This is a genomic window from Curtobacterium sp. MWU13-2055 (assembly GCF_023242305.1).
Lineage (GTDB): Bacteria > Actinomycetota > Actinomycetes > Actinomycetales > Microbacteriaceae > Curtobacterium.
This window is the reverse complement of sequence record NZ_JALLIO010000003.1, coordinates 454,140-503,950: the sequence shown is the minus strand read 5'-3', so window position 1 is coordinate 503,950 and position 49,811 is coordinate 454,140. Positions and strand designations below refer to the sequence as shown.

The window sequence follows — 49,811 nt, the reverse complement described above, 5'->3', positions numbered from 1 at the left end:
GCGAGGTTCCGAGATCTCGGAACCTCGCGCGCGTGCAGCGCCCCGATCGGAACCTCGGCGGCACGCGGGCGGGGTGTCGTGGAACCTCGCGCAGCCCGACACCGCCGCGAGCCTTCCGTCAGGAACCGGGGCGGGTGCACCAACCCCCGGATTCGGCCCGCCGAATCCCTCTGATCAGGCCTTTTCGTCCTCGGAACCATGCCAGGATCGACAGGTCCTGAGACGTCGGCGTCTCCGTCCGACCGTCTCGAAAGGCGCCGCCCCCATGTCGTTCTGGGCCCTCTTCCTCATCGCGCTCGGTGTCTCCGCAGACGCCTTCGCCGTCGCCCTCGGCAAGGGCCTGCACATGAAGCGCTTCGACGTGCGGCACGCCCTCGTCATCGCGTTGACGTTCGGTGCGTTCCAGGCGCTCATGCCCCTGCTCGGGTGGCTGCTCGGTTCGGCGTTCGCGCAGTACATCGCCGCCTTCGACCACTGGGTCGCGTTCGGGCTGCTCGCGCTGATCGGCGGCAAGATGCTGTGGGAGGCGTTCTCGAAGCACGAGGACACCGAGCAGGACACCGACCGCCTGCCGATCCGTGAGCTCCTGGTCCTGGCGATCGCGACGAGCATCGACGCCCTGGCCGTCGGCGTCACGTTGGCGTTCCTGCCGGTGTCGATCGGCGGCGCGGTGCTGCTCATCGGTGTGACGACGGCGGTGCTGTCCTTCGCCGGCGTGGTCGTCGGGCGCCGTGTCGGAGCCCGGTTCGGCAAGCCGGCCGAGATCGCCGGCGGTGTGGTGCTCATCCTGATCGGCGTGAACATCGTGCTCGAGCACACGGGCGTCATCGGCTGACGTCGGCGGTGTCGCGCCGCACACGCCCCCGCCACCCGGCGCATGATGAACGCATGTCCCGCATCCTCGTCACCGGATCGACCGACGGCCTCGGGCGGGCGACCGCCGACACCCTGCTCCGCGACGGGCACGAGGTCGTCGTGCACGCCCGGAGCACGGCACGGGCGGAGGCAGTCGCCGACCTGCTCGACCGTGGTACCACGCTCGTCGTCGCCGACCTGTCCGACCGCGACGCCGTGATCGCCGCTGCGCGCGACCTCGACGCCGGCGACCCGATCGACGCGGTCGTGCACAACGCCGGCGTGATCTCCGGCCGTGCGCTCATCCCCGTCAACGTCGTCGCGCCGTACCTGTTCACCGCGCTGCTCCACGCGCCGACCCGGCACGTGTACCTGAGCAGTGGGATGCACCGCGGCGGCCGCCCCCGACTGGACGGCGTCGACTGGGACGGCATCGCGGCGACCAACACGTACTCGGACACCAAGCTCTTCGTGACCGCGCTCGCCGCCGAGGTCGCCGAGCGCCGGCCCGGTGTCCTGAGCAACGCCGTCGACCCGGGTTGGGTCCCGACCAAGATGGGCGGCGCGGGGGCGTCGGACGACCTCGAGCTCGGGCACCGTACCCAAGAGGCCCTCGTGACCGACCCCGACGCAACCCTCAGCGGCGGTTACTGGTTCCACGGACAGCGGCAGGAGCCGCACCAGGCGGTCGCTGACCCGCAGTTCCGCCGCCAACTCATCGACGCCCTCGCGACGGCGACGGGCATCACCCTCTGAAGCAGGACAGGAGCACCATGTCGACGGTCAGGGTCCACAACTTCGCGATCTCGCTCGACGGGTACGGCGCCGGAGCCGACCAGTCCGTCGACCGTCCGTTCGGGCACGCCGACGGCCGACTCATGGGGTGGTTCGCCGCCACCGCCACCTTCCGTGCGATGCAGGGAGCGTCCGGCGGGACCACCGATGTCGACGACGAGTTCGCTCGCGCCTGGGGACCGGAGATCGGTGTCGAGATCATGGGGCGGAACAAGTTCGGACCCCAGCGCGGACCGTGGCCCGACGACGGCTGGACCGGGTGGTGGGGCGACGAACCGCCGTTCCACACGCCCGTGTTCGTGCTCACCCACCACCCGCGCGAGCCCCTCGAGATGGCGGGCGGGACGACCTTCCACTTCGTCGACGCCACCCCGGCGGAAGCGCTCGAGCTCGCCCGCCAGGCCGCACCGGGCCGGGACGTCCGGATCGGCGGCGGGGTCGAGACCGTCCGCGAGTTCCTGCAGGCCGACCTGGTCGACCACCTGCACCTGGTCGAGGTGCCGATCGTGCTCGGCCGCGGCGAGCGGCTCTGGGACGGACTCGAGGGGATCGAGGAGCGCTTCGACGTCGAGACGGTCGCGTCGCCGTCGGGGGTCGTGCACCGCACGTTCACGCGCGTGGCGCACTGATCGCACAGACCGGCGGACGAACCTGAGCCGTTGTGTCGGCCGGGGACTACCGTCGACCGCAGGTGACCCAGGCCCCCGGCTGCCGGCACGATCTCTTCGTCCGATGCCGACCGGAAACGCCATGTCCTCCTCGCAGACCGATCTCCCACACCAGCACGACCCGACGAGCTGGACCGCGCTCGAGGTCGGCCGGTGGGAAGCCCGCTCCGGCCGGTCCCACATCGGAACCGTCGTCTTCACGAACCGGTACGAGGTCCGTGGGTGGTCGGGCGAGGTCTTCGGCGACCACACGAGCCTGGAGAGCGCGAAGGCACAGGTCGAGGCGATGGCGCGGTGGAGCCTCGGTGAGCGACCGTGGTCACCCGACGGAGTCGACTGATCAGTCCATCGCGTCGTCGTAGATCCCGATCAGACGGTCCAGGAACGCCTGCACCGTGGCGCGCTCGCTGACGTCCATGTCGGCGACGACGTCCTCGATCCCCTCGATCAGCGGCAGCACCAGGTCGTACGCACGGTCGGACGACCGCTCGGCTGCGGTGACCACGAGCTTCCGGCCGTCGCTGGGGTGCCGCTCCCGCGTGACGTGGCCGGCGGACTCGAGTCGGTTGAGCACGAGGGTCATGGCGGCGGTGGAGATCTCCAGTCGCCGCGCGAGCTCGGTCGGGGTGGACCGTCCGTGGGTGATGAGGTGGTCCATCGCCTCGAGCCCGGCCGCGTCGACGTCGAGTGCCCGGGCCAGGTGTCGCTCGAACCGCTGCTGGCGGACCCCGACCTGTTGGACCCGTGCGCGGATGTCGTCGTCGGGCAGCGGTCGTCCGTCGCGACGGGCGGCTTCGCGGTCGCGTCGGTCGTCGCGGTCGCTCCGGGCGTCGCGGTCTCGTTTTCCGTCGGTGGGCGCTGTCGGTTCGTCGTGCGGCACGAGGTCGATGGTAGTCGTGTAGATTGCCAATCTCATTGGTAATCAAGATTCGAGGCAACATGTCGACCGACCGCAAGCGCGTCCTCATCTCCGGTGCGAGCATCGCCGGACCCGCCCTGGCCTACTGGCTGCACCGGTACGGCTACGACACGACGATCGTCGAGCGCGCGCCGGAACTCCGGACCGGTGGCCAGAACGTCGACGTGCGGGGCGCCGGGCGCGAGGTCTCGCGGCGGATGGGGATCGAGGACGACATCCGTGCCGCCACCACCGGTGAGGTCGGCACGCGGTTCATCGGCCGCTCCGGTTCGGTCATCGCGGAGTTCCCGGCCGGAACCACGGACTCGGGCGGCGCCACCGCGGAGCTCGAGATCCTGCGCGGTGACCTCGCGCAGCTGCTGGTCGGCCGGACCACCGACACCACCGAGTACCGGTTCGGCGACCGCATCACCGGCATGGCGGACGACGACGGCGGCGCCGGCGACGGCGTGACCGTGCAGTTCGAGCACGCCGCCGACGAGCGGTTCGACCTGGTGGTGGCGGCGGACGGCATCGGGTCGAGCACCCGGCGACTGGTCTTCGGCGACGAGCCCGAGATCCGGTCCCTCGGCCTCGAGACCTCCTACGCGACGATCCCCCGCACCGACGCGGACGACGACTGGTGGCGCTGGTACAACGCACCGGGTGGGCGATCGGTGACGCTGCGCCCGGACCCGCACGGCACGATCCGGGCGACGCTGTCGTTCGTGACCGACCGGACCCGGGAGCGCGCCGGCTCCGAGCGACGATCCATCGAGGAGCAGCGTCGCCGACTGCACGAGGTCTTCGCCGACGCCGGCTGGGAAGCGCATCGTGTGCTCGCGGGCATCGACGACGCCGACGACCTGTACTCCGAGTCGATCGGGCAGGTCCGCGCGCCGCGGTGGTCCGAGGGTCGGATCGCGCTCGTCGGCGACGCCGCCTACTGCGCCTCACCGGTCAGTGGCATGGGCACGAGCCTGTCGCTCACCGGGGCGTACGTGTTGGCCGGTGAACTCGCCGCACACGTCGACCACCGCGATGCATTCCGCGGTTACGAGCGCATCATGCGGCCGTACGTCGCCCAGGCGCAGCAGCTGCCGCCGGGGGTGCCGCGGGTCGCGAACCCGAAGAGCCGGCTCGGCATCGCCGCGTTCGGTGCTGCGGTCCGGGTCGCCTCCACCCCGTTCATCGGTCGGCTCGGCGACCGGTTCTTCACGCCGCCGGCCGACGCGATCGACCTGCCGGACTACTCGCACCTCGGGTAGGCCGCGTTCATCGGATACGGTCTGGTCATGACGACGACGCGCGTGATGCTCGTGTACCGCCTGGCCTTCGCAGTGCTCGTGCTCGTTGCGCAGATCGCACAGTTCGGGGTGTCGATCCGGCTCGACCTCGGGGTCGTGAACTTCTTCTCGTACTTCACGAACCTCGGCAACCTCATCGCGGTGGTGGTGTTCATCGTCGGCGCCGTCCGACTCGCCCGCGGGGTGCCGGACAGCCGGACGTGGGCCCTCGTGCGGTTCTGCTCCGTGGTGAACATGGTGTTCGTCGGGCTGGTGTTCAACACGCTGCTCGCCGGGTTCGACCTCGGCCCGCTCTACCCGTGGGTGAACGTCGTCCTGCACATGCTGATGCCGGTGGCGGTGCTGGTGGACTGGCTGGTGCTCGCTCCCCGGGTGCGCCTGGGCTGGCGAGACGCGTGGATCGCGCTGGTGTTCCCGGTGGTCTACAGCGTCTACTCGTTGATCCGAGGCGCGATCGTCGACTGGTACCCGTACCCGTTCTACGACGCCGACAAGGTCGGTGGCGTGGGCGGGCTGGTCCTGTACCTGCTCGCCCTGATCGTGGCGCTCGCCGTGCTCGCGCTGGTGCTGCTGGGCATCGGGCGCGCCCTGCGGCGCGGATCGGACCGCCAGCCGGCCTGACCAGGCGGGTCGCGGTGGTGCGACGGTCGGCGTGGCGGACGGGAGGCCCGTGGCCAGGCCGCCACGGGCCTCCCGTCCGGGCCGCACCACGCTGGTGCGGTAGGTTCCTGCCCAACGCATTCCGGACGCGAGAGAGGGGACGCGGATGGCCCAGGGACACCGCTCGCCCCCCACGATGAGCGACGTCGCAGCCGTCGCCGGCGTCTCGAAGAAGACCGTCTCGAACGTCCTGTCGGGCTACGAACACGTCTCCGCTCGCACCCACGATCGCGTGATGGCCGCGGTGGACGAACTCGGCTACGAGCTCAACGTCTCGGCCCGGAACTTCCGCGCCGGCCGGTCGAAGGTCATCGGCCTGGCGGTGCCGGAGCTGCGGCAGGCGTACTTCGCCGAGCTCGCCGACGCCGTCATCCGCGCTGCCGGTGCCGTGGGCTACACGGTGCTCATCGAGCAGACCGCGAGCGGTGTGCGCGAGGCGGACGCGATCACCCGGATGCGTGAACACTCGATCGACGGCATCATCTACAGCCCGCTGACGGTGCGGTCGAGCGATGCTCCCGCGCTCGAGGTGAAGTTCCCCCTCGTGGTGCTCGGCGAGCCGATCCCGGACAGCCCGGTCACGTTCATCACGATGTCGAACGCGGACGCGCTGCACGACGCGACGGCGCACCTGCTCGACGCGGGCCGTCGTTCGATCGCCTTCATCGGTTCCGAACCGTCGGGGCCGGTACGGACGGCGCAGGAGCGGCTCCGCGGGTACCGCGAGGCGCTCGCCGAGCAGGGCGTGGCGTTCCGACCCGAACTCGTCGTCCCCACGGCGCTCTGGCACCGGGCCGAGGGGGCAGCGGCGGCGCGGGCGCTGCTCGACTCCGGCGTCGAGGTCGACGGGATCGTCTGCTGCAACGACGCCCTGGCGCTCGGGGCGATGAGCGCGTTGCAGCTCGCCGGTCGGACCGTGCCGGACGACGTCGCGGTCGTCGGCTTCGACGACATCGAGGAGTCGGCGTACGCGACGCCCGCGCTGACCACGGTGTCGGCCGACCTGGACCGGGTCGCGGCGACGGCGGTCGGGGTCCTCGTCGAGCAGCTCGAGGAGGACGCGGCCGTCGGTCCGGGCGTGCTGCGCTCGCCGCATGCGCTGGTCGTGCGGGCGTCGTCGGCGCCCGTCGCCGCGGAACGCACGGTCTCCGCCTGAGGTCTTGACCTGCCCGTCGAGCACGGACTACTGTCCAGATTTACACCGGTGTAAATCCGGCATGGACGAGGTCCCGCACACCGAAGTGCGGGACGGATGGCAGGTTTTCGATGAAGAAGCACATCGCGGTCGTCGCGCTCGCAACAGCGGCGGCGATCTCCTTGGCCGGGTGCGCCGGCTCCCCCGGATCGTCCGCGAACGCCCACGTCGACCTGACGTTCTGGCACGGGTACACCGAGGCCGACGGCAAGGTCCTGGACGGCATCGTCAAGGACTTCAACGAGTCGCAGGACAAGGTCACGATCACGACCCAGACGAAGACGTGGGCGGTCATCGACGACACGATGCTCCCCGCGCTGACGGCGAAGAAGGGCCCGGACATCGTCGCGATGACCTCGGACCGACTGCCCGTCTACGCCGAGAAGAAGGCCCTCGTCGACCTGAGCGACTTCTACGACGACGACACCAGCAACACCGGCGAGCTCAAGGAGCAGGCCGTCGCGATGGAGCAGGTCGACGGCAAGGAGTACGGCGTCCCGAGCGGCTTCGTGCCCCTGTCCGTGATCTACAACAAGAAGCTCTTCGCCGAGGCCGGCATCGACGCGTTCCCGACGACGTGGGACGAGTGGGTCGCCGACGCGAAGAAGCTGACGAAGGACGAGAACGGCGACGGCACCCCGGAGCAGTACGGGCTCGTGCTGCCGGACCACCAGACGGTCGGCAACGGCATCTGGCCGAGCCTGTTCGCGGGCAACGGCGGCTCGATCACGAACGACGCCGGCACGAAGTCGACGATCGACTCCGCTGCGAACGTCGAGACGCTCGAGTACTGGGCGAAGGCGATCCGGCAGGACAAGATCTCGCCGACCGGTGTCGACGGCATCGCGGCCGACAAGCTCTTCACCGCCGGCAAGACCGCCATGGAGATCGGCGGCCCGTGGATGGCCGGCGTCGCGAAGGCGTCCGACATCGACTACGGGATCGCCGCGATCCCGGCTGGGCCGAAGGCGCAGGTGGCCTCCGCCATCGGCATCTCGCTCGGCGTGACCGCACAGACCGACGACCCGAAGCAGGCCGCTGCCGAGGACTTCCTGCGGTACTTCAACGAGAAGAACGTCGCGACCAAGTGGGCGCTCGGGTCGGGTTGGCCGTCCCTGCGCACCGACGTGACCGCCGCCGACGTCGACGCGAACCCCACCGTCGCGGCGCTGACCGGTCTGCCCGGCACGACGATCCCGCTCCTCCCGGGCGTCGTGAACAGCGGTGACGTGCTCACCGCGCTCGACACCGCGACGCAGAAGTCGATCGCGGGCGGCGACCCGGAGTCGCTCCTCGGCACCGCAGACACCGACGTGCAGTCAGCCCTGAAGTAGAGGACCACGATGACCACGCAGCAACTCGGCCGACGCCGTCGGTACCGTCCCCCGGGACAGCTCGGCGGCCGGACGCCCCTGAACGGGACCTTCCGCCGCCGTGCGACCGTCGTCGGCTTCCTCGCACCCGCGATCGTCATCCTCGGGGCGTTCGTCCTCTGGCCGATGCTCTCGGCACTGCGGCTGTCCTTCACGGACGCCAGCGGCTTCGGTGACCCGAGCTGGGTCGGCTTCGCGAACTACGTCCGGGTCTTCACCGACCCGGACGTGGTCCGCTCGATCGGCAACACGGCGCTGTACTCGGTGCTGTTCACCCCGGTCGCGATCGCCGTGGCGCTGGTGCTGGCCCTGGCGCTCAACCACCCGGCGTTGCCGTTCCGCGGCTTCTTCCGCTCGGCGCTGTTCCTGCCGTTCATCGTGTCCCTGGCGGTCGCCGCGTTCGCGTGGTCGTACCTGCTCGACCCGCAGATCGGCCTGCTGAACCACTGGCTCCAGGTGGGCGGCATCCGGCTCGGCAACGTCCTGCAGGACCCGGCCCTGGCGATGCCGACCGTGGTGCTCGTCGCGGTCTGGAAGAACTTCGGCTTCTACATGGTCATCTTCCTGGCGGGGCTGCAGGAGATCCCGACCAGCCTGTACGAGGCGGCGCAGCTGGACGGCGCGAACGGCCGCCAGCGGTTCGCGAACGTGACGTTCCCGATGCTCAGCAACACCATGGCGTTCGTCGTCATCGTCGCGCTCATCGCCGCACTGCAGGCGTTCGACCAGATCTACGTCCTGACCGGCGGCGGGCCGTACCGGTCCACCGAGACGATCGTCATGCAGATCTACCAGTCCGGGTTCAAGGACCTCGACCTCGGCTTCGCGTCCGCGCTGGCGTACGTGCTGCTCATCGCGACCCTGCTGCTGAGCCTCGTGCAGTTCCTGTTCTTCGGCAAGCGCGGAGAGGACACCGCATCATGACCGCACTCCCCCGTCCGGCCACCGCGGTCCGGCGCAGGACCGTGGCCCGTCGCCCACCCTCGATGCGCTGGCTCGGCTTCGCCGCGGTGCTCATCGTCACCCTCGCGGTGCTGCTCCCCGTGCTCGTCATCGTGTTCACGGCGTTCAAGCCGGCGAGCGAGGTGAACGCCTACCCGCCGACGCTGTTCCCGCACACGTGGACGCTCGACAACTTCCGGGCGATCTTCACACAGCTGCCGTTCGGCCGGCTCATCCTGAACAGCTTCGCCTTCGCCGGCGGGGTGACGGTCTTCGCGCTGGCGTTCGACGCGCTCGCCGCCTACGCGCTGGCCCGGCTCGACTTCCGGGGCAGCAAGGTCCTGCTCATCGTGATCATCGCCAGCCTGATGATCCCGTTCCAGGCCACCCTGATCCCGATCTACCAGCTCGTGTCCGACCTCGGGTGGGTGAACACCTTCGCCGGCCTCATCGCACCGCGGGCGGCGGACGCCTTCGGCATCTTCTTCCTCCGGCAGTTCTTCGTGTCGCTCCCCCGCGACCTCGACAACGCGGCGCGCATCGACGGTGCGTCCGAGTGGCGGATCTTCCGGAGCATCATCCTGCCGAACGCCGTACCGGCACTGCTCACCCTCGGCATCTTCACCTTCGTCAACAACTGGAACGACCTGCTCTGGCCGCTGGTGTTCACCACGGACCAGGACATGGGGACCATCACCTCCGGGCTGACCCTGCTGACCGGACCCGGCGGCATCATCCCGCAGGGCGTGATGATGGCCGGCGCCCTGATCGCCGTGCTGCCCCTCGCCGTCATGTTCCTGCTCGTGCAACGCCGCTTCATCGAGAGCGTCGCCAGCACCGGGCTCAAGTGACGACGACACCGCGCGGTCCCCTCGGGGACGCGCCCACCACGAAACGAGACACCATGCACTGGTCCGACGACGGACGGCTGCACTTCGCCCTGGGCATCGAGGACACCTTCGTCCCGCAGGCCCGGCCGGGTGAGCGCCCCATCGACGAGTACGAACTCACCGACCACTACCGGCAGTACGGCGCCGATCTCGGCCTGGCCGTCGACGTGGGTGCCGAGCTGCTCCGCTGGGGTGTGCCCTGGTACCGGGTCGCCCCGGAGCCCGGTGTGTGGGACTGGTCGTGGGTCGACGGTGTCATGCAGCGCTTCCGTGAGACCGGCCTCCGGCCCGTCATCGACCTGCTGCACTACGGCACACCGCTCTGGCTCGACGGTCAGTTCGCGAACCCAGACTACCCCGCGCACGTCACGGAGTACGCCGCCCGGTTCGCCGCCCGGTACGGCGACGTCGCGACCGACTACACGCCCGTCAACGAGCCCGTCATCCACGCCCTGTTCTCGGGTGAGTACGGGTACTGGCCCCCGTACCTGACCGGTGCCGAGGGTTCTGCCCGGATCGCCTCGGCGCTGGCGAAGGGGTTCGTCTCCACCCAGCACGCGATCGCCCGTGAACTCGGAGACGCCGCCACCTTCGTGCACGTCGACGCCGGCATCCGGTACGTCGGCGACGTCGATGCCCCCGAGCACCGCGACACCGTGGCGCGGCTCCGCGCCCAGACGTTCCTGGTCGAGGACCTCGTGACCGGCGGCGTCGACGACCACCACCCGCTCGTCGGACGGCTGCGCTCCGGCGGGGTCACCGACGCTGACCTGGACTGGTTCCACCAGCACGCGGTCCGGCCGGACGTGATGGGCGTCAACTACTACCCCCTGCACTCCACCGAGGTCTTCGAGGCCGGTGTCCACCACGGCGGCGGCTTCGCGGACCCGCGTCCGTACCGGGACACGGGGGCCGAGGGACTCCGCGACGTGCTGACGACGTACGCCGAGCGGTACGGCGCCCCGGTCATGCTGACCGAGACGTGCGTCACCGGGTCCGTCGACGAACGCATCGGCTGGCTCGACGACTCCGTGGCCGCCGTGCACGAGCTCCGTGCCGAGGGCGTCCCGGTGGTCGGGTACACCTGGTGGCCGCTGTTCGACATGTACGAGTGGACCTGGCGGCACACGGACGCACCCCGCCAGGAGCACCTGCTCACGATGGGCCTCTTCGACCTCGTCGAAGACGGCGACGGCGGGCTCGACCGCCGTCGCAACCCGGTCGCCGACGCCTTCGCCGCGCATGCGCGGCAGGAACGAGCCGTGGCAGCGGCCCTGTCGGCGACCCAGTGACGGTCTGGAGGCGCGGGTCGGGTCGGTCCCGCGCCTCCGGTCCGTCCCGCACCACGTCTCAGGCCGCGACCGCTCCGTCTGTCGGCTCACGCAGGGCCGGGCAGTGCTCGGCAGTCGGGTGCTCGCTGATGGCGATGACCTCGTCGAGCCGGCCACGCGCGGCCTCGAGCTCCGCCATCTGCGCCGTGATCCGGTCGCGCTCGGCCACGAGCAGCGCGAACGACTCCGGCGTCGCGTGCCCGCTGTCCACGCACGGCAACAGCTGCACGATGGTGCGGCTCGGCAGGCCGGCGGCGAACAGCTGCTGCACGAGCTGGACGCGCTCGACCGCCGGGGTGTCGTAGACGCGCTGCCCGCTGGTGGTCCGCGACGCGGTGAGCAGTCCCTGCTCTTCGTAGTACCGCAGCGAGCGCACGCTGGCGCCCGTCTCTGCGGCGAGGTCGCCGATCCGCATGCGGTCTCCGATCCGGGGCTTGCCCCTGACATGGATGTGAGGTCTTAGCGTAACCGAGCCGCTGCGGGAGACACCCGCGCGGCAGGAGGAGACACCATGGACATCGCTGGATCGGTCGCACTCGTCACCGGCTCGAACCGGGGCATCGGACGCCGCTTCGCCCTGCAGCTGCTGGAGCGCGGCGCCACCAAGGTCTACGCGACCGCACGCCGACCCGAGCTCGTGGACATCGAGGGCGTCGTGGCGCTGCCGCTCGACATCACCGACCCGGCGTCGGTCGAGGCGGCGGCCGCAGCCGCCGGCGACGTCACCCTGCTCGTGAACAACGCGGGCATCTCGACGACGGGCTCGCTGCTCACCGACGACCTGACGGACGCACGCCGCGAGATGGACACGCACTACTGGGGGAACCTCGCGATGATCCGGGCGTTCGCGCCGGTGATCGAGCGGAACGGCGGCGGCGGCATCGTGAACGTCCTGTCCGCACTGTCCTGGTTCGTCTACCCGGGATCCGGCGCGTACGCGGCGGCGAAGGCCGCCGAGTGGAACCTGACGAACGCCGTCCGGTTGGAGCTCGCCGGCAAGGGGATCAGCGTGCAGGGGCTGCACCTCGGGGCGGCGGACACGGACATGATGGACGGCTACGAGGGGCCGAAGGTCGACCCGGCCGACGTGGCGCGGGCCGCGCTGGACGGCGTCGAGCGGGGCGCGGCCGAGGTCGTCGTCGACGAGTGGAGCAGTGCGGTGAAGGCGTCGCTGTCGCAGGACCCGTCGGCGTTCTACGCGCAGTTCGCCTGAGCGGGGTGGCGCCGGGGCGTGGTGGAGCCCCGGCGTCGGGCCGCGGCTGGGAGTGCTCACATCCGCGGGTCCCACACTGACGCCACGGTGTCGCCGTACCGAGTCCGAGATCCTCTCGAGCTCCCGCGGGGATCCGCCAAGGGAGTCATCATGACGGACCAGTCCGAGGCGGCCTCGACGCCGCTCGCGCTCACGAGTGTGGTGGCCTCCGGCCTGCCCACCGAGCTCGGCAAGCCCACGGCGGCGAAGTACTACGACGTCCCGGCGGTGTTCAACCGCCGACCCGACGCAGCCGAGATGGCCGGCCTGCGCGGTGCCGACGGACACGCGCAGCTCGTGACGGCCGGCTACCCCGACGTCACGCTCGACGTGCAGGACCGGCGTCTCGTCATCGGCAACACGAACCTCGGACAGCTCGAACGCGGTCTCGCCACGGTGGTCGCGACGATCGTCGACGTCGTGAGCCGGGCGTCGTTGTTCGACAAGGAGCAGGTCCGTGACGCAGCGCGCATCGAGTTCGACGACCGCACGGCCCGGGCCCGCGAGGTCACGCGGGCGGCGGAGCGGATCCACTTCGTGCCGGAGCCGTCGCGCGTCAGCGCGGGCTGACCGTGTCCGCGCGGGTCGACGTGCCCGGCGGGCGACGCCAGCGGGGCACTGCGCTAGCGTTGCAGCACGCGGGGACCGGATCAGCCCCGTGTTCACGGACCCGGATGGTTTCCTCGCGATGAACGACTTCACGACGGCAGTCTCCGCACTGCAGGCCGCACCCGACGGCGCCGACATGTGCCCGCCGTTCCTGACGACGCTGCCCGTCACCGGGGTCGGCATCTCCACCCTCGGCAACCCGCTCGGGTCGGCGACGGTGTGCGCGAGCGACGCGCGCGCCGCGCGGATCGACGAGATCCAGTTCGACCTCGGCGAGGGCCCGTGCTGGCAGGCGTTGACGACCCGCCGCCCGGTCCTGGAGTCCGACCTGTCCGGCACGACGAACACCGACTGGCCGCTCGCGCTCGAGGAACTCCTGCGCGCCGGGGTCGGGGCGGTGTTCTCGTTCCCGATGCGCATCGGGACGATCCCCGTCGGCGCCGTCGACCTTTCCGTGGACAGCGAGCGCACCCTGACCGTGGGGCAGATCCGCGGCGCCGTGGAGCTCACCGAGGTCGCGGCCCGTCGGGTGCTCCGTGGGGCGTTGCTCGCCGCGGCCGCCGACGGCCGTGCCGACATGGGTACCAGCCGCTACTCCCGACGAGAGGTGCACCAGGCGACCGGCATGGTCGCAGCACAGCTCGGGGTGGACGTCACCGACGCCCTCCTCGTGCTGCAGGCGCACGCCTTCGCCACCGAACGCACCGTCCGCGACGTCTCGAACGACGTCATCGCTCGCCGCATCGACCTCGCCCGGCCGTACGGTTCCGAGAACTGAGGAGCACGCACCATGGCACCGACCCGCGAGCGCCGGCTCATCGACACCTTCGTCACGCTGACCGACACCCTCGTCGACGAGTACGACGTCGTCGACCTGCTGCAGAACCTGGTCGACAGTGTCGTCGACATCTTCGACGCCTCGGCGGCCGGCATCCTGCTGGCCAACCAGCACCAGGAACTCGAGGTCGTGGCGTCGACCAGTGAGCGGTCTAGCTTCGTCGGACTCCTGCAGCTCGACGCTGGCGAAGGGCCGTGCGTGGAGTGCTTCGCAACCGGTCGTCCGGTGTCGGTGAGCGACCAGGCGGAGATGCAACGCCGGTGGCCGACGTTCGCGGCCGCGTCCGCCGAGTCGGGGTACGCGTCGGTGCACGCGATCCCGATGCGGTTGCGGGACACCACGCTCGGGTCGCTGAACCTGTTCCGCGAGACCGAGGGGGCGCTGAACGGAGATGACGCCCTGGCAGCACAGGCCCTGACCGACGTCGCGACCATCAGCATCCTGCAGCAGCGGACCCTGCAACACGCGGCGCTGACGCAGGCGCAGTTGCAGCGAGCCCTCGACAGCCGGGTCGTGATCGAGCAGGCCAAGGGGTTCGTGGCGTACACGCACTCGGTCGACACCGAGGCGGCGTTCGAACTGCTGCGGCAGTACGCGCGGTCGAACCAGGAGCGCCTCGCCGACGTCGCCCGGGCCATCGTCGAACGCCGCCTGGTCCTCCCCGCCTGATCCCGTGTGTCCCCGGTCCGGGCCGGCGTACGATCACGAGCAAGTCGTAGCCCCGGACCCCGGTTGCAGGCGCAGCACTGGATCCAGGAGGAAAGCATGGGCGACGAACTGGTCGTACCGACGGGCTACCGGAAGACCGAACGGCGGTCGGCTCGGACCGACACCACCTCGACGTACACCGCGCTGCTCGCGCAGGTCCGCACCGCCGGGCTGCTCGGTCGCCGCACGGGCTGGTACTGGGGCCTCATCGCAGTGCTCGCTGCGCTGCTCGGCATCACCGGCGGGGCGTTCGCCGTGCTCGGCGGCTCCTGGTACCAGTTGATCGTCGCCGGGGTGCTGGGCGCACTGTTCACGCAGTTCGCGTTCCTGTCGCACGAGGCCGCCCACCGACAGGTCTTCGCGTCGCACCACTGGAACGACCGAGCAGCCCGGTACGCCGGCACGTTCCTGACCGGCATCAGCTACGCGTGGTGGATGAACAAGCACACCCGGCACCACGCCAACCCGAACACCGTCGGCAAGGACCCCGACATCTCGTTCGACGCGATCTCGTTCCGACCCGAGGACGCTGCCAGCCGGACCGGGTTCCTGCGTGTGCTCGTCCGCGTGCAGGGGTACGCGTTCTTCCCGATGCTCCTGGTCGAGGGCGTGAACCTGCACTGGCAGTCGATCCGCACGTACACGAGCCGTGGCCCGGTGAAGCGGCGGTGGGCCGAGGGATCGGTCTTCGTCGGCCGGTTCGTGCTCTACCTGGGTGTCGTCTTCTGGTTCCTGCCGGTCGGCTTGGCCTTCGCGTTCCTCGGTGTCCAGCTCGCCGTGTTCGGGTTCCTCATGGGGATCGCGTTCGCGCCGAACCACAAGGGCATGCCCGTCATCGAACCCGGCCGCCGCGTGGACTTCTTCTCGCGCCAGGTCCTGACCTCGCGCGACATCGGTGGTGGCGCCTGGGTCGAGTACTTCATGGGCGGCCTGAACCACCAGGTCGAGCACCACCTGTTCCCGAGCATGGCCCGACCGAACCTGCGGGCCGCTCGGGACATGGTCCGGAAGTACTGCGCGGACCAGGGCGTGCCGTACACCGAGACGACGCTGGTGCACTCCTACGTCATCGTGGTCCGCTACCTCAACGAGGTCGGTCTGGCGGCTCGCGACCCGTTTGCGTGTCCGATGGTCGAGCGGCTGCGCTGATCGACCGCGACGGCTGGGCGCTTCCTGTCCTGTTGGCGCAGCCCTGGACCTGACGGGGGCTCATCGGCGAGCATGGACCCGATCAGGGACGGCGGGCACAGGGGCCCACCGCGGGAAGGGCAACCATGCGTCCTGTCAGGAACACGCTCACCACCGGGGCGGTCATCGCACTCGTCGTCGGCCTCACCGCGACGGCGGCACCCGCGCAGGCGGCGACGCCGGGGGCAGCGACGCCGGGGGCCGGTACCCGCTGCGCCACGGGGACGCTCTCGGTGCAGACGCTCCGGTCGGGGTGCACGGTCTCGTCGGGCACGGTCGCGCTGCCGGACGGCCGCACGTTCGCCGTGCCGGCGCCCGGTGAGAGCGTGATGGCCAGCAGCTCGGCGGCGCCGGGTGCTCCGGAGCTGGCGGAGGTCGTCATCGCGAACACCGGCACCGGCGGTGTCGCGGTCCGCATCGACGAGACCTGGAGCGGTTCGGCGCCCGCCGTGCGCCGCGAGCAGGCGAGGAGCGCGGCAGCCAGCGGTGCCGCCGGCGCACCCGCAGCGCCGGCCGCCACGACCGCGGCCACCACCAAGTGCACCAGCACGGCCAACGAACGGAACCCGTACCGCTGGTCGAGCACGGTGCAGTGGTACTACAACGAGTCCGGCCAGAAGTCGTCGTACGCCAAGGACGCCCTGCGCAAGGCGGCGAACGCGTGGACCGGCACGATCGCGTCGTGCGACCGCACCGTGACATCGTCGGCCCGGAACTCCTACGTGCGCCTGGCGACCCAGGTGCCCGGGCTCACCGACAAGGGCGGCTGCTCGGGGAGCAACGGCTACAGCGTCGTCGGATGGGGCAAGCTGCCCTCCGGCACCCTCGGCGTGACGTGCGTCTGGTACGACGGCAACGGCGTCGCGAAGGAGTCCGACCAGCGGTACGCCACCAGCTACAAGTGGAGCTCGACGACCACCTGCTCGGGCGCACGGTTCGACACCCAGGCCGTCGCCACCCACGAGTGGGGACACCTGTACGGACTCGGCCACGTCAAGACCGGGACCGGACAGGTCATGGAGCCGTCCGGCGGGTACTGCGACACCGGCTCACGCACGCTCGGGCTCGGCGACATGACCGGCATCGCAGCGATCTACTGAAGCGCGGCTGCGCGCCGCGCCCCGTCGTCAGACCGCGCCCCGTCGTCAGACCGCGTCGGCGCGCAGGAAGTCCGCGATCGGGGTCGATCCCGAGTTGAACCGGATGGTGTTGCCCGCCGTGCTGGGGGTCTCGAGCACGTCGGCGATCACGTGTGCGACGTCGCCGCGCGGCACGTCGCTCGACGAGCCCGCCCAGTCGACCGAACCGGTGGCGTCGTCGTCCGTCAGGGTGCTCGGCGCCACGATGGTCCACTGCAGACCGGAGTCGCGCACCACGGCGTCGGCGATCGCCTTCGACTGCGCGTAGGCGAAGAAGTCGTTGTCCTGCGGTACCCCGTGGTCGAGCTGCGACCCGGACCACGACACCATGACGTAGCGGTCGACGCCGGCCTGCTTCGCGCCCTGCACCGACAGGATCGCGGCGTCGCGGTCGATCGCCCACGTGCGGTCGGCGGACCCGCCGCCGGCACCGGCCGACCAGACCACGGCGTCGTGCCCGTGGACGAGCTCCGCGAAGTCGGTCAGGGACTGCTGCTGGATGTCCGCGACACGGGGTTCGCCGCCGTGGGCACGGATCTCGTCGGACTGGCCCGCGTCGCGGATGACCGAGGTGACCGAGTGGCCGCGGTCGCTGAGGATGCGGGTGGTGAGGAGTGCGACCTTGCCGTGGCCGCCGAAGACGATGACGTTGCTCATGGGGCGGACGCTACTCGGGCCGGCTCAGTACCCGCAGTCCGTGAGGACCCTCGGAGCGCTCGCGGCCCGCGTGCGTACGGTCGGACCTGATCACGACTGGAGACACGATGAGCAAGCAGCACGAGCAGCACACCCTGGTCCGCACCCTGGTGCTCGGCATCCTGAGCGGTGGCCGCAGTGCCACCCCACTCGCGGTGCTGGCGCTGAACCACGACCGGTCCTCGCTGAAGGGGTCGTGGCAGGACTGGAAGGTCTTCAGCACCCCGCTCGGCCGCGGACTCCTCGTCGCCTCGGCCGTCGGTGAACTCATCGGCGACAAGCTGCCGATGACCCCGAACCGCATCTCCCCCGCCGGCCTGATCGGCCGCATCGGGTCCGGTGCGCTCGTCGGCGCAGCACTCGGCACGACCGGCAAGCGCGACCTGCGCATCGAGGGCGCGATCCTCGGCGGCGTCGGTGCGATCGTCGGGTCGTTCGTCGGGTGGGGTGCCCGCAAGCTCGTCGGTGCCACCACCCGCCTGCCCGACCCGGTCGTGGCGCTCGCCGAGGACGCCGCGACCATCGCCGGCTCCGTGAAGGTCATCACCGCCGACTGATCGGCGCGAGGCGGCGGGCGGCACGCCTCACCGCGCGGCGAGCACTCCGGCGGTCGCGAGCCGGACACGTTCCCGGGCCCGCTCTTCGTCGTCCCCGAATCGGTCGACCCCCCACGACACCGTCGTCAGCAGTTCGAACACCGCAGCGGCCTCCACCGCGGACGCGGCCCCCGCCGCCCGAGCACGATCCAGCAACTCAGCGGTGCGTGCCGTGAGTCGCGCGCACATCGTCCGGATCGGCGAATCCTCGTCCTCGATGCCGTCGGCGATGCACGACGGCAGGTTCTGCCACACGCGCAGCTGCCAGGTCAGCCGGAACATCCACTCGCGCAGCGCCGAGTCGGCGTCGAGGGCATCCAGTTCCGTCGACTCGTCGATGATCGCGCGGACGCTGTCCTCCATCACTGCCGCGAGCAGGTCGTCGCGGGTCGGGAAGTTCCGGTAGAACGTCGCGTTCCCCACCCCGGCCCGGGTGGCGATGCCGTCGATTGGCGCGAGGATGCCGTCGGCGTCGAACGCCTCGCGCGCCGCGGCGAGGATCGCATCCTGGTTCCGCTGGGCATCCGCGCGCATGTGCACTCCTGACTTGACGTAAATGGGGAACGTCCCCACATAATGATCCGGGGATCTTCCCCGTTTCGTCAGCCTACTGCAGGAGTGATCATGTCCAACAAGCTCGAGAACCGCACCGTCCTCGTCACCGGCGCCAACGGGGGCCTCGGAACCGAGTTCGTGCGGCAGGCGCTCGACGGTGGCGCGCGCCGGGTCTACGCGGCGGCTCGCTCGCCGCGCGTGTGGGAGGACGACCGCGTCCACCCGCTCGTGCTCGACCTCACCGATCCGTCGTCGATCGTCGCCGCAGCGGCGGCGGCGTGGGACGTCGACCTCCTGGTGAACAACGCCGGCATCGCGCCTGCGACGGACGCCTCCATCGCTGCACCGTCGGACGAGTCGCTCGAGCGGGTCTTCGCGACCAACACCTTCGGCACCATCCGGATGTCGGCCGCGTTCGCACCGATCCTGGCGGCCAACGGCGGTGGTGCGGTCCTCAACGTCCTGTCGCTCGCCGCGTGGACCCCGATCCCCACCGTGTACGCCGCCTCCAAGGCGGCCGCCTGGTCCGCGACCAGCGGGCTCCGGGTGGAGCTCGCACCACAGGGCACCACGGTCACGGGACTCATCGTCGGGATGGTCGACACGGCGATGGGTGCCCGGTTCGACGTCCCGAAGTCCCGCCCGGAAGACGTTGTCGCCCAGGCTTACGAGGGCGCCGTCGCCGGTGTGTTCGAGGTCCTCGCCGACGATGACTCCCACTTCGTGAAGGGTCTGCTGTCGGAGCCCGCTGAAGCACTCGCCGCCGCGACCGAGGCTGCGATGCGCGCCGTCGTCGCGGAGCCCTCCGCGTAGCGGTCGGAGGTACTGCGCCGCGCGCTCTTCGTGAGCAGGAACGGTCGGATCCCCCATCGGAACCCGACCATTCCTGCTCACGATCCGAAGCGGATCGGCCTACCGTGTGCCGCATGCGCATCGTCGTCATCGGAGCCACCGGCCACATCGGCACGTTCCTCGTCCCCCGCCTCGTCCGCGCCGGTCACGAGGTCGTCGCCATCAGTCGCGGCACCAGCGCCCCCTACGCCGACTCCCCCGAGTGGCAACGGGTCGAGCGCGTCACCGCGGACCGCGAGCAGGAGGACCGCGAGGGCACGTTCGGCACGCGGATCGCCGCGCTCGGCGCTGACGCCGTCGTCGACCTCGTCGGCTTCACCGAGTCGTCCGCCGCCGCCCTCGTCGAAGCGCTCCGCGGTACGGGGACGCACCTCGTGCACTGCGGCTCGATCTGGCGCGCGGGTGCATCCCGTGTGCTGCCGATCACCGAGGACGACTTCACGCCGCCCTTCGGCGACTACGGCGTGCAGAAGGATGCGATTGCCCGGATGCTCAAGGAAGAAACCGCGTCAGGGGGTTTGGCGACGACGACGCTGCACCCGGGTCACATCAGCGGTCCGGGCTGGATGCCGATCGGTCCGCTCGGCAACCTCGACCCGTCGGTGCTGACGAGGCTGTCCGCCGGCGAGGCGATCGAGGTCCCCGGTCTCGGCGCCGAGACCATGGCCCACGTGCACGCGGACGACGTCGCGCAGGCCTTCCAGCTCGCCGTCGAACGCCGCGAGGCGGCGGTCGGCGAGGACTTCTTCATCACGGCCCCGACGGCGCTCACCGTGCGTGGGTACGCCCACCTGGCAGCTTCGTGGTTCGGCCAGGAGGCCCGGCTCGAGTCCGTCAGCTGGGACCGGTTCCGCGAGACCACCACTCCAGAGCACGCTGGCGCCAGCTGGGAGCACCTGTCACGCAGCCAGGTGTTCAGCGTCGAGAAGGCCCGCCGCCTGCTCGGTTACGCGCCCGGGTTCACCGCCGAACAGACGGTGCTCGACGCCGTCCGCTGGCAGGTCGACCACGACGAGCTCGAGGTCGCTGGCCCCCTCGTCGCCTGAGGGACCGGCCGCGACCTCAAGCGGCGGGCGCACCCTCGTTCACGGCGGCGAGCCCGTTGAGCGTCCGCGGGTAGCCGATCACGGGCACCAGGACGGTGAGCACGTCGAGCAGCTGCTGCCGGGTGTTCCCGACGTGCAGGTTGCCCGCGACGTGTCCCGTGACCTGCGCGTCCGCACCGCCGAGCGCGACGAGGACCGCGAACGTCAGCAGCTCACGCGTCGGCAGGTCGAGCCCGTCCCGTCCGACGGTGTCGCCGAAGCAGTTGCCGGACAGGAACCGCTGGAAGTGCACGGTGTCGTCGGCCGCGTTCTCGTACATCGCGTCGACACGTCCGGCGCCGACGACGGCGCTCTGGACCGCACGGCCCCGTTCGAGTCGGTCGTCGGGGGTGGTCGTCGACTGGCCCGGCAGCGGGAGCTCGACACCGCGCGCGATCAGCACGTCGTTGGTGATCGTGAGGAAGTCCGAGGCGCGCGCGGACCCGACGTAGGCGACGGCCTGGTAGCCGATCTCCTTCGCCTCGACCGGGGTCAATGACTCGTCGAGCGCGGTGCCGAGCTGCTGTCGGAAGGCGGTCTGCGTGCCGGCGGCGATCATCGCGCCGAGCTGCACGACCGCGCGGTCGTGGCTGCTGAGCGACGCGTACTGCAGCGTCTCGTCCACGAAGTCGGCGTGGTACTGGGCGAACTCGGGGTCGGTCTCGGCGAACGTCATGTCCCCGACGCTACGACCGCTCCGCCGGCCGAGGGAGGTAAGGGCCTCCCCCCTTTCGCCGTGGGTGACCGGCCTAGCGTGGCAGCCGTGCCCGGCGAGACCCGCGGGCACGGAGAGGAAACCATGGAGTACCGCCAGCTCGGACGCACCGGCGTCGAGGTGAGCCCGCTCGCTCTGGGCACCATGATGTTCGGCCCGTGGGCGAACGCCGACGTCGACGACTCGATCCGGATCATCCACCGCGCCCTCGACGCGGGCATCAACTTCGTCGACACCGCCGACGCCTACTCGGACGGCGTCTCCGAGGAGATCGTCGGCAAGGCCATCAAGGACCGCCGTGACGACGTCGTGCTCGCCACCAAGTTCTTCATGCCGATGGGTGAGGGCCCGAACCGCTCCGGGGGCTCGCGACGCTGGATCGTGCAGGAGGTCGAGAACTCCCTGCGCCGCCTCGGCACCGACCACATCGACCTGTACCAGGTGCACCGTCCGTCCCCGACGACGGACGTCGAGGAGACCCTGGGCGCCCTGACCGACCTGGTCCGCCAGGGCAAGGTCCGGAACATCGGATCGTCGTCGTACTCGGGCGCCGAGATCGTCGAGGCCCAGTGGACCTCGGAGCGCCGTGGCCTGGAGCGCTTCCGCACCGAGCAGCCGCCGTACTCGATCCTGGTGCGTGGCATCGAGGAGGACGTCCTGCCGACCACGCAGCGCTACGGCATGGGCACCCTCGTCTACAGCCCGCTCGGCGGCGGCTGGCTCAGTGGCCGCTGGCGCAAGGACGCTCCCGGCACCCCGACGGCGAAGCACCGCCCCGCGGCCCGGTTCGACATGTCGACGCCCGCGAACCAGCGGAAGCTCGACATCGTCGAGGAACTCGCACTCCTGGCCGAGTCGCAGGACATGTCCCTCATCGAGATGTCGCTGGCGTGGGTGATCCGGCACCCCGGCGTCACGAGCGCGATCATCGGCCCGCGCACCATGGAGCAGCTCGAGTCGCAGCTCCCCGCCGCTGACCGCGTGCTCAGCGACGAGGTCCTGGACCGCATCGACGAGCTCGTCGCACCGGGCGTCACGATCAACCCCGACGACAACAGCTACGGGCAGCACACCCTGGTGCCCGCCGCACGTCGCCGGTGAGCGCGACCGGCTGACGGACGGGAGGCCCGTGGCCAGCTGGCCACGCGCCTCCCGTCCGCCATCTGGGCACGCGCACAGCGCAAGTCACCCCGAACCACGCGATCACGTGGTTCGGGGTGACTTTGGTTGTGCGGCGCTGCGCCGCAGCGCGTCAGCGGCGTCGGAACAGCTCGCCGAGGTGCCACGGGCCGGGCGCGAGCCGCACAGCGGCCTCGGCACGCACGCGCTCCTCGAGCGCACGGTCGCGGGTCAGATCGTGGATCTCCTGCTCAGCGCGCCAGCGGAACCGCAACCGGCCCAGGAACCCGAGCGGCGCGGCGGCTGCGGTCGTCGGGACGGACTCGGTCTCGCTCATGCGTCCTCCGGTTCCGGGACGGCTGCGGCCGTCGTGGCGACGAGGTTCGCGAGCAGCTGCAGGCGTTCCTCGGACGGTGAGCCCGGCTCGGTGCCGTAGGCGATGAGCGTCAGACCGGTGTCGGTCGCGAGCTCCATCGTCTCGTACGTCAGGTCGAGGTCGCCGACCTCCGGGTGGTGCACCCGCTTCGAGCCGTTCAGGTGCCGCATGACGCCGTGCGCGGCCCAGCGCTGCCGGAACTCCTCGCTGCGGGTGGAGAGCTCGCCGATCAGGTCGGTCAGCCCCTTGTCGTACGGCGACCGGGCGGCCTCGGCACGGAGCACCGCCACCATGTCGCTCGCGACGACGTCCCAGTCGCGCCAGAACTCCTGACCGCGTGGGTCGAGGAACGCGAAGCGAGCGGTGTTCGGGGTGCCGGCGGGGTCGAGGAAGAGCGGCGAGTAGAGCGCACGTGCCAGGGCGTTGCCGGCCAGGAAGTCCGAGCGGCCGTTGCGCACCCACGCGGGCATCGTCATGCCGTCCAGCATGCGCTGCACGTTCGGTCGGACCTTCGACGTCGGGGTCTTCCGCCGCGTGGTCGCCGAGGCGTTCTGCACGCGGGCCAGGTCGAACAGGTGCGCGTGCTCGGCGTCGTCGAGGCGCAACGCGCGCGACAGCGACTCGAGCACGCTCTCCGAGACGCCGGTGAGGTTCCCGCGCTCGAGGCGGATGTAGTAGTCGACGCTCATGCCGGCGACGAGCGCGAGCTCCTCGCGGCGGAGACCCTTGACCCGTCGGGCGCCACCGAAGTCGGGCAGCCCGACCTGCTGCGGCGTGACGCGCTCGCGGCGGGTGCGGAGGAAGTCGCGCACTTCGCTTCTGGTGTCCATGCGTCCACGGTAGGACGGTGCCGGGCGGGGAAGAAGGGGTTGCTGGTACCCGTCAGGGTCAGGGGCACCGGCCTAGCGTCGTGGGCATGGACACACTCACCCTCAACAACGGACTCGAGATCCCCGCGATCGGCTTCGGCGTGTTCCAGAGCGCACCCGACGAGACCGTGGACGCGGTCCGCACGGCACTGGAGACCGGGTACCGCCACATCGACACCGCCGCCGCGTACGGCAACGAACGCGAGGTCGGCGAGGGCATCCGCGCCTCTGGCGTCGACCGCGACGAGATCGTGGTCGAGACGAAGATCTGGGTCTCCGACTACGGCTACGACGAGACCCTGCACGCGTTCGAGAAGGCCACCGGCAAGCTCGGGTTCGACCGCGTCGACGTGCTGATCCTGCACCAGCCCGCGCCGGACCGCTTCGAACGGACGGTGCAGGCGTACAAGGCGCTCGAGACGCTGTACGCCGACGGTCGGGTCGGAGCGATCGGCGTGAGCAACTTCATGCCGCACCACCTGCAGTCGCTGCTCGACGCGACCGACGTCATCCCGGCGCTCAACCAGGTCGAGCTGCACCCGTACTTCACGCAGCCGGACGTGCAGCGCGCCGACGCGGAGCACGGGGTCCTCGACCAGGCGTGGTCCCCCATCGGCGGGATCACCTTCTACCCGGGCTGGGGTGACGAGCGGGTCAGCGTGATGGACGACCCGACGATCCGGACCATCGCCCAGACGCACGGCAAGACGCCGGCGCAGGTGATGCTCCGCTGGCACGTGCAGCAGGGGCGGAACGCGATCCCGAAGTCGACGAACCCCGGACGGATCGCGGAGAACTTCGACGTCTTCGACTTCGTGCTGTCCGACGACGACCTCAGGGCCCTGGACGAGCTCGACACGGGCCGCCGGAACGGCCCGGACCCCGACGGTGCGGACACGAGCCGCTTCGAGCGGGTGATCCCGGAGGCCTGACGCGACCAGGAGACGGCCAGGAGGCCCGTGGCGGCGCCGCCACGGGCCTCCTGGCCGTCACGGGGTCGGCACTCAGGCGAGCGGGTCGCCGTCCGGCGGCTCGTCCGTCCTCGTCGGCGCGCCCGGCACGGCGCGCTCCGGCAACCAGATGACGAAGGTCGACCCGTCGGAGCCGCGACTCTCGAGGCGGAGGCGGCCCTCGTGGCTCTCCACGATCTGGCGCGCGATCGACAGCCCGAGGCCGCTGCCGGTGGAGGCGTCCGAGGACTCCCGGTAGAAGCGGTCGAACACCCGTGGCCGGGCATCGTCGCCGATGCCGGGGCCCTCGTCACGCACCGCGAGCCACGCCCACCCGCGGACGCTCCCGACGCCGATCGTCACGGTGGAGCCGACGGGTGCGAGCCGGACGGCGTTCGAGAGCAGGTTGCCGAGTGCGCGCGACAGGGCGTCGGGATCGGCGAACACCACCGGGCCGCCGTGGATCCGCTCGCGGATCGTGAGGTCGCGGCGGCTCGCCAGGATCCCGTACTCCGCAGCAGCGGACGCGGCCAGCCGCGCGACGTCGACGTCGCGGTCGGTGAAGGCCTCGGACCGGGTGCGGGCGGTCGCGAGCAGGTCCTCGAGCAGGCGGCTCATCCGCCGGGTGGACTGCAGCACGACGTCGGCTGACGCCTGCCGTTCGGCCGGGGTGGCGGCGTCGTCCGCGAGGACGGCCTCGACGTTCGACTGCACGACGGCGACGGGGTTCCGCAGTTCGTGGGAGACGTCCTCGACGAGCATCCGTTCGGCCCGGAACGCGCGGTCGAGCCGGTCGAGCATCCCGTCGATGGTGTCGGCGAGGGTGTGCAGCTCGTCGGGAGGTCCTGACGCGTCGATGCGGCGTGACAGGTCGGTCGCGGTGATCTCCTGCGTCGCCCGGGTGATCGCACCGACGGGGCGGAGCGCGCGGCCGGCGACCCACCAGCCGATCGCCAGGCTCAGGACGAACATCACGACGAGGGCGATGATCGAGTACTGCTGCAGCGACTGCAGGGACGTGTAGTTGACGGCGCGCTGCACCGTCTCGAGGTCGGCGACCTGGAACTGCTCGCCGGGCTTGTAGACGATCGTGCCGTCGGCGGCCTTGTAGAACTTCTTCACCGTGACGGGGTTGAGGGGCTCGGCGCTGACCGTGCTCGACAGGGCGACGTAGACGGCGGCGAGAGCGAGTGCGGTGATCCCGAACAGGACGGCGCTGTACGTCAGGGTCAGGCGCATCCGGATCGTGCGCGCCCAGGCTGGCAGGCGGAGGAACCGGCGGTGGCCGACCTCGCGCCTGGCGCGGTCGAGCGCGCTCACGACGCCGCGCCGGCCGCGCCGACCGCCCGTACCGGCGCGGCTGGCGCTCCGAGCGTCGACGAGTCCCCGGTGCCGTCCTCGGTGAGTTCCCGGAGCCGGTACCCGCGGCCGACGACGGTCTCGATCGCCGGCTCTTCGTCCGCGACGCTGAGCTTCCGGCGGAGCGTGCCCACCGTGACCCGGACGGTCTGCGTGAACGGGTCGGCGTTCTCGTCCCACACGTGCTCGAGCAGTTCCTCTGCCGACACCACGTAGCCGACACGGCCGAGCAGGTACCGGAGCACCCCGAACTCCTTCAGGGTCAGCGCGAGTTCGCGGTCGCCACGGCGCGCGAGCTGCCGCGCGGTGTCGACGACGATCGGGCCGTCGACGAGCACGGAGGACGCGGCCTCGCCCGAGCGCCGGGTGAGTGCGCGCATCCGGGCGGTGAGCTCGACGAGCGCGAACGGTTTCACCAGGTAGTCGTCGGCACCGAGGTCGAGCCCGCGGACCCGATCGCGCAGCTGGCCGCGGGCGGTGAGCATGAGGATCCGTGGGCCGGGGCCACCGGACCCACCGGGTTCGCCGGTCGACCGGAGTTCGCCGGCGAGCTCGAAGCCGTCCCCGTCCGGCAGGTTCACGTCGAGCAGGACGATGTCGTAGTCCGTGACGGCGAGCTTCCCGCGGGCGTCCCCGAGCGTGCCGGCGGCGTCGACCGCGTACCCCTCACGCTGCAGGGCGACGCGCAACGCGGTCACCAGACCGGCTTCGTCCTCCACCATCAGCACACGCATGCCTCACGGTAACCAGGGCGGCTGGGCGACTGACAGGTACTGTCCGTTCCCCCTTTTCGGTCTGGTTTCGATCCGGCTTCCCGTCGTTTTCGCCCCTGGCGACTGGAGTGGGACGCACCCGAACGACAGGAGGACACCATGACCGAAGCCGCCCACGCCGACCCGTACACGACGCCGTCCGCGTCAGCCGTCCTCGAACGCGCACTGTTCGAGGTCAAGCACGTGGTCGTCGGCCAGGACGCCATGGTCGAACGGATGATGATCGGGCTGCTCGCCCGGGGCCACGTGCTGCTCGAGGGCGTCCCCGGCGTCGCGAAGACCCTCGCGGTGCGCACCCTGGCCACCGTCGTCGGCGGGGACTTCGTCCGCCTGCAGTTCACCCCCGACCTGATGCCGTCCGACATCGTCGGCACGCGGGTCTGGCGGCCGTCCACCGAGACCTTCGACGTCGAACCCGGACCGGTGTTCGCCAACCTCGTGCTCGCGGACGAGATCAACCGCGCTCCCGCCAAGGTGCAGTCGGCGCTGCTCGAGGCGATGGCCGAGCAGCAGGTCTCGATCGGTGGGCAGACCCACCGGCTCCCCGACCCCTTCATCGTGCTCGCCACCCAGAACCCGATCGAGAACGACGGCGTGTACGCGCTCCCCGAAGCGCAGCGCGACCGCTTCCTGCTCAAGGTCGACGTGGATCACGCCGACGAGCTCGGGGAACTGACCATCGTGCAGCGGATGAGCGCCGACCGGCCACGCGCGCAGCAGATCCTGACGGTGCCGGACATCGTCCGGCTGCAGGCCGAAGCCGAGCAGGTCTTCGTGCATCACGCCGTCGCGATGTACGCCGTGCAACTCGTGATGGCGACCCGCAACCCACACCGCTACGGCGTGCACACCCTCGACGGAGTGCTCGAGTACGGCGTCAGTGCCCGCGGGTCGCTCGGCCTGGTCGCCGCGGCCCGTGCGCTCGCGCTCCTCCGGGGCCGCGACTACGTGCTGCCCGGTGACATCGCGGACGTCGCCTCCGACGTGCTCGCGCACCGCCTCGTGCTCACCTTCGACGCCGTCGCCGACGGCGTCGACCCCAGGACCGCTGTGGAGGCCGTGCTCGCGGCCGTCCCGCAGCCTCGGATCGCGGCGTCCGAGGACCCGAGCGCGGTCGCGGCGGGCGGTGACGTGCGGTACCCCCCAGCCGCACCGACCCCCGCCGCGGCCGCTTCCACCCCGTACGAGGCGACGCCGTGAGCGACGACGCACGGCTCCGCCGCCTCGAGCTCACCGTCCGGCGCCGTGTCGACGGCACGGTGCACGGCGACCACCAGGGCCTGTCCCTCGGCACGGGCAGCGACCCCGAGGAACTCGTGCGCTACCAGCCCGGGCACGACGTCCGCCGGATCGACTGGAACGCCACGGCTCGCGCCGGCGAACCGTACGTCTGGCTCACCCGCGCTGAGCACGCGCTCGAGACGTGGGTGCTGGTCGACCGTTCGCCGAGCATGGCCTTCGGCACCACCGACCGTGAGAAGGCCGACGTCGCCACCTGGACGGCGGCGGCGATCGGCCTGCTCACCACCGGCGCGGGTGACCGGGTGGGACTCGGCGTCGTCGGCACCGAGGGGATCCGCTGGACCCCTCCGGGCGCCGGTCGCACCACCGCCCGCCGCGTGCTCCGTGCCGATCCGGGCCCCCGCGACGGCGTCCCGACGACCGACCTGGCCGCAGCGCTCCGCGTGTTCGCCGCCCAGGCGCCCCGCCGCGGTCTGCGGGTCGTCATCAGTGACCTGCTCGACCAGCCGGCGACCGACAGCGCGCGGCTGCCGTGGGAACCCGCCCTGCGTCGGCTGTCGGCACGCCACGAGGTCATCGTCGTCGAGGTGCTCGACCCCCGCGAGCTCGACCTGCCCGACGTCGGCGACGTCGTCTTCGTCGACCCGGAGTCCGGCGCCCAACGCGTCGTCGCCACCTCGGACCGGGCACTCCGCACCGCGTACGCCGCCGGAGCAGCCGCCCACCGCGCGGCCACCGCCACCGCCGTCCGCGCCGCCGGGGCCGACCACCTGGTCCTGCGCACCGACGATGACCTCGGCCGCGAACTCACCCGCTTCATCCACCGCCGGCACCGCACGCCCGCCCGATCGGCACGGAGGACCCGATGACCTTCCTCACACCTTGGTTCCTGCTCGCCCTGGTGCCGGTGGCGGCGCTCGCCGTCGCGTACCTGCTCGTCCAGCGCCGACGCCGGCGGTACGCCGTGCGCTTCGCGACCCTGCCGATGCTCGACAAGCTCGTCCCGAAGCAGCCCCGGTGGCGTCGGCACCTGCCCGCGGCGCTCGTCCTGGTCGGCCTGACCGCCCTCGGCTTCGCCGGTGCGCGCCCCGAGATCGACGTCCGGGTGCCGTACGAGCGTGCCACGGTGATCGTCGCGATCGACACGTCCGGCTCGATGCAGGCCGACGACGTCGACCCGAACCGGCTCGAGGCGGCCAAGTCCGCCGCCGAGTCCTTCGTCGCCGAGATGCCGGAGACGTTCAACGTCGGGGCGATCGCCTTCGCCGGCGGCGCGGACGTCCTGGCTCCGGCCACCCGCGACCACGAAGCGGTCCGGGAGGCCATCGCCGGCATGGACGACGGCGGCGGTGGGACGGCGATCGGCGAGGCCGTCTTCGAGGCGGTCGGCGAGGTCGACCGCCTCGGCGACGACGGTGCCACCGGCTCGGCGTCGCCGTCCCCGACCCCCGGCGGGTCCGGGGAACCGGAGCGCATCCCGGCGCGACTCGTGCTGCTCTCCGACGGCGCGAACACCACCGGGCGCGAACCCGCCGCGGCCGCCGAAGCAGCTCGCGAAGCCGGCATGCCCGTCTCCACCATCGCCTACGGCACCGACTCCGGGGTCGCGAACCTCTGGGGGACGCAGCAGGCCGTCCCCGTCGACGAGACCTCGCTCCGCCAGCTCGCGGACGAGACCGACGGACGGTTCTACCGGGCGTCCAGCACCGACGAACTCCGCGAGGTCTACCAGGACATCGGCTCGTCGATCGGTTGGCACGAGGAACCCGTCGAGATCACGCCGTGGCTCGCCCTGCTCAGCATGCTCCTCGCCCTCACCGCCGGCGCGCTCTCCCTCCGCTGGTTCGCCCGCATCGTCTGAACACGAGGACACGACCATGAGTGACACCCCTCCCGGCATCGGCCGGCCCGCAGGTCCACAGCACTGGTCCACCGGCGCACCGCCCGAGCGATCTGCGCGACCAGACGGCGGACGGGAGGCCCGGGACCAGCTCGCAACGGGCCTCCCGTCCGTCCCCACGCCCGTCCAGGGCCCCCCACCGGACCCGGCCACCCGCCGGTCCGAGTTCGACGAGCCGGCACCGCGCCGCGAGCGGCGGGGCGGCGGCCGGACCGCGACCGTCCTCGTCGCCGCGCTCGTCCTCGGCGGCACCGCGGGGGTCACCGGCGCCCTGCTCGTCACCCCGGACTCCCCGGTCAGCGCCCCGGTGGCCGGGCGGCAGCAGTCCGGCACGTCCGGCTCGTCGGGGACGTCCGGCTCGTCCGGCGGTACTGCGACCGACGCCGAGGACGCCGCCCAGCGGATGCTGCAGAGCGTCGTGCAGGTCCGCACGACCGGCGGGAGCGGCTCCGGCTTCGTCATCGACGACGCCGGACACGTCATGACGAACCACCACGTCGTCGACGGTTCGTCGGCCGTCCGGCTCGTACTGCCCGACGGCACCAGCACCGACGGCCGGGTCGTCGGCAGCGACGAGGACAGCGACATCGCGGTCATCGAGGCGACCGGCCTGACCGTGCCCGCAGCCGACCTCGGACGCAGCGCCGACCTGCGGATCGGCGAGTCCGTCATCGCGGTCGGGTCCCCGCTCGGCCTGAACGGCACCGTCACCTCGGGCATCATCAGCGCCCTCGAACGGACCTCGCAGCGATCGGCGCAGCCGCTCGTGCAGACCGACGCGTCGATCAACCCCGGCAACTCCGGCGGGCCGCTCGTCGGGCTCGACGGCCGCGTCGTGGGGGTGAACACGTCGATCGCGACGCTCGGCTACTCCTCCGGCAACATCGGCATCGGCTTCGCGGTGCCCATCGACGATGCCGCACGGATCGCGGACGACATCATCCGGGGCTGACGCTCCGCGGGGCACCGCTCATCCGGGGCTGACCGCGCTGCGCGCACGTTCCGCGATCTGCTCCGTCGCCGCCCACGAGGCGAGCAGGCGGAGCGCGTCGGCGGTCGGGCTGCCCGGGGTCGCCGGGTAGATCGTGAGCGCGAGCCCGGGGTCCTCGGCGAGTTCGAGCGTCTGGAAGTGCAGCTCGAGCGGGCCGACGACGGCGTGCCGGAAGGACTTCACGCCGGCGTAGTGGCGGCGGACGTCGTGCGCCGCCCAGAGCGCGCGGAAGTCGTCGCTCCGCATCGACAGCTCGCCGATGAGGGCTGCGAGGTCGCGGTCGTTCGGTGTACGCCCGGCCTCGCGCCGCAGGATCGCGACGTTCGTGTGCGCCGCCCGCTGCCAGTCCTGGTAGAAGTTCCGGGCCTGCGGGTCGAGGAAGATGAAGCGCGAGAAGTTCATCGGCCGGGCCGGTGCCGCCACCAGGTCGGAGTGCATCGCGTAGCCGAGCGCGTTGGCGGCGACGATGTCCTGCCGGTTGTTGATGATCATCGCCGGCGCATCGGTGATGACGTCGAGCAGGTACTGCAGCTCCGGGCGGACGGCCGCCACCGGCACCACCTTGCCCGCGCGCCGCGGTGTCGCGTTCTGGTGCCGGGACAGGTCGCGCAGGTGCTCGAGCTCGGCGGCGTCGAGCTGCAGTGCGCCGGCGACGGCCTCGAGCACGCTGTCCGAGACGCCCTGCAGGTTCCCCCGCTCCAGCCGCGTGTAGTAGTCGATGCTGACGCCTGCCAGCCGTGCGACCTCTTCGCGCCGGAGCCCGGTGACCCGACGGCGGGTGCCGAACGTCTCCACCCCGGCCTGCTCGGGGGTGATGCGGGCGCGACGGCTGGACAGGAAGTCGCGGGCTTCGTCGCGGTGGTTCATGCCGTCACGCTAACCGGCTGGGCAGCGTGCGAGCGAGGGGCTGCCGGAACCCCTGTGGGGTCGTCACGACCGCGTGAGCGGGACCGAGACGATGCGATCGTCCCCCGCTGCGGGGTCACCACGGCCGTCGGTGTTGTTCGTGACGAACCAGAGGGTGTCCGCCGGCCCCTCGAGCACGGTCCGGATCCGGCCGAAGTCGCCCGGGAAGTACTCGGTCGACGTCCCCGGGTCGTCCGCCGGGATCGCCCGGAGCACCTCGCCGCGCAGGTTGGCCACGAACACGGTGTCGTCGACGACCGTCAGGCCGCTCGGGGACGCCTCGTCCGTCGACCACTGCTGGACCGGGTCGACGAAGCCCTGGTCCTCGCCGCCCTCGCCCTCGACCTCGGGCCAGCCGTAGTTCTCGCCCGCCTCGATCACGTTCAGCTCGTCGAGGGTGTTCTCGCCGAACTCCGACGCGAACATCGTGCCGTCCGATGACCATCCCAACCCCTGCACGTTGCGGTGCCCGAGGCTCCAGACGGGTGACCCGTCGAACGGGTTGTCGTCCGGCACGTCGCCGTCCGGGGTGAGCCGCAGGATCTTGCCCGCGAGCGAGTCCTCGTCCTGCGCGTCACTGCTCGTGCCGGCGTCCCCGACGCTGGCGTAGAGCATGTCGTCGGGGCCGAACGCGATGCGGCCGCCGTCGTGGAACGTGTTCGACGGCAGCCCGTCGATGATCGTCGTGGCGTCGCCGAGCGCCCACGACCCGGCGCTGCCCGTCAGGTCGAACCGCTGGATCCGGTTGCCGTCGTCGGCCGTCGAGTACACGAACAGGTCGTCGTCGTGCAGGGCCAGCCCGAGCAGGCCGCCCTCGCCGCCGTGGCTGACGCCGTCGACGGTGCCGACCTCGCGCGTCGTGCCGTCGTCCTGCAGCTCGAGGACCTTCGCGGAGTCGCGTTCGCTGACCAGGGCGTCGCCGTCGTCGCCGGTGCGGACGACCGACCACGGTGCCTCGAGCCCGGTGACCACGTCGCTGGTGTCGCCGTCGAGCGCGACCTGCCCGGTGGGCAGGTCGGCGGGGGCGGTGGCGCGGGCGCTCGCCGACGAGCCGCGGTCGTCGTCCGGTGCGGCATCGGCACAGCCGCCCAGGGCGAGTGCGGCCACCGCGGCGATGCCCGCCGCGGACCAGGCGCGTCGGGCTCGGGTGGGGTTCGGGCTCGGGTGCGGGTTCGGGTGTTCGCTGCTGTCCACGGTGGTCCTCCCGGATCGTGCGTCGATCACACACGTCGTGTTCGGGAAACGGCTGAGGGGTACGACCGGCACCTCCCTCCGGTGCGCACATCGGCCTACCGTCGGGGCCATGGAGATCCAACCGAAGCAGCCGACCGTCAAGAACCCGGCCGCGCAGTTCACCGGTGACGTGTACCTCGACGCCATCGCCAGCCCGAAGGAAGCCGGCCAGTCGATGACCGTCGCGAAGGTCCGGTTCCTGCCCGGCGCCCGCACCGCCTGGCACTCGCACGCCAACGGCCAGACCCTGCACGTCACCGAGGGCGTCGCGCGCATGGGCACCCGTGACGGCGGCGTGATCGAGGTCCAGCCGGGCCAGACCGTCTACACGCCTGCGGGTGAGGAGCACTGGCACGGTGCGACCCCGACGGACTACATGGAGCACCTCGCGATGCTCGACCTCGCCGACGACCCGGCGACCACCACCACCTGGCTCGAGCACGTCACCGACGAGGAGTACTCCGCATGACCACCATTGCCATCATCGGGGCCGGCAAGGGCCTCGGTCTCGCCGTCGCCGAACGCTTCGGCCGCGAGGGCTTCTCGATCGCCCTCGTCTCCCGCAACCAGGACCGCCTGGACGGCCTCGCCGCGTCGCTGCGCGAGCAGGGCATCACGGCCGCCGGGTTCGCCGCGAACGTCCGTGACGGCGATTCGCTCCGGAGCGCCCTCGAGCGTGCGACCGAGCAGCTCGGTCCCATCGAGGTGCTGCAGTACAGCCCGCTCCCCGCCAAGGAGTACATGCGTCCGGTGCTCGAGACCACCGCGGACGACCTGGTCGGCCCGATCGAGTTCTCGGTCTACGGCTCGGTCAACGCGGTCCGCCAGGTGCTGCCCGGCATGCGCGCGATCGGCCACGGCACGGTCCTGTTCGTGAACGGTGGCAGTGCGGTGCGGCCCGGCGCCCGGGTCACCGGCACCTCGGTCGCCTTCGCTGCCGAGAGCGCCTACGCCCAGCTCCTGCACGACGCCGTGCGCGACGAGCAGGTCCACGTCGGTCAGCTCATCATCCCGTTCGGCATCGACGACGGGCAGCCGGAGCACTCCGGCGAGTCCATCGCGGATCGTCTGTGGGCGATCCACTCGGAGCGCGGCGAGTTCCGCACGTACGCGGAGGCGTTGCCCGACCCCGCTTGAGCGCGGTTCGTGCCGCATCGCTCGCCGCTTCGTGAGCAGGAATGGTCGGGTCCGCGTCGGCCACCCGACCATTTCTGCTCACCATGTGGCGGACGGGAGGCCCGGTGCCAGCTGGCCACGGGCCTCCCGTCCGCCCTGGGGTCACGTCGAGAGCAGTGCGACGGCACACGCGGCGCGTGCGGCGACCACCGCGGCCGTCGGGGCCGGAGCCAGGCCGAGCAGGCGCTCGCGGTGGAGCTCTCCCAGCAGCAGGGTGAAGAGTTCGGCGGCGGTCTCCGGAGTGGCTCCGGCGCGGACCAGGGCCTGCTGCGCGGCGAGCGGTCCGGCCTCGTGGAACTCGCGGGCGAGCTCGGGTGACCGCGTCGACTCGGCGATGACGAGTCGGTGCAGGGCGACCGCACGGTCCGAGAGCAACGCGCTGCCGATCGCTGTGGCCGTGGACACGAGGTCCGCGGCGGGCTGGTCGGCGTACTGGTGCTGCCGCCGGACGACCGCTCGGAGGATCGCGGGCTTGTCGCCGAACGCCGTGTAGAGCGTGCGCTTCGTGACCCCGGCCTCGGCGGCGACGCGGTCGAGTGCGACGCCCGCGAACCCGTGCTCCAGGAACAGCTTGGTCGCGACGTCGAGGATCCGCTCGTCACGGGCGATCCGTTCGTCGGCGGTCGGACGTCCACGCTTGCTCACGGACCCATCCTAGCGGTAATGATACGCTCCCGTTTCATTACCGAGGAGGGTCCATGACCGATGTGGTCTGTCACGTGGCGATCGCCGACGACTGGGAGATGAGCCGCGGGTTCGGCGAGTACGAGGTGTCCACTCGCGGGGTGCCGCTCGAGCCGGGCGGGTACGTCCGCGCCACCACGCCCGACCGGGTGTCCGAGGTCGTCGCCGAGCGGTACGGCGACCTGGCACTGCCGTTGCTCCGGATCGACCTGAGCGTCGAGGGGCTCGCGGCTGCGGGGGTGCCGGTCGAGTGGGTCGACGGTCTCCCCCGGGTGCGCGGTCCGATCCCGATGGACGACGAGGTCGTGCTGGCCGAGGTGCCGATCCCGAACGTGTGACCACTTCGTGAGCAGAAATGGTCGAGTCCGCCGACGGCGACCCGACCATTTCTGCTCACGAAGTACCGCGTCCTAGGCTGGAAGGGATGTCCAGCGTCCTCCTCACCGTGCACGTCGTGGCGGCGCTGCTCACCCTCGGGCCCGTCGCGGTCGCCGGGAGCATGTTCCCGAAGCCGGCCCGCGCGCTCGTCGTCGATCCGGGCGACCAGGGGGCCCGAGCGGTCGCCAGGGTCCTGCACCGGATCTGCCACGTGTACTCGATCATCTCGCTCGCGGTTCCGACCTTCGGTACGGCCCTGGCGTTCGAGGTCGGGGCACTCGACGAGGCGTGGCTGCTCGTCTCGATCGGTCTGACCGCGGTGGCTGCGGGGATCCTCGCGCTCGGGGTCCTACCGGAACAGCGCGAGGTCCTGCGCGGGAACGGGACCGAGCGCTCGCCGCGGAAGCTCGCTGCCCTGGTCGGCCTGTTCAACCTGGTGTGGGTCGTCGTCGCCGTGCTCATGGTGGTGCAGCCCGGCGCCTGACCAGGCTGCACCGGGACGGCGCCACGTGCAGCGCCGCCCCACACCTCAGTGCGCCCGCCGCACCGCCACCCGGCGTCGGCCGTGCGCGGTGAGCCACGCCCCCGCGGTCACGACCAGCGGCAGCCCGATCGCCAGCAGGGCCAGCATCGACCAGTCTGGAACGAACGGCATGTGGTTCGTCCCCACCACGGGCTCCGTGAACCGCAGGGTGAGCGCCCGCATCGGCAGCAGCCCCAGCAGGGTGCCGATCACCGCGCCCACCGAGGCCAGGATCGCCGCCTGCCAGGTCGACACCCGCCGCCGGAGCCGCGGTGCAGCACCGATCGCGTCGAGCACCTCGTCGTCTCGGCGCCCGTCGGACCGCGCGAGCCCGATGGCCACCGCAGTCGCACCGATCGTCACGGCCGCGGCCAGCGCGAGCACGATCGCGCGGATGAGCGCGCCGTTGTCGACCGGACCGGCCTCGTAGGCGAACTGCGGGCCGTCCCACCGGGCTCGGTCCGCGCCGCCGAAGCTCTGCCAGGCGGAACTCAGCTCGTCCCACTGTTCGGGGGCGATGTCCCCGGGCAGCGTCGTGACGAGCATGCCGTCGACGGCGGGGACCCCGTACTGCGCAGCGGTCGCCTTCGTCATGAAGACACCGACCTGGATCCGCGGCGACTGCACGTCGAGCACCGCAGGGATGGACACGCTGGCGTCCGGCTTCGTCCTCGTCGTGATCGTCGGGCTCTCCCACGTGCGGTCGTGGAACGTGTCGATGCGGACCGCGCCGTCGTGGGCGTACTCCGGCCACAGGGACACCGCCTCGCCGCCCTCGAGCGCATCCCGCACGGCAGCCGACGGGCGGTGGCCGGTGAGCACGGCATAGTCGTCGACGGTGCCCGTCCAGATGTGCGGCGTACTCGCGTCAGCGGTGTCGAGGTAGTACGCGCAGCCGGTGGTGTCGTTCGCGGGGCAGTCGAAGTCCGTCCACCGGTGCGGCACCGTCACGGACGACGGGGTGTCGCCCGCCCAGCCCTCGGCCACGCCGAGCACCCGGATCCGGTCGTGGTCGAACACCCGGGCCACGACCTTCGCCGCGTGTGCCGTCAACGCCGCGTCGTGACCGCTGGAGGCGCCGTCCTTGCTGGACAGCTGCACCTCGGTCGTCGCCACCCCGACGGCCGTGCGGTACTCGTACCCACGGACGTACTGGGCGTGGCTCGACGCACTCCACGTGATCACCACCGACGCGACGAACACGACGCTCATCACGCTCGCGAGCACCGGCACCGTCCGGACCGGGTTGCGCCGGGCATCGCGGGCGGCGAGACGCGCCGACAACCCGAGGCGCGACGACAGCCGCGTGACGAGGGCGAGGAGCCACGGCGAGCAGATCGCGATGCCGAGCTGCATCAGACACGGACCGAGCGCGACCCCGGCACCGACCACCCAGGCCCAGTGGTCGTCCTGCACCCGGCGGTCGTTGAGCATGAGCACCCCGGCGCCGCAGGCCAGCGTCATCACGGCACCCGCGATGATGAGCACCGGCCCCCAGATGCGTCGCCGACGACGAGCAGGACGGTCGACGGGCGCGGGTCGGAGTGAACCCCGCAGCGCCGCGAGCACGTTGATGCGCGTGGCGGCCCGAGCGGCGACGAGGGCGGAGACCAGCCCGGCCAGGATGCCGGCGGCCGCGACCACGAGCAGCAGGAGCGGGGGCACGTGCAGGCCCGGGAACGACACGACGTCGCCGTTGTCGATCAGGCGGAACACCACGACGCCGAGCCCGGTGCCCGCCGCGACGCCGAGGACGGCGCCGATCGACCCGAGCACGAGGCCGGAGCCGGCGACGATCGTCCGGACGAACCGCTTGTCCCCGCCGACGCTCGTCACGATCGCGTACGAACGGGTGTCCGCCCGGGTCCCGACCAGGAACGCGGCCCCGGCGAGCAGTGCGACCTCGAACATCGCGAAGACACCGAGCAGCGCCATCGCACCGAGGTACCACAGGAGCGAGGAGCTCATCTGGCCGCCGGGCAGGCGGGCGTCCGGCGGGTCGAGGACCACGGGGCGTGACTGCACGACGATGCCGTGCGCGTTGAGCTGCCGGATCTCCGACCAGGTCGGGGCGTCCGACGGCAGGTAGACGGTGACGTCGGTCAGGCCGACGTCGTCGGTGGTGTCGGTCGTCGACAGCGTCGTCCCCCAGGGCAGGAACACCCCCTGCTCGCTCGGTGCCGAGCCGAGGTCGCGCATCGTCCCGGTGATCGTGAACCGCTTCGTGACGGGGTCGGTGAGGTCGACGGTGTCACCGATGTGCGCACCGAGCCGGTCGAGGGTCGCGGGCGTGACCATGAGCTGGTTGCGTGCGGTCGGAGCCGAGCCGTCGAGGACGCGCCAGTGCCCCTCGAGGGACGGGTCCCAGACGCTGCCCTCCACCGCGGCCAGACCCACCGGGCCCCGCGGACCCTGCACCACGACGGGGGTGCTGCCGACCGGGATCGACAGGGCACCGTCCGGCACGTGGGCGAGGACGTTCGCGAACGGGGCGTCCTCGTCGGCCTTCGTGACCGGGCTGTTCCGCTTCGAGTCGGTGAACTGCCACTGCACCGGGTCCTGCCGCATGCCGGGCAGGTCCGGTCCGGACACCCGCATCTGCGCCGCCGCGTTGCCGAGGTCGTAGTCCAGTGACTCCTCGACCGTGGGCTGTGTCGACTGCACGACGACCGCCACTGCGGCGAACCCGGCGGTCGGGATGCCGATGAGCGCGATGATCAGCGCCGCCCGACCGGCCTTCGCGAAGGCCAGTCGACGCCCCAGACGGAGCGCCGGTCGGAGGGCGAACGGCGTCCGGCCGGTACCGGGACGCCGACGCCGGCTCACGACGCGTTCCGGTCCGCCAGGGCGAGTTCGACGCCCGAGTACACGGTCTCGTCGACCACGCGACCGTCGCGCAGGAAGACGATCCGGTCCGCCCAGGCCGCGTGCCGGGCGTCGTGGGTGACGAGCAGCGCGCCGGCTCCGGCGTCCACGTGTCGTCGGAGCATGCGGAGCACGACCTCGCCGGTCTGGGAGTCGAGTGCGCCGGTCGGCTCGTCGGCCAGCACGAGCCGACGTTCGCCGACCACGCCCCGGGCGATCGCGACGCGCTGCTGCTGCCCGCCGGACAGGTCGTCCGGGTAGGCGTCGGCGCGGTGTGCGAGTTCGACGTTGTCGAGCGCCAGTTCCGCGGCGCGGCGGGCCTGCGAGGCCTTCCATCCGTCGAGTTCGAGCGGCAGCGCCACGTTCTCGACGGCGGTGAGCGAGGGGATCAGGTTGAAGTCCTGGAACACGAACCCGATGAGGCGACGGCGCAGGGCCGCGAGTTCCTTGGCGGGCCGATCGGACACGAACGCGCCGTCGATCAGGACCTCGCCGCTCGTGGGCGGCAGCAGGGTGCCGGCGCAGGCGAGCAGCGTCGACTTGCCGGAGCCCGAGGTCCCCATCACGGCGACCATCTCGCCGCGCTGGACGGCCAGGTCGATGCCGGCCAGCGCCGTGACGGCCTTGGCGCCGGAGCCGTAGTGCACGCTGACGGCGTCGAGCTGCAGGAGCGGTGCGGCGCTCACCGTGCACTCCGCGCGACGTCGGCAGCGGTCGGGGACGAGGAGTCGGCGTCAGCCGCCGGGTGCTCGTCCGGCCGGTACCGCGCCACGGTCGACTCCACGTGGTCGAGCCAGCGCACCTCGGCCTCGGCCTGGAACACCATCGACTCGAGCACGAGCGACCACGCCAGGTCCGTCGCGGGATCGGTCGTGCGCTTGAGCCGGGTCAGGTCCTGCAGGTTCCGGATGGCGGCACCGCGCTGCACCTGCACCAGGCGCGCGACGTCGACGCCGGGCACCGTCACGGCGAGCGCGAACTTGATGGCGAGTTCGTCACGCCCGCGCTTGGCGGGCACCGGCTCGCTGAACCAGCGCGCCACTTCCCCGCGACCCGCGTCGGTCACCGTGTAGACGACGTGGCCGTCGTCATCGGTGTCGCCGCGGGCCACGAGGCCGTCGCGTTCCAGGCGGTCGAGTGTCGTGTAGACCTGGCCGATGTTCAGCGGCCAGCTCCCGCCGGTGCGGTGCTCGAACTCCCCCCGGAGCTGGTACCCGTACCCGGGTCCCCCCACCAGCAGCGCGAGTACGCCCATCCGTACGCTCATGACACTTCCCCCGTCTCTCGTCCACCATGGACATACCGAGTATGCCCATACCAAGTATGCATGCGCAAGCGCGGTGGTGGAGAGCGCGGGAGACGGACGGGAGGCACGGTGCCAGCTGGCACCGTGCCTCCCGTCCGCCGTTCGGTCGCGTCCGCGACCGAAGGGTCAGGAACCCAGCTTCGACAACTCCTCGAACTCGTCGTCGGTCAGCTCGATGGTCGCGCCCTGCAGGTTGTCCTCCAGGTGCGAGACGCTCGAGGTGCCGGGGATCGGGAGCACGACGGGCGAGCGCTTGAGCAGCCAGGCGAGGGCGAGCTGCGCCGGGGAAGCACCCTTCCGCGACGCGATCTCGGTGAGCGGAGAGTCCTCACCGGTCAGCCCGCCGGTCGCGAGCGGGAACCACGGGATGAACGCGATGCCCTGGTCGGTCGACCAGTCGAGGAGCTCCTCGGCGTCGCGCTTCTGCAGGTTGTACAGGTTCTGCACGGAAACGATCGTCGCGATCTCCTGGGCCGCCTTGACGTCGTCGACCGACACCTCGGACAGGCCGATGTGCCGGATCTTGCCCTCGTCCTGCAGCTTCTTGAGCTCGCCGACCTGATCCTCGAGCGGGACCTTCGGGTCGATGCGGTGCAGCTGGAACAGGTCGATGCGCTCGAGCCCCAGGCGGCGGAGGCTCATCTCGGCCTCCTGACGCAGGTACTCCGGACGGCCGACCGGCGGCCACTCGTTCGGGCCGGTCCGGGTGAGTCCGGCCTTCGTCGCGATGACGACGTCGTCGCCGTAGGGGTGGAGCGCCTCGTGCAGGAGCTCCTCGGCGACGTAGGGGCCGTACGAGTCGGCGGTGTCGAAGAAGTCGACGCCGAGCTCGACGGCGCGCCGCAGCACGCGAACGGCCTCGTCGTGGTCCTTCGGGGGTCCCCAGACGCCGGGGCCGGTGAGCTGCATGGTGCCGTAGCCGAGGCGGTGGACCTCGAGGTCGCCACCGATGCGGAAGGTGCCGGAGGCCGCGGCCGGGCGGTTCGTGGTGTCGGTGTCAGTGGTCATGTCCCCGGTCTACGCCGGAGGCGTTGCCGGTCCCTGAGTCGGTGTCCCCCGGCGCTCCGACCGGTCCGGACGCGGGTACGGCGTCTCGCCACGCGCCAACCCGGAGACGAGCTTCGTCAGCCGGTTCGTCCGGGCCGTGGCGCTCGGCGCGGTCGTGATCCGGTGCAGCACGGCGTACCGGTTCGTGCCGTCGAGCTCGGCGAACAGGGCGGCGGCCGCGGGCGAGGCGTCGAGTGCCGCCTGCAGGTCGTCGGGGACGGTGGCGGTCGCGGCGCCGGCGTACGCGCGGTCCCACCGGCCGTCGCCCTTGGCCCGGTCGATCTCGGCCTGACCGCGGTCGCGCATCCGGCCGTCGGCGATGAGCGTCGCGACGAGTCCGATGTTCCGCTGCGACCAGAGCGACGCCTTCCGCCGCGGGGTGAAGCGCTGGCGGAAGGTCGCCTCGTCGCGGCCGCGCTTCTGCCCGTCGATCCACCCGGAGCACAGTGCCTCGTCGAGGGCGGTGTCGTAGGTCAGGGTCGTCGGCTCGGTGACGCCCTTCTTCGCGAGCACGAGCCACACCCCGTCGGCGTCGTCCTCGTGCAGGTCGAGCCAGGCGCGCCACGCGGCGACGTCCGGCAGCACCAGGTCGACGATGTCCATGCGGTCATCGTAGGACGCGGTCGGCCGGCCGTGGGCCCGGTCGAGTTTCGCGCTGAGCGACAGTTCACGGGGTGCCGGACGCGTGAAGTGTCGCTGGGGCCGAAACCCGGACCGCGCGCCGTCCCCGGACCGTGCGTCAGACCCAGTTCGGCTGGTCGAGCACGCCCGTCGGATCGGCCTGCTCGGCGATGCGGTGCAGACGCGAGGTGTTGTCCCCGAAGTACGCCGACGGGTCCGTGATGGCCGCGTCGCAGTAGTTCGCGTACGCCGCGTCGCCCCACGCCGGCCGCATGGCCCGTCGGAACCCCCGCACGTACGCGTCGAACGGTGCGGGGTCCGCGCCGTCGGCGAAGACCGCGGTGTACTGCACGGTCATGAGCGCGGATCGCCACGGGAACGCCGAGTCGGTCCGGCCGATGTCCGCCACGACGCCGCCGAGGGCGTCGAGCGCGACCCCGCCCTCGAGGTTGCCGTCGACGTCGCCCGCCGCGGCCGCCCGGGCGACGAGCACGTCGATCTGCGCGTCGGTGAGCTTCGCCGATCCGATCGACGACGTCGCTGCCTCGGACACCCGCTGCGGCTTCCCCGCCAGCGCCGACATCGCGGCACCGTAGGTGAGCACCTGCCCGGTGTGGGCGAGGGGCTTCGCACCGGTGGCGGCGATGAAACCGTCGACGGAGGTGTCGGCGCCGGTCTTCGATCCGGTCCACACGCCGGTCACGGTGACCGTCGGCGCGGTGTGCCGACTGCCGTTCAGCAGCTTGAGCGTCGACCACAGCTTCGGGTCGGCGGTGGGCGCCCAGTCCTGCCAGGCGCGCACCACGGCAGCGGCGGCCGACCACGCGAACGTGATGCTGAAGAGCAGGACGGGAGGCGCGGCCTGCGTCCGGTACGTCAGTGCGGTCACGACGCCGACGGTTCCACCGCCCCCACCGCGGCAGGCCCAGAACAGGTCCGGTTCGCTGGACGTCGAGACCTCGTGCACGGCGCCGTCCGGAGTGACGAGCGTCACGCCGGTGAGCTGGTCGCAGGTCAGCCCGAACGAGCGGACGAGCACGCCGACCCCACCGCCGAGGGTGAGCCCGCCGATGCCGACGGTCGGACAGGAGCCGGCGCCGATCGCTCGTCCGGCCTTCGCCAGCGCGGCGTAGACGTCCCCGAGCTGCGCGCCCGGGCCGATCGTGACGGTGTCGTCGTCGTGCAGTTCGATGCCGTCGAGGTCCTGCGTGCTGATCACGAGCGACCGCGGGACGTCGGTCCCGGGTGCGCCGCCGGCCGACCAGCCGGTGTACGAGTGCCCGCCCGCTCGCAGTGCGACGGGTGTGCGGGTGTTCCGCGCGAAGGCGAGACCGGCCTGCACGTCCGCGACCCCGGCGACGCGCAGGATGCCCTGCGGGTCGGCGTCGTCGTACCGCGGGTTCTCGAGCACGCGCGCGCTGTCCCAGCCGTTCGACCCGGACCGGAGCACCGTGCCGGAGACGGCGGCGGCGAGGGCGTGCCACGAGTCGGGGCCACCGGGTGTCGGCGTGCTCGTCGGCTCGGGCGAGCTGCTGGCGGTCGGTCTCGGCGAACCCGACGGAGCGGGACCCGGCCGGCTGCACGCTGCCAGGACCCCGGCGAGCCCGAGTCCGACGCCCCCGGCGAGCAGGGCGCGCCGGGTCGACGTGCGGCTCACGAGCCGGCGAGTCCCCCGCTGGCACCGGTGATGCCGGGGTGTGCGGACTTCGCGAGGCCCTCGGTCATCGAGTGCGCCGCCTCGGCGTCGGCGAGGGATCGGGCTCCGAGGGTCGGGTCGACGGGTTCGAGGTGGGCGAGGCGCTTCGCGCGACGGCGGTTCTGCACCTCGAGCACGGTGAGCAGCGCGGCGATGGCCACGACCACTCCGATGACGATCCACATGACGACCATGACGTTCCCCTTCCGTCCCGGGGCATCCACCCCGGCCTCCGAGCGTACCGCCGCCGTGACTACGCCGCGCTGCTGATCCGAACGGCGCCCGCCCACCCGTGCACCCACGCGGGCAGTTCGCGGTCGGCCGGTGCTCCGCCCACGGCGTCGAGCAGGTCCGTCATCGGGACGGTCCCGCCGGAGCGTCGCAGGAACCGCGCCTGCACGACGGCACGGGCGACGACGGCTCCGCGACGGACGAAGGTCTGCTCCAGGTACACGGCCCGGTCGTCGACGCCGAGCACCCGGGTCACGAGCTCGAACCGCTGCCCGAGTGTCAGGGACCGCTTGTACGTGATGGTCTGCGCCGAGACGACCGGGTACCAGCCGCGCTCCGCGATCGCCCCCCAGAACCCCGACCGCAGCATCAGGTCGAGCCGCCCGAGGTCGAGCATCGACAGGTACTTCCCGTTGTTGACGTGCCGCAGCGGGTCGAGGTCGGTCAGGGTCACGCGGAACGGTGTGCGTGCCTCGTCCCAGAGCGACGGCCGCCGTCCACCCGTCGTCGGGCGGAGCCGGACACGCAGGCGCAACAGGAACAGCCGGAAGTACAGGTTCACGCCCCGATCACACCAGAAGGCCGCGCTGCCCCGCGTGGACCTTGGAGGATCCACACGAACGGTGCCCGTGTCTGACCGGCACAGGCAGTGCCTTCCTCCGAGCGGTGCTCCCGGAGTAGACCTGCACCATGCAGACACGCAAGCTCGCAGACCTCGAGGTCGGACCCGTCGGCCTCGGCACCATGGGCATGAGCGCCTTCTACACGGGCGCCGGCACCGACGACGCGGAGTCGATCCGCACCATCCACCGCGCAATCGACCTCGGCGTCACCCTGTTCGACACGGCCGAGGCGTACGGCCCCTACACGAACGAGGACCTGCTCCGCCGGGCCCTCGCCGACCGCCGCGACGACGTCGTGATCGCGACGAAGTTCGGACTCATCACCCACACCGCCGGTGAGGAGACGCCCGCCACCGGCCGCGGCATCAGCTCCGCACCGGAGTCCGTGCGCGAGGCCCTCGAGGGGTCCCTGCGGCGCCTCGGCACCGACCACATCGACCTGTACTACCAGCACCGCGTCGACCCGGCCGTCCCGATCGAGGACGTCATCGGCCAGCTCGCCGGCTTCGTGCAGGAGGGCAAGATCCGGCACATCGGCCTGTCCGAGGCGGGTCCGGAGACCATCCGCAAGGCCCACGCGGTGCACCCGATCACCGCCCTGCAGAGCGAGTACTCGCTGTGGACGCGCGACCCCGAGGGCGACGTGCTCGACACCCTGCGTGAGCTCGGGATCGGCCTCGTGCCGTACTCGCCGCTCGGCCGCGGCTTCCTGACCGGTGCGATCACGAAGCCGTCCGACCTGGACTCCGACGACTTCCGCCTGGCGAACCCGCGTTTCCAGGAAGCGGCGTTCGCGCTGAACATGCGGATCGTCGACGCGGTCAAGGAGATCGCGACCGAGGCCGACGCGACCCCGGCGCAGGTGTCGCTCGCCTGGCTGCTCGCCCAGGGCGACGACATCGTGCCGATCCCCGGCACGAAGCGGGTCTCCCGCCTCGAGGAGAACGTCGGCGCCGCCGACCTGACCCTCACCGCGGACCAGGTCGCGCGCCTGTCGGCGCTGCCGGTCCCGACCGGTGACCGCTACCCCGACATGTCGACCATCGGTCGGTAGACGCGACATCGTTCGAAACGGGAGGCCCGTGGCGCATCCGCCACGGGCCTCCCGTCCGTCTCGGCGTGCGTTTCGGGCCGGAGCCCGGTGACCGACGCGACCCACGTCCGTCATCCCGGGGAAACACGGGCTGCATAGCGTCCGGAGCACAGGGAAACCACCGCTCGAAGGGGACGCCATGACGACCGAGAAGACACCGCGCACGACCCGGAGTGACGGCGGAGTGGACTCCGTCCCACCACTTGCGAGACTCCTGCCGCTCGGCCTGCAGCACGTGCTCGCGATGTACGCGGGCGCGATCGCCGTCCCGCTCATCGTCGGCGGTGCGCTCGGCTTCGACAGTGCCGACCTGGCGTTCCTCATCAGCGCGGACCTGTTCGTCGCGGGCCTCGCGACGATCGTGCAGTCCGTCGGCTTCTGGCGGTTCGGGGTCCGGCTGCCGCTCGTGCAGGGCGTCACCTTCGCCGCGGTCGGCCCGATGATCGCGATCGGCACCGAGCACGGCATCACCGCCGTCTACGGGGCGACGATCGCCTGCGGTGTCTTCATGGTGGTCGTCGCACCGTGGTTCGCGCAGCTCGTCCGCCTGTTCCCACCGATCGTCACCGGCACGGTCATCCTGATCATCGGCCTGTCGCTCATGAGCGTCGCCGCCGGCTGGGTCACCGACGGCGGGAAGGACGGCGCTGCCGACCCGCTCGACGTCGCGTTCGCCGCCGGGGTCCTGCTCGCGATCGTCCTGGTCGAACGGTTCGCCCCGCGCGGTCTCGCCCGGGTCTCGGTGCTGATCGGACTGCTGCTCGGCACAGTCGTGGCGCTGTTCGTCCCCGGCATGGTCGACGGGTCGGGCATCGGTGACGCGGGCTGGTTCGCGTTCGTGACCCCGTTCCACTTCGGGTTGCCGACGTTCGACCTCGCCTCGATCGTGTCGATGCTCGTCGTCGGGCTGGTGATCATGACCGAGACCACCGGCGACATGATCGCGGTCGGCGAGGTCACCGGCCGCCCGGTGTCGAAGCGCACGCTCGCCGACGGTCTGCGCGCGGACGGACTCGGCACCGTCGTCGGCGGGGTGTTCAACACGTTCCCGTACACGGCGTTCGCGCAGAACGTCGGGCTCGTCGCACTGACCGGCGTTCGCTCCCGGTACGTGGCGACGGCGGCCGGCGGCATCCTCGTCGTGCTCGGCCTGGTGCCGAAGGTGGCCGCGGTGGTCGAGGCGATCCCGCACGCGGTGCTCGGCGGTGCCGGTGTCGCGCTGTTCGGCATGGTCGCGGCGTCGGGCATCAGGACGCTGTCGAAGGTGCGGTTCGACAACCGGAACGTCCTCGTGGTGGCGCTGCCGCTCGGCATCGCGCTGCTGCCGACCGTCGCCCCGGACATCTACGGGCAGTTCCCGACCTGGTTCACGCTGGTGTTCGACTCGGGGATCTCGGCCGGCGCCGTCGCGGCGATCCTGCTCAACCTGCTGCTCGGGTCCCGCTCGGTCGCCGAGCGGTACGGCGAGGACCCGGCGGTCGGTTCGTACGACGGGGTGCGGTCGACGGCGCCGATCGCGCTGCCGCGCGAGGAGCCCTCGGCCTAGACGAAGGCGGGCAGGTTCTCCCACGCACGGGGCGCCTCGGCCACGCCGTCGCGGACGACCGTCCCCTCGATCAGCCCGTAGGGACGGTCGGCCGCGATGAACACCTCGTTCTCGTTCGTCAGGTCGAACGGCGACAGGTCCACGACGAAGTGGTGCTTGTTCGGCATCGCGAACCGCACCTCGGCGAGTTCGGGCCGCAGTTCGATCGCCGCCCGCCCCATCTCCCACAGCGTCTGCTGCAGGGCGAGCGAGTGCACCGTGGCGAACTGCTCGAGCATCACGGCGACGACCTCCTCGTACAGGGCGTCGTAGTCGATCCCGGCCTCGACGGCGGACGGCAGGTACCGCCACCGCGCCGTGACCTCGGTCGCCATGATCCGGTCCGTCGTCTCCGGCAGGGTCGTGAACCGCGACCGCGGGAACCCGTGGAACTCGGAGCCGGTCGACTTCAGGACGACCAGGTCCTTGACCCCGCCGGTGACGTGGCGCTCGCCGCCCTCGACGTGCACCGTCGCCAGGCGGGTGCCCGTGCCGGTGCGTCGGAACGAGTGGTCGTGCGGCTGTCCGTCGACCGTGATGCGTTCCCACGGGTGCACCTCCGCCTGCCAGAGCCCGCCCTCGACCCAGTCGAACTCGCTCGTGAACTGGTCGGCGAGCAGGGCGAGGAAGTCCTCCGGAGCTCCGACGCCGTGCTCCTTCGACAGGGCGAACACGGTGTTCTTCTGGGTGTCCGTCGCGACGATCCGGGAGTTGTCGCCGCTGGTGAACGACCCGGCGAACGCCTCGCCGATGAGCTGCGACGTCACGGTCAGGTCGGCGATCTCGTGCCGGTCCCCGTGCCGGGTCACCCGCACCAGGCGGTTCTCGGCCTTGCCGTACTTGTTCGGTCCCAGGTGGACGGTGGTCTCCGACATGGCGGTCAACTCCCTCGGTAGGTGCTGTAGGCGAAGGGGCTCAGCAGCAGCGGGACGTGCAGGTGCTCGGTTCCCGTGACGCGGAACGCCACGGTCACGAACGGGTGGAAGGTCGGCACCCCGGCGGCGGCGAAGTACGGGCCGGTGTCGAAGCGCAGCACGTGGTCGGTGCGCGCGAGCACGTCGGGGCCGAGTGCCGCACGGCCGTCGGTATCGGTCGAGCCGGTCGCGACGACGTCACCGTCCACGGTGCTGAGCGTCAGGCCGACGCCGACCGCCGGGGTGCCGGTGGTGGCGTCGAGCACGTGCGTGGTCAGGTGCGGCACGGCGAAGGTCGCACGGATGCGGTGCAGGGCGATGTCGGACAGGGCAGCGGCGGCCTCACGCGTCTCGACCGCCGGGTCGCCCGCGAGGCGCCGGTCGAGCTCGGCCAGCAGCTCCTCGGGCGTCCGTCCGGCGGCCCGCACCAGGAACACGCGGCCGAACCGCTGTTCGTACGCGACGTTGCCGTCGGCGATCCGGCCGGCCACCTCGTCGCCGGCGGTGCGCATCGACGACTGTTCACGAGCCGATGAGGCATCGGTCGTCCGCTCACCGATCCGCGGGTGCTGCGCGAGGGCGTGGTCGAGCTCCGGCGCACCCCACGACGCCGACTCGGCACGTGCCCGGTCGAGCAGCGCCGACACGGTGCCGAACGGGCGCGCGGCCACCAGGGCGTCGACCCACGCGGGCACGTCGGCCCATCCCCGGATCACCGCGGCAGCGTCGGGGGCGGTCGCGTCGTCGAGGTCGCCGAGGTCGCCGAGGTCCATGTGCCGAGGCTACGGAACGACCGTTTCACCCGCGTTACCGGGCGGTTTCCCCCGCAACGCGACCCGCGGCCCTGAAACGGTCGCGTCTGCCGGACGGGAGGCCCGTGGCGGCCCCGCCCCGCGCCTCCCGTCCGCCGTCCGTCGCGTTGCGGACGCGAGACGCCGGCGGCTCAGACCTCGGCGGCTCAGACCTCCGTGGCGAAGGACGCTGCGCGCAGCTGCAGGTCCTCGATGCGCCGCAGGCGTGCGGCCTCGACGTCGTAGCCCTCGTAGGCGGGCGGCGGCAGCTTCCGGACGTTCCGCGAGCACTGGAAGTCCTGGCAGACGAGCGTGCCGACGGTGTCGCCGTTCCGCCCCGCCTTGCCGGACCGCTTCGCGCTGTAGAACACGACGTCGTTCGGCAGCTTGACGTCCTGGCACCACGAGCACTGGGCGCGCGAGCGCGACGAGGCCTCGGCCTGCCGGAACACGATGCCGACGAGCGTTCCCTCGAGCGTCGGCACGACGGCGTACGCACGCCGACCGATCTTCGGGTCGCGCCAGCCCAGGAAGTCGAGCGCGTCCCAGTCGATCGTCTCGAAGTCGGCGGGCAGCGTGATGTCGGTCGTCTCCTTGCGGGAGGCGTTGACGAAGGACGTGCGGAGGGTCTTCTCCGTGATGGGGAGCATGGTGCATCGCTTTCGAGCGGGCCCGGGGCGTGCGGACGCACACCGCACCGGGCGGAAGGAGGTCAGGGTTCGACGAGGGCGGCCGTGCCTGCGGGCACGACCGGGGGCCTCACGCCCTGATGCCGGCGCTACGGGCGCCGACCACCTCCTGGAAGCTCACGCGCCCAGCCTACGTCGACGTGTCAAGCGGTGGGGACGGCCGTCACCAGGACGAGGGCGCCCTCGTAGGTCGGCCGGATCCGCAGCGCCCCGTGCCGCCGGTCCCACTCGCCGGAGTCGAGCGCGGTACGGAGGGCGGCCACCGATCGCCGTGCGGTGAGCTCGTCGACGAAGCTCCACGCCGAGTTCGCCTTCCGGGCGCCCGGGTCGAGCAGGCGCTCCGGCCGGGCGTAGTACGCCTCGGAGAAGCCGTCGACGCACGTGAACGGGATCGGCAGCGGGGTGTTCGTGACGGTGTCGTCGCCCAGTGCGGCGGCGATGCGGTCGAGCGCCGGGTAGCGCCGGGCCTCGGTCGCCATCACCTCTGGTGCGTACTCGGCGAGCCAGAAGTCCTCGACGCGGGCCGGGTCGCACGTCAGGATCACGATCGGACCCCGGGTCACCCGGCGCAGCTCGGCCAGCCCGCGCTCGAGGTCGCCCCACTGGTGCACCGAGAACGTCGTCATCGCGGCGTCGAACGTGTCGTCGTCGAAGGGCAGGTCCTCGGCGGTGGCGTCGATCGCCGTCGACAGGGTGTCCGGTCGTTGGGCGCGCATCGACGTCG

At 71.6% G+C, this 49,811-nt stretch carries 55 protein-coding genes and 1 pseudogene (1 of these 56 only partly in view); 32 read left to right on the top strand and 24 right to left on the bottom strand.

The window, feature by feature from the left end; translation table 11 throughout:
• The first annotated feature begins 265 nt into the window (after positions 1 to 265).
• The 4 genes from M4960_RS10165 (at position 266) to M4960_RS10150 (ending at position 2,658) form a co-directional block, all read left to right on the top strand.
• Positions 266 to 835, top strand: coding sequence for a manganese efflux pump MntP family protein (locus tag M4960_RS10165; protein ID WP_123311385.1), 570 nt, complete (start codon positions 266 to 268; stop codon positions 833 to 835).
• Between the two features lie 53 nt (positions 836 to 888).
• Complete coding sequence (locus M4960_RS10160) at positions 889 to 1,611, top strand: SDR family NAD(P)-dependent oxidoreductase (protein ID WP_248704162.1); 723 nt, start codon at positions 889 to 891, stop codon at positions 1,609 to 1,611.
• A gap of 17 nt (positions 1,612 to 1,628) precedes the next feature.
• Entirely contained in the window at positions 1,629 to 2,279 is a 651-nt protein-coding gene (locus tag M4960_RS10155; RefSeq protein WP_123292960.1) for a dihydrofolate reductase family protein, read from the top strand.
• Positions 2,280 to 2,400: 121 nt separating this feature from the next.
• Entirely contained in the window at positions 2,401 to 2,658 is a 258-nt protein-coding gene (locus M4960_RS10150; protein WP_131920855.1) for a hypothetical protein, read from the top strand.
• Here M4960_RS10150 and M4960_RS19715 read toward each other — a convergent pair whose 3' ends face one another.
• Positions 2,659 to 3,198, bottom strand: coding sequence for a MarR family winged helix-turn-helix transcriptional regulator (locus M4960_RS19715; protein WP_248704161.1), 540 nt, complete (start codon positions 3,196 to 3,198; stop codon positions 2,659 to 2,661).
• A gap of 59 nt (positions 3,199 to 3,257) precedes the next feature.
• Here M4960_RS19715 and M4960_RS10140 point away from each other — a divergent pair, with 59 nt between their 5' ends.
• The 7 genes from M4960_RS10140 to M4960_RS10110 all read left to right on the top strand — a co-directional run bounded on the left by M4960_RS10140 (position 3,258) and on the right by M4960_RS10110 (position 10,875).
• A complete protein-coding gene (locus tag M4960_RS10140; RefSeq protein WP_248704160.1) occupies positions 3,258 to 4,484 on the top strand; it encodes an FAD-dependent monooxygenase in 1,227 nt (408 codons plus the stop codon).
• 27 nt (positions 4,485 to 4,511) lie between these two features.
• On the top strand, positions 4,512 to 5,144 hold the full coding sequence (locus M4960_RS10135; protein WP_123292964.1) for a Pr6Pr family membrane protein: 633 nt from the start codon (positions 4,512 to 4,514) through the stop codon (positions 5,142 to 5,144).
• A gap of 175 nt (positions 5,145 to 5,319) precedes the next feature.
• On the top strand, positions 5,320 to 6,339 hold the full coding sequence (locus M4960_RS10130; RefSeq protein WP_165918695.1) for a LacI family DNA-binding transcriptional regulator: 1,020 nt from the start codon (positions 5,320 to 5,322) through the stop codon (positions 6,337 to 6,339).
• A 110-nt stretch (positions 6,340 to 6,449) separates the two neighbouring features.
• Entirely contained in the window at positions 6,450 to 7,712 is a 1,263-nt protein-coding gene (locus tag M4960_RS10125; RefSeq protein WP_123937085.1) for an ABC transporter substrate-binding protein, read from the top strand.
• Between the two features lie 9 nt (positions 7,713 to 7,721).
• On the top strand, positions 7,722 to 8,675 hold the full coding sequence (locus tag M4960_RS10120; RefSeq protein WP_132099213.1) for a carbohydrate ABC transporter permease: 954 nt from the start codon (positions 7,722 to 7,724) through the stop codon (positions 8,673 to 8,675).
• Positions 8,672 to 9,544: a carbohydrate ABC transporter permease gene (locus tag M4960_RS10115; protein WP_123937084.1), complete on the top strand. Its 873-nt coding sequence runs from the start codon at positions 8,672 to 8,674 to the stop codon at positions 9,542 to 9,544. The genes M4960_RS10120 and M4960_RS10115 overlap by 4 nt, the downstream gene beginning before the upstream one ends.
• A gap of 53 nt (positions 9,545 to 9,597) precedes the next feature.
• Entirely contained in the window at positions 9,598 to 10,875 is a 1,278-nt protein-coding gene (locus tag M4960_RS10110) for a family 1 glycosylhydrolase (RefSeq protein ID WP_248704159.1), read from the top strand.
• A 58-nt stretch (positions 10,876 to 10,933) separates the two neighbouring features.
• On the opposite strand, the gene M4960_RS10105 is transcribed toward M4960_RS10110, so the two are convergent.
• Positions 10,934 to 11,329, bottom strand: a complete 396-nt coding sequence (locus tag M4960_RS10105) for a MerR family transcriptional regulator (protein ID WP_132099209.1) — start codon at positions 11,327 to 11,329, stop codon at positions 10,934 to 10,936.
• 96 nt (positions 11,330 to 11,425) lie between these two features.
• Between M4960_RS10105 and M4960_RS10100 the strand changes: the two genes are divergently transcribed.
• From M4960_RS10100 to M4960_RS10075, 6 genes are all read left to right on the top strand, one after another.
• Positions 11,426 to 12,127: an SDR family oxidoreductase gene (locus tag M4960_RS10100; protein WP_123292971.1), complete on the top strand. Its 702-nt coding sequence runs from the start codon at positions 11,426 to 11,428 to the stop codon at positions 12,125 to 12,127.
• 150 nt (positions 12,128 to 12,277) lie between these two features.
• Positions 12,278 to 12,736: a hypothetical protein gene (locus tag M4960_RS10095; protein WP_123339352.1), complete on the top strand. Its 459-nt coding sequence runs from the start codon at positions 12,278 to 12,280 to the stop codon at positions 12,734 to 12,736.
• A gap of 118 nt (positions 12,737 to 12,854) precedes the next feature.
• Positions 12,855 to 13,553, top strand: coding sequence for a GAF and ANTAR domain-containing protein (locus tag M4960_RS10090; RefSeq protein WP_123937080.1), 699 nt, complete (start codon positions 12,855 to 12,857; stop codon positions 13,551 to 13,553).
• 12 nt (positions 13,554 to 13,565) lie between these two features.
• Positions 13,566 to 14,282 (top strand): GAF and ANTAR domain-containing protein, encoded by a 717-nt coding sequence (locus tag M4960_RS10085; protein WP_248704158.1) that lies wholly within the window; start codon positions 13,566 to 13,568, stop codon positions 14,280 to 14,282.
• A gap of 96 nt (positions 14,283 to 14,378) precedes the next feature.
• Positions 14,379 to 15,470, top strand: a complete 1,092-nt coding sequence (locus M4960_RS10080; RefSeq protein ID WP_123292975.1) for an acyl-CoA desaturase — start codon at positions 14,379 to 14,381, stop codon at positions 15,468 to 15,470.
• A 125-nt stretch (positions 15,471 to 15,595) separates the two neighbouring features.
• On the top strand, positions 15,596 to 16,609 hold the full coding sequence (locus M4960_RS10075; RefSeq protein ID WP_248704157.1) for a matrixin family metalloprotease: 1,014 nt from the start codon (positions 15,596 to 15,598) through the stop codon (positions 16,607 to 16,609).
• A gap of 45 nt (positions 16,610 to 16,654) precedes the next feature.
• Here M4960_RS10075 and M4960_RS10070 read toward each other — a convergent pair whose 3' ends face one another.
• Positions 16,655 to 17,305, bottom strand: a complete 651-nt coding sequence (locus M4960_RS10070) for an SDR family oxidoreductase (RefSeq protein WP_248704156.1) — start codon at positions 17,303 to 17,305, stop codon at positions 16,655 to 16,657.
• Positions 17,306 to 17,412: 107 nt separating this feature from the next.
• On the opposite strand from M4960_RS10070, the gene M4960_RS10065 reads away from it, so the two are divergent.
• Positions 17,413 to 17,901 (top strand): DUF4126 family protein, encoded by a 489-nt coding sequence (locus M4960_RS10065; protein ID WP_111083622.1) that lies wholly within the window; start codon positions 17,413 to 17,415, stop codon positions 17,899 to 17,901.
• 27 nt (positions 17,902 to 17,928) lie between these two features.
• Here M4960_RS10065 and M4960_RS10060 read toward each other — a convergent pair whose 3' ends face one another.
• A complete protein-coding gene (locus tag M4960_RS10060; protein WP_248704155.1) occupies positions 17,929 to 18,474 on the bottom strand; it encodes a TetR/AcrR family transcriptional regulator in 546 nt (181 codons plus the stop codon).
• 90 nt (positions 18,475 to 18,564) lie between these two features.
• On the opposite strand from M4960_RS10060, the gene M4960_RS10055 reads away from it, so the two are divergent.
• Both M4960_RS10055 and M4960_RS10050 read left to right on the top strand, forming a co-directional pair.
• Entirely contained in the window at positions 18,565 to 19,308 is a 744-nt protein-coding gene (locus tag M4960_RS10055; protein WP_248704154.1) for an SDR family oxidoreductase, read from the top strand.
• Positions 19,309 to 19,421: 113 nt separating this feature from the next.
• A complete protein-coding gene (locus M4960_RS10050; RefSeq protein ID WP_248704153.1) occupies positions 19,422 to 20,393 on the top strand; it encodes an NAD(P)-dependent oxidoreductase in 972 nt (323 codons plus the stop codon).
• A 16-nt stretch (positions 20,394 to 20,409) separates the two neighbouring features.
• Here M4960_RS10050 and M4960_RS10045 read toward each other — a convergent pair whose 3' ends face one another.
• On the bottom strand, positions 20,410 to 21,108 hold the full coding sequence (locus M4960_RS10045; RefSeq protein ID WP_248704152.1) for a carboxymuconolactone decarboxylase family protein: 699 nt from the start codon (positions 21,106 to 21,108) through the stop codon (positions 20,410 to 20,412).
• 123 nt (positions 21,109 to 21,231) lie between these two features.
• On the opposite strand from M4960_RS10045, the gene M4960_RS10040 reads away from it, so the two are divergent.
• The gene (locus tag M4960_RS10040; protein ID WP_248704170.1) at positions 21,232 to 22,248 is read left to right on the top strand and encodes an aldo/keto reductase; all 1,017 of its coding nucleotides are present in this window, start codon (positions 21,232 to 21,234) and stop codon (positions 22,246 to 22,248) included.
• A gap of 151 nt (positions 22,249 to 22,399) precedes the next feature.
• Here M4960_RS10040 and M4960_RS10035 read toward each other — a convergent pair whose 3' ends face one another.
• Positions 22,400 to 22,603: a hypothetical protein gene (locus tag M4960_RS10035; protein ID WP_123671333.1), complete on the bottom strand. Its 204-nt coding sequence runs from the start codon at positions 22,601 to 22,603 to the stop codon at positions 22,400 to 22,402.
• A complete protein-coding gene (locus M4960_RS10030; protein WP_248704151.1) occupies positions 22,600 to 23,472 on the bottom strand; it encodes a helix-turn-helix transcriptional regulator in 873 nt (290 codons plus the stop codon). The genes M4960_RS10035 and M4960_RS10030 overlap by 4 nt, the downstream gene beginning before the upstream one ends.
• Positions 23,473 to 23,558: 86 nt before the next feature.
• Here M4960_RS10030 and M4960_RS10025 point away from each other — a divergent pair, with 86 nt between their 5' ends.
• A complete protein-coding gene (locus tag M4960_RS10025; RefSeq protein WP_133938147.1) occupies positions 23,559 to 24,443 on the top strand; it encodes an aldo/keto reductase in 885 nt (294 codons plus the stop codon).
• A 72-nt stretch (positions 24,444 to 24,515) separates the two neighbouring features.
• Here the strand turns inward: M4960_RS10025 and M4960_RS10020 are convergent, their stop codons facing one another.
• Together M4960_RS10020 and M4960_RS10015 are read right to left on the bottom strand one after the other, a co-directional pair.
• Positions 24,516 to 25,781 (bottom strand): cell wall metabolism sensor histidine kinase WalK, encoded by a 1,266-nt coding sequence (locus M4960_RS10020; RefSeq protein WP_208320978.1) that lies wholly within the window; start codon positions 25,779 to 25,781, stop codon positions 24,516 to 24,518.
• Between the two features lie 92 nt (positions 25,782 to 25,873).
• A pseudogene (locus tag M4960_RS10015) lies at positions 25,874 to 26,554 on the bottom strand (response regulator transcription factor); the annotation flags it as partial.
• A gap of 138 nt (positions 26,555 to 26,692) precedes the next feature.
• On the opposite strand from M4960_RS10015, the gene M4960_RS10010 reads away from it, so the two are divergent.
• The 4 genes from M4960_RS10010 to M4960_RS09995 are packed head-to-tail and all read left to right on the top strand — an operon-like array spanning position 26,693 to position 30,687.
• A complete protein-coding gene (locus tag M4960_RS10010; protein ID WP_132099202.1) occupies positions 26,693 to 27,793 on the top strand; it encodes a MoxR family ATPase in 1,101 nt (366 codons plus the stop codon).
• Positions 27,790 to 28,704: a DUF58 domain-containing protein gene (locus M4960_RS10005; protein WP_248704150.1), complete on the top strand. Its 915-nt coding sequence runs from the start codon at positions 27,790 to 27,792 to the stop codon at positions 28,702 to 28,704. The genes M4960_RS10010 and M4960_RS10005 overlap by 4 nt, the downstream gene beginning before the upstream one ends.
• On the top strand, positions 28,701 to 29,696 hold the full coding sequence (locus tag M4960_RS10000; protein WP_248704149.1) for a VWA domain-containing protein: 996 nt from the start codon (positions 28,701 to 28,703) through the stop codon (positions 29,694 to 29,696). Before M4960_RS10005 ends, M4960_RS10000 begins: the two co-directional genes overlap by 4 nt.
• Positions 29,697 to 29,712: 16 nt before the next feature.
• Positions 29,713 to 30,687, top strand: a complete 975-nt coding sequence (locus tag M4960_RS09995; protein WP_131877841.1) for a S1C family serine protease — start codon at positions 29,713 to 29,715, stop codon at positions 30,685 to 30,687.
• Positions 30,688 to 30,705: 18 nt separating this feature from the next.
• Here the strand turns inward: M4960_RS09995 and M4960_RS09990 are convergent, their stop codons facing one another.
• Positions 30,706 to 31,593, bottom strand: coding sequence for a helix-turn-helix transcriptional regulator (locus M4960_RS09990; protein WP_123937069.1), 888 nt, complete (start codon positions 31,591 to 31,593; stop codon positions 30,706 to 30,708).
• Positions 31,594 to 31,656: 63 nt separating this feature from the next.
• Complete coding sequence (locus tag M4960_RS09985; protein ID WP_248704148.1) at positions 31,657 to 32,826, bottom strand: sorbosone dehydrogenase family protein; 1,170 nt, start codon at positions 32,824 to 32,826, stop codon at positions 31,657 to 31,659.
• A gap of 109 nt (positions 32,827 to 32,935) precedes the next feature.
• On the opposite strand from M4960_RS09985, the gene M4960_RS09980 reads away from it, so the two are divergent.
• Together M4960_RS09980 and M4960_RS09975 are read left to right on the top strand one after the other, a co-directional pair.
• Positions 32,936 to 33,334, top strand: coding sequence for a cupin domain-containing protein (locus tag M4960_RS09980; protein ID WP_123292986.1), 399 nt, complete (start codon positions 32,936 to 32,938; stop codon positions 33,332 to 33,334).
• Positions 33,331 to 34,002 carry an SDR family oxidoreductase gene (locus tag M4960_RS09975; RefSeq protein ID WP_248704147.1) on the top strand — a complete coding sequence of 224 codons (672 nt, stop codon included), beginning with the start codon at positions 33,331 to 33,333 and terminating at the stop codon, positions 34,000 to 34,002. Before M4960_RS09980 ends, M4960_RS09975 begins: the two co-directional genes overlap by 4 nt.
• Before the next feature lie 141 nt (positions 34,003 to 34,143).
• Here the strand turns inward: M4960_RS09975 and M4960_RS09970 are convergent, their stop codons facing one another.
• A complete protein-coding gene (locus tag M4960_RS09970; RefSeq protein WP_248704146.1) occupies positions 34,144 to 34,686 on the bottom strand; it encodes a TetR/AcrR family transcriptional regulator in 543 nt (180 codons plus the stop codon).
• Between the two features lie 53 nt (positions 34,687 to 34,739).
• Between M4960_RS09970 and M4960_RS09965 the strand changes: the two genes are divergently transcribed.
• Entirely contained in the window at positions 34,740 to 35,063 is a 324-nt protein-coding gene (locus M4960_RS09965; protein WP_248704145.1) for a hypothetical protein, read from the top strand.
• Between the two features lie 86 nt (positions 35,064 to 35,149).
• Positions 35,150 to 35,587, top strand: coding sequence for a hypothetical protein (locus M4960_RS09960; RefSeq protein WP_131845145.1), 438 nt, complete (start codon positions 35,150 to 35,152; stop codon positions 35,585 to 35,587).
• A 45-nt stretch (positions 35,588 to 35,632) separates the two neighbouring features.
• Here M4960_RS09960 and M4960_RS09955 read toward each other — a convergent pair whose 3' ends face one another.
• From M4960_RS09955 to M4960_RS09920, 8 genes are all read right to left on the bottom strand, one after another.
• Complete coding sequence (locus M4960_RS09955) at positions 35,633 to 38,452, bottom strand: ABC transporter permease (protein WP_248704144.1); 2,820 nt, start codon at positions 38,450 to 38,452, stop codon at positions 35,633 to 35,635.
• On the bottom strand, positions 38,449 to 39,177 hold the full coding sequence (locus M4960_RS09950; RefSeq protein ID WP_248704143.1) for an ABC transporter ATP-binding protein: 729 nt from the start codon (positions 39,175 to 39,177) through the stop codon (positions 38,449 to 38,451). Before M4960_RS09950 ends, M4960_RS09955 begins: the two co-directional genes overlap by 4 nt.
• A complete protein-coding gene (locus M4960_RS09945; RefSeq protein ID WP_260215240.1) occupies positions 39,174 to 39,758 on the bottom strand; it encodes a PadR family transcriptional regulator in 585 nt (194 codons plus the stop codon). Before M4960_RS09945 ends, M4960_RS09950 begins: the two co-directional genes overlap by 4 nt.
• A gap of 165 nt (positions 39,759 to 39,923) precedes the next feature.
• The gene (locus M4960_RS09940) at positions 39,924 to 40,805 is read right to left on the bottom strand and encodes an aldo/keto reductase (protein WP_248704142.1); all 882 of its coding nucleotides are present in this window, start codon (positions 40,803 to 40,805) and stop codon (positions 39,924 to 39,926) included.
• Positions 40,806 to 40,814: 9 nt separating this feature from the next.
• Positions 40,815 to 41,447 (bottom strand): YdeI family protein, encoded by a 633-nt coding sequence (locus tag M4960_RS09935; protein ID WP_248704141.1) that lies wholly within the window; start codon positions 41,445 to 41,447, stop codon positions 40,815 to 40,817.
• Positions 41,448 to 41,583: 136 nt separating this feature from the next.
• The gene (locus M4960_RS09930) at positions 41,584 to 43,122 is read right to left on the bottom strand and encodes an FAD-binding oxidoreductase (protein ID WP_248704140.1); all 1,539 of its coding nucleotides are present in this window, start codon (positions 43,120 to 43,122) and stop codon (positions 41,584 to 41,586) included.
• Positions 43,119 to 43,355 (bottom strand): hypothetical protein, encoded by a 237-nt coding sequence (locus tag M4960_RS09925; protein ID WP_159572479.1) that lies wholly within the window; start codon positions 43,353 to 43,355, stop codon positions 43,119 to 43,121. Before M4960_RS09925 ends, M4960_RS09930 begins: the two co-directional genes overlap by 4 nt.
• A gap of 59 nt (positions 43,356 to 43,414) precedes the next feature.
• Positions 43,415 to 43,954, bottom strand: a complete 540-nt coding sequence (locus M4960_RS09920; protein ID WP_134194474.1) for an acyl-CoA thioesterase — start codon at positions 43,952 to 43,954, stop codon at positions 43,415 to 43,417.
• Positions 43,955 to 44,082: 128 nt separating this feature from the next.
• Here M4960_RS09920 and M4960_RS09915 point away from each other — a divergent pair, with 128 nt between their 5' ends.
• Positions 44,083 to 45,069 carry an aldo/keto reductase gene (locus M4960_RS09915; RefSeq protein WP_248704139.1) on the top strand — a complete coding sequence of 329 codons (987 nt, stop codon included), beginning with the start codon at positions 44,083 to 44,085 and terminating at the stop codon, positions 45,067 to 45,069.
• Between the two features lie 178 nt (positions 45,070 to 45,247).
• The gene (locus tag M4960_RS09910) at positions 45,248 to 46,654 is read left to right on the top strand and encodes a nucleobase:cation symporter-2 family protein (protein WP_248704138.1); all 1,407 of its coding nucleotides are present in this window, start codon (positions 45,248 to 45,250) and stop codon (positions 46,652 to 46,654) included.
• Here the strand turns inward: M4960_RS09910 and pucL are convergent.
• The 4 genes from pucL to M4960_RS09885 all read right to left on the bottom strand — a co-directional run.
• Positions 46,651 to 47,568: a factor-independent urate hydroxylase gene (gene pucL, locus M4960_RS09905; protein ID WP_248704137.1), complete on the bottom strand. Its 918-nt coding sequence runs from the start codon at positions 47,566 to 47,568 to the stop codon at positions 46,651 to 46,653. The genes M4960_RS09910 and pucL overlap by 4 nt on opposite strands.
• 5 nt (positions 47,569 to 47,573) lie before the next feature.
• A complete protein-coding gene (gene uraD, locus M4960_RS19710; protein ID WP_308222008.1) occupies positions 47,574 to 48,380 on the bottom strand; it encodes a 2-oxo-4-hydroxy-4-carboxy-5-ureidoimidazoline decarboxylase in 807 nt (268 codons plus the stop codon).
• 185 nt (positions 48,381 to 48,565) lie between these two features.
• Entirely contained in the window at positions 48,566 to 49,048 is a 483-nt protein-coding gene (locus M4960_RS09890) for an FBP domain-containing protein (protein WP_123293001.1), read from the bottom strand.
• Positions 49,049 to 49,230: 182 nt separating this feature from the next.
• Positions 49,231 to 49,811: the 3' portion of a class I SAM-dependent methyltransferase gene (locus M4960_RS09885; protein WP_248704136.1), read on the bottom strand. It continues 202 nt past the right edge of the window; 581 of the gene's 783 nt are visible here — the last part of the coding sequence; its start codon lies off the right edge, out of view; it ends in the stop codon at positions 49,231 to 49,233.

Excerpts from the sequence above, each read along its gene's own strand:
- M4960_RS10160 (WP_248704162.1), top strand. The coding sequence starts at position 889 with ATGTCCCGCATCCTCGTCACCGGATCGACCGACGGCCTCGGGCGGGCG.
- M4960_RS10095 (WP_123339352.1), top strand. The coding sequence starts at position 12,278 with ATGACGGACCAGTCCGAGGCGGCCTCGACGCCGCTCGCGCTCACGAGT.
- M4960_RS10060 (WP_248704155.1), bottom strand. The coding sequence starts at position 18,474 with ATGCGCGCGGATGCCCAGCGGAACCAGGATGCGATCCTCGCCGCGGCG.
- M4960_RS09995 (WP_131877841.1), top strand. The coding sequence starts at position 29,713 with ATGAGTGACACCCCTCCCGGCATCGGCCGGCCCGCAGGTCCACAGCAC.
- M4960_RS09890 (WP_123293001.1), bottom strand. The coding sequence starts at position 49,048 with ATGCTCCCCATCACGGAGAAGACCCTCCGCACGTCCTTCGTCAACGCC.
- M4960_RS09910 (WP_248704138.1), top strand. The coding sequence starts at position 45,248 with ATGACGACCGAGAAGACACCGCGCACGACCCGGAGTGACGGCGGAGTG.
- M4960_RS10000 (WP_248704149.1), top strand. The coding sequence starts at position 28,701 with ATGACCTTCCTCACACCTTGGTTCCTGCTCGCCCTGGTGCCGGTGGCG.
- M4960_RS09940 (WP_248704142.1), bottom strand. The coding sequence starts at position 40,805 with ATGACCACTGACACCGACACCACGAACCGCCCGGCCGCGGCCTCCGGC.
- M4960_RS10040 (WP_248704170.1), top strand. The coding sequence starts at position 21,232 with ATGGAGTACCGCCAGCTCGGACGCACCGGCGTCGAGGTGAGCCCGCTC.
- M4960_RS10140 (WP_248704160.1), top strand. The coding sequence starts at position 3,258 with ATGTCGACCGACCGCAAGCGCGTCCTCATCTCCGGTGCGAGCATCGCC.
- M4960_RS10010 (WP_132099202.1), top strand. The coding sequence starts at position 26,693 with ATGACCGAAGCCGCCCACGCCGACCCGTACACGACGCCGTCCGCGTCA.
- M4960_RS10030 (WP_248704151.1), bottom strand. The coding sequence starts at position 23,472 with ATGGACACCAGAAGCGAAGTGCGCGACTTCCTCCGCACCCGCCGCGAG.
- M4960_RS09925 (WP_159572479.1), bottom strand. The coding sequence starts at position 43,355 with ATGGTCGTCATGTGGATCGTCATCGGAGTGGTCGTGGCCATCGCCGCG.
- M4960_RS10080 (WP_123292975.1), top strand. The coding sequence starts at position 14,379 with ATGGGCGACGAACTGGTCGTACCGACGGGCTACCGGAAGACCGAACGG.
- M4960_RS10100 (WP_123292971.1), top strand. The coding sequence starts at position 11,426 with ATGGACATCGCTGGATCGGTCGCACTCGTCACCGGCTCGAACCGGGGC.
- pucL (WP_248704137.1), bottom strand. The coding sequence starts at position 47,568 with ATGTCGGAGACCACCGTCCACCTGGGACCGAACAAGTACGGCAAGGCC.
- M4960_RS10070 (WP_248704156.1), bottom strand. The coding sequence starts at position 17,305 with ATGAGCAACGTCATCGTCTTCGGCGGCCACGGCAAGGTCGCACTCCTC.
- M4960_RS10120 (WP_132099213.1), top strand. The coding sequence starts at position 7,722 with ATGACCACGCAGCAACTCGGCCGACGCCGTCGGTACCGTCCCCCGGGA.
- M4960_RS10155 (WP_123292960.1), top strand. The coding sequence starts at position 1,629 with ATGTCGACGGTCAGGGTCCACAACTTCGCGATCTCGCTCGACGGGTAC.
- M4960_RS10045 (WP_248704152.1), bottom strand. The coding sequence starts at position 21,108 with ATGACGTTCGCCGAGACCGACCCCGAGTTCGCCCAGTACCACGCCGAC.
- M4960_RS10025 (WP_133938147.1), top strand. The coding sequence starts at position 23,559 with ATGGACACACTCACCCTCAACAACGGACTCGAGATCCCCGCGATCGGC.
- M4960_RS10130 (WP_165918695.1), top strand. The coding sequence starts at position 5,320 with ATGAGCGACGTCGCAGCCGTCGCCGGCGTCTCGAAGAAGACCGTCTCG.
- M4960_RS10105 (WP_132099209.1), bottom strand. The coding sequence starts at position 11,329 with ATGCGGATCGGCGACCTCGCCGCAGAGACGGGCGCCAGCGTGCGCTCG.
- M4960_RS10065 (WP_111083622.1), top strand. The coding sequence starts at position 17,413 with ATGAGCAAGCAGCACGAGCAGCACACCCTGGTCCGCACCCTGGTGCTC.
- M4960_RS09975 (WP_248704147.1), top strand. The coding sequence starts at position 33,331 with ATGACCACCATTGCCATCATCGGGGCCGGCAAGGGCCTCGGTCTCGCC.
- M4960_RS10135 (WP_123292964.1), top strand. The coding sequence starts at position 4,512 with ATGACGACGACGCGCGTGATGCTCGTGTACCGCCTGGCCTTCGCAGTG.
- M4960_RS09965 (WP_248704145.1), top strand. The coding sequence starts at position 34,740 with ATGACCGATGTGGTCTGTCACGTGGCGATCGCCGACGACTGGGAGATG.
- M4960_RS10110 (WP_248704159.1), top strand. The coding sequence starts at position 9,598 with ATGCACTGGTCCGACGACGGACGGCTGCACTTCGCCCTGGGCATCGAG.
- M4960_RS09915 (WP_248704139.1), top strand. The coding sequence starts at position 44,083 with ATGCAGACACGCAAGCTCGCAGACCTCGAGGTCGGACCCGTCGGCCTC.
- M4960_RS09935 (WP_248704141.1), bottom strand. The coding sequence starts at position 41,447 with ATGGACATCGTCGACCTGGTGCTGCCGGACGTCGCCGCGTGGCGCGCC.
- M4960_RS10125 (WP_123937085.1), top strand. The coding sequence starts at position 6,450 with ATGAAGAAGCACATCGCGGTCGTCGCGCTCGCAACAGCGGCGGCGATC.
- M4960_RS09990 (WP_123937069.1), bottom strand. The coding sequence starts at position 31,593 with ATGAACCACCGCGACGAAGCCCGCGACTTCCTGTCCAGCCGTCGCGCC.
- M4960_RS10035 (WP_123671333.1), bottom strand. The coding sequence starts at position 22,603 with ATGAGCGAGACCGAGTCCGTCCCGACGACCGCAGCCGCCGCGCCGCTC.
- M4960_RS10115 (WP_123937084.1), top strand. The coding sequence starts at position 8,672 with ATGACCGCACTCCCCCGTCCGGCCACCGCGGTCCGGCGCAGGACCGTG.
- M4960_RS10075 (WP_248704157.1), top strand. The coding sequence starts at position 15,596 with ATGCGTCCTGTCAGGAACACGCTCACCACCGGGGCGGTCATCGCACTC.
- M4960_RS10050 (WP_248704153.1), top strand. The coding sequence starts at position 19,422 with ATGCGCATCGTCGTCATCGGAGCCACCGGCCACATCGGCACGTTCCTC.
- M4960_RS10150 (WP_131920855.1), top strand. The coding sequence starts at position 2,401 with ATGTCCTCCTCGCAGACCGATCTCCCACACCAGCACGACCCGACGAGC.
- M4960_RS09960 (WP_131845145.1), top strand. The coding sequence starts at position 35,150 with ATGTCCAGCGTCCTCCTCACCGTGCACGTCGTGGCGGCGCTGCTCACC.
- uraD (WP_308222008.1), bottom strand. The coding sequence starts at position 48,380 with ATGGACCTCGGCGACCTCGGCGACCTCGACGACGCGACCGCCCCCGAC.
- M4960_RS10090 (WP_123937080.1), top strand. The coding sequence starts at position 12,855 with ATGAACGACTTCACGACGGCAGTCTCCGCACTGCAGGCCGCACCCGAC.
- M4960_RS09980 (WP_123292986.1), top strand. The coding sequence starts at position 32,936 with ATGGAGATCCAACCGAAGCAGCCGACCGTCAAGAACCCGGCCGCGCAG.
- M4960_RS10055 (WP_248704154.1), top strand. The coding sequence starts at position 18,565 with ATGTCCAACAAGCTCGAGAACCGCACCGTCCTCGTCACCGGCGCCAAC.
- M4960_RS10085 (WP_248704158.1), top strand. The coding sequence starts at position 13,566 with ATGGCACCGACCCGCGAGCGCCGGCTCATCGACACCTTCGTCACGCTG.
- M4960_RS09945 (WP_260215240.1), bottom strand. The coding sequence starts at position 39,758 with ATGAGCGTACGGATGGGCGTACTCGCGCTGCTGGTGGGGGGACCCGGG.
- M4960_RS10165 (WP_123311385.1), top strand. The coding sequence starts at position 266 with ATGTCGTTCTGGGCCCTCTTCCTCATCGCGCTCGGTGTCTCCGCAGAC.